The sequence below is a fragment of the Janthinobacterium sp. HH104 genome, assembly GCF_001758715.1.
Lineage (GTDB): Bacteria > Pseudomonadota > Gammaproteobacteria > Burkholderiales > Burkholderiaceae_D > Janthinobacterium > Janthinobacterium aestuarii.
Map to the genome: position 1 here is coordinate 1 of NZ_LRIB01000028.1, position 57671 is coordinate 57671.

Here is a 57671-nt window from a genome sequence, read left to right on the forward strand (position 1 = left end):
CTCCATGGCGAGCATTCTCGCCTAAATCAGTGTCCGGGTACATTAAACCACTACATTTATCACCTTCATTAAAAGTGATAAGCGACTTTGACGTTCATGTAATTGACGCCGCTATTTGGTTTCTTGTAGCCGCCATTCGAGAAATGCTGGATCTTCGCAGCGACTTCCCATTTGTTATTGAAGACATAGCCGACGCCGATATGGTCGCCGAACTGGAAGTGGGTCGACAGGCGGTCATCGTCGTTGTTGTACAGTTTCGACAGCATGTGCACGCCGATGCCGGCTTCCGCATAAAAACCCAGCTTGTTCGTGTTTTCAAAACGGAACACGGGGGTAAAGCCCAGGTCCCACAGTTTTTGATGCTGGCCAGAGACATTCTGATAGCTCTTGGCATCCCAGCCGCCGATGCTGGCATCCCAGTAACCGCTCAGCTGCGTGCCATTCGATACAAACCAGGCTTTATCCCAGTTCGAGGTCACGCCGGCGCGTACCATTTGTACCTTCACGCCCTTGGCATATTCGCCGTAGACGGAGTCGATCAGTTTGTCGTCGGCGGCAAAGCCGGCGTTAGCCGCCATCAGCGCGGCAACGGCGGCGATGGATTTGAGGAGATTCTTCTTGAAGGACATAGAGGCTTTCATCGTAAAATTGGCCGTCAGGCTTGTCTTGTTTGCGCAGGCACCTAAAGTAACCCCCAATAAATTATTGTGATTTCTGACTTTCATAACCGGCGCTCTGCGGCGTTGCTCACTGCTCGCAGTGCTCGCACTGCGTCGCAGCGAGCGCCTTGCATAGCATCCGGTTCTGTTCGTCATAAATTCACACTCATTTCCCGAGGATTACTTAGTTTTGCACACTACTCCCGCCACCTGTTTGATCTCAGAGGTTGAATTGACATTGTCTACAAAAATCGCATTTCTCGGTATTGGCCTAATGGGAGGGCCGATGGTTCGGTGCCTGCTGCGCGCTGGATATTCTGTCACAATTTGGAATCGCACGCACAGCAAGGCCCAAGTCCTGCGTGCGGCCGGGGCGCAGCCCGCGGTTTCCGTGGCTGAGGCGGTCAGCGGCGCGGACGTGGTCATCTCGATGCTGGAAGCCGGCCCCATCGTGGCAACGGTGCTGCAAGAGGCCCTGCCGGCCTTGTCAACTGACGCGATTTGGGTCGACATGAGTTCCACCAAGCAATCGGAAGCCCAGCAATTTCATGCCATTTTGCACGCTGCGGGGCATGGCTTCATCGATGCGCCCGTGTCGGGTGGCGTCGGTGGGGCGCAGGCAGGTACCCTGGCCATCATGGCCGGCGCCAGCGCCAGCGATTACATGAAGGTTGAAACGATTCTGTCGGCCATGGGTCGCCCGACCCTGGTGGGGCCGGCAGGCAGTGGCCAGGTCGCCAAGCTGTGCAATCAGCTGATCGTCGGTGCGACATTGACGATCGTGGCGGAAGCGCTGTTGCTGGCCCAGGCGGCGGGTGCCGACGCGGCTGCCGTACGGGCAGCGATTCGTGGCGGCTTTGCCGAGAGCAAGATATTGGAGGTGCATGGCCAGCGCATGTTGGAACGCAATTTTGTTGCTGGTGGCCAGGTGAAGAGCCAGATCAAGGATATGCACAACATCCTCGCGGCAGCCGAAGCAGCGCACGTGACCTTGCCGGTGACGCAACTTGTGACGCAGCGCTATGAAACCCTCGCCGGCACCCACCCGACGGCCGATCACGCGGCCGCCTTGCTGGCCCTGGAAGCGTTGAATCCGGGGCAGCGTCTGGGCGCAGGTCCGGATCAGCTGAGCTGATTCAAGCGATGGGCAGGCTCGCTTCGGCCAGCTTGACCCAGAAACTGGCGCCGATCGGCAACAGATTGTCGTTGAAGTCGTAGCTGCCATTGTGCAAGACGCACGGACCCAGGCCGTGGCCGCCATCGCGGTGCTCGCCATCACCATTGCCGATGAAGATGTAGCAGCCGGCTTTTTCTTGCAGGAAGAAAGAAAAATCTTCCGCGCCCATGGTCGGCTCGACATTTGCGTTAACCTTGTCCGCGCCCACCACGCTTTTCATGACTTCGACGGCAAACGCCGTTTCTTTCGCGTGGTTGACCAGCGGCGGATAGTTGCGCTTGAAGTGGAAATCGACTTCCGCGCCAAAGGCGGCGGCCGTGTGCACGGCGATCTCGCGCATGCGCTCTTCGATCAAGTCCAGCACGGGCTTGGTGAAAGTGCGCACGGTACCGACCAGGCTGGCGTCATCGGGAATCACATTGGTGGCGCTTCCCGCATGGATTTGCGTGATCGACAGCACGGCCGTGTCGAGCGGACTCTTGTTGCGCGTGATGACGGTTTGCCAGCTTTGCGCGATTTGCACGGCCACCATGACGGGGTCGATGCCCTTGTGGGGCTGGGCCGCATGGGCGCCCTTGCCTTTGACGGTGACGTGGAATTCATTGCTGGACGCCATCATGGGCCCTTCCACCACGCTCAGGGTGCCCGTTTCGGCGCCTGGCCAGTTGTGCATACCGTAGATGGCATCCATGGGAAAGCGGGTAAACAAGCCGTCTTCGATCATTTCGCGCGCGCCGGCGCCGCCTTCCTCGGCCGGCTGGAAAACCAGGTAGACCGTGCCATCAAAGTTTCGGTACTGCGCCAGGTAATGGGCGGCGCCCAGCAGCATCGCCGTGTGGCCGTCATGGCCGCAAGCGTGCATCTTGCCCGGGTGGCGTGAAGCATGCTCGAAGGTATTCATTTCCTGCATCGGCAAGGCATCCATGTCGGCGCGCAGGCCGATGGCGCGTGTCGACGTGCCATTTTTGATGATGCCGACCACGCCAGTGCGGCCCAGGCCGCGTACCACGGGGATGCCCCATTCCGTCAGCTTGGCGGCGACCACGTCCGAGGTGCGCTGTTCTTCGTAGCACAGCTCGGGATGCGCGTGCAGGTCGCGGCGGATACCTTGCAGCTCGGATTGAAACGCCAAGATCGGATCAACTAGTTTCATGGGACTCTCCTGTGGATGCTGGCACGCAGCAATGTATGGCGCGCCGGACCGCGTTTGTTTGATCAGAAACAGGCGCGGCTAATAGTGCATTGTAGCCCTTGTTTGCCGGGTAAATCCAGCGCACGGACGTGCTTGCCACGGCGCCAACAGCAAGCGCGCGGAATGGTTTACAGTATCGCCTTCCCCCAACGTTTTTGGATTGCCCCATGACCACCACCCAAGTGCGCGCCGCCTGCCCGCTCGATTGCCCCGATACCTGCGCCTTGCTGGTCACCGTGACCGATGGGGTAGCCACGGCCGTCAAGGGCGATCCTGACCATCCGACCACGGCTGGCGTGCTGTGCACAAAGGTGTCGCGCTTCACGGAGCGCACCTACCATGCGGACCGGTTGCTGCACCCGCTGCGCCGCGTGGGCAAAAAGGGCGAAGGCAAGTTCGAGCGCATCAGCTGGGAAGAAGCGCTGCAGACCATCGCCGCCCGCTTGAAACCGATCGCCGCGCGCGATCCGCAGGCGATCTTGCCGTACAGCTACTGCGGCACCATGGGCCTGGTGCAGGGTGAATCGATGTCGTCGCGCTTCTTCAACCAGCTCGGCGCTTCCCTGCTGGACCGCACCATCTGCGCCTCGGCCGGTGCCACGGGCTACCGCTACACGGTAGGCGCCAGCATCGGCACGGACATGGAGCAGTTCCAGAAAGCGAAATTGATCATCATCTGGGGCGGCAACCCGATCGCCTCGAACCTGCACTTCTGGATGCGCGCACAGGAGGCCAAACGCAATGGCGCCACCTTGATCGCCATCGATCCCTACCGCTCGCTGACGGCCGAAAAATGCCACCAGCATATCGCCTTGCTGCCGGGTACCGATGCGGCCCTGGCGCTGGGCTTGATGCATGTGCTGATCACGGAAGACCTGGTCGATCACGACTATATCGCGCAGTACACCATCGGCTATGCGGAACTGAAACAGCGGACCCTGGAATGGCCGCCCGAGCGCGTGGCCGAGGTGTGCGGCATCACGGCCACGGAAGTGGTGGAACTGGCGCGGCTGTACGGCCAGGCATGCCGCTCTGGCGAGGGCGCCGCCATCCGTGCCAATTACGGCGTGCAGCGCGTGCATGGCGGCGGCATGGCCGTGCGCAATATTGCCTGCCTGCCCGCGCTGACGGGCGCCTGGCGCCATCCGGCCGGCGGCATGCAGCTGTCGAGCTCGGGCTCCTTCCCCGTCAACCGCAAGGCCCTGCAGCGCCCGGACTTGCTGAAAGGGACGCCGCGCACGATCAACATGAGCACCATTGGCGACGATTTATTGAAAGAAAGTTCCGCCGAGTTCGGCCCGCAAGTCGAAGCCGTGATCGTCTATAACTCGAACCCGCTGGCCGTGGCGCCCGACTCCTCGAAAGTGGCGCAGGGTTTTGCCCGCGAGGATTTGTTTACGGTCGTGCTCGAGCACTTCCAGACCGATACAGTCGATTACGCCGACATCGTGCTGCCCGCCACCACGCAGCTGGAACACATCGATGCGCATTCCACCTACGGCCACCTGTACATGATGGCGAACAATGCGGCCGTGGTGCCGCTGGGCGAAGCGAAGGCGAATACGGAAATCTTCCGTTTGCTGGCGCAGCACATGGGCTTTGATGACCCGTGCTTCCAGGAAAGCGACGACGCGCTGGCAGCCAAGGCGTTCGATACGACGGATGCGCGCGCCGTGCATTTCGATTGGGAATCGTTGAAACGCACGGGCTGGCAAAAGCTGGCCATGGTCGAGGCGCCATTTGCCACAGGCGGTTTCCCCACGCCATCGGGCAAGTGCGAGTTGTATTCCAGCGCCATGGCGCAGGCGGGACTCGATCCCTTGCCGACGTATATCGCGCCGCACGAATCGCTGGCCAGCAATCCCTCGCTGGCGGCCCGTTATCCGCTGGCCATGATTTCCCCGCCGGCGCGCAATTTCCTCAATTCCACTTTTGTGAACGTGAAAAGCCTGCGCGCGGCCGAAGGCGAGCCGCACCTCGACATCCACCCCGATGATTGCGCCACGCGCGGCATCGCGGCTGGCGACATGGTACGCATCTTCAACGACCGCGGCAGCTTTGTGGCCAAGGCCAGGGTGACGGACAAGGCGAGACGCGGCCTGGTGGTGGGCTTGTCCGTATGGTGGAAGAAACTCGCCAGCGACGGCAAGAACGCCAATGAAGTGACGAGCCAGCGCCTGACGGACATGGGCCGTGCGCCGACCTTCTACGATACGCTGGTCGAAGTGGAAAAGGCTGGCTGACCATGGCGCGCTGGCCGGCCCGCTTGCTTGTCGGCATGCTGTGCCTGCCGCTGGGCGGCTGCACGCAGCTGCGCTACTACACGCAGGCGGCGCAGGGGCAATATGCGCTGTGGTCCGGCTCGCGCCCGATCGGTGACTGGCTCGATGACCCTGCCACCGAGCCGCGCCTGAAAGTGCGCCTGGCCAAGGCGCAGCAGATTCGCCGCTTTGCCGTCAGCGAGCTGGATTTGCCGGACAATGGCAGCTACAAGAACTACGCCTCCCTGCGGCGCCCCTTCGTGCTGTGGAACGTGGTGGCCACGCCGGAATTATCGCTGCAGCCGCTGCAATGGTGTTTTCCCATCGCCGGCTGCGTCAATTACCGCGGTTATTACAGCAAGGAAGAGGCGCTCGCGTATGCCGCCGAACTGCGGGCCCAGCATTACGACGTGCAGGTGGGCGGCGTGCCCGCGTATTCCACGCTGGGCTGGTTCGACGATCCCTTGCTGTCGACCTTTATCAATTACAACGATGCGGAACTGGCGCGCCTGATCTTCCATGAACTGGCGCACCAGGTGGTGTACGTGCCCGGCGATTCGGCCTTCAACGAGTCGTTTGCCAGTGCCGTGGAAGAGGCGGGTGTGCAGCGCTGGCTGGCGCGCGAGGGCAATGACGCGATGCGCGCTGCGTACGACCAGTATGCGGCGCGGCGCCAGGATTTTTTGGCCCTGCTGTTGACATACCGGGGCGAACTGGAAGCCGTGTATGCGAGCGGCGCCAGCGATGCGGAGAAGCGCGCGCGCAAGGCGCAGGTGTTTGCGGCATTGCAAGATGCGTATCAGGTACTCAAGCAAAACTGGGGTGGTTTTGCCGGTTACGACCGCTGGTTCGAGCAGCCATTGAGCAATGCACACCTGGCTTCCGTGTCTACCTACAATGAATTTTTGCCGGCCTTCAGAAAATTGCTGGAAGAAAAAAAGAACTTTCGTGCTTTTTATGCTGCAGTGCACACAATGGCCCAGATGAACAAGCCTGAGCGCAGGCGTGCGCTGGAACAATTGTCCAGCCCCTGACCCGTAAAGATTGTCCCGTACGCCGAGCCAGACGATCCTGCAACAGTGTATTTATCATGCTGCATTGCAGCATAAAATACCCTTAGAGTTGCCGCTCGAATACTGTTGAAAGCGCTTGCATGGAAGCGCGGCGCCCGATAGCATCGCATTAGTAGCATAGAGCAATTGCTCGTCAGAATGCTCAAACTGACTGCAGGACAATAGAATCCGCAGCAATGATCCGCGCCGGCAGGGTGCGCCGGCTCCCCCACGATTATTCGAGACAAGAGGCACAGGATGGAAAAAATTTGGCTGAAGTCGTATCCTCCCGGCGTCCCCGCCGACATCGATCCTGATCAATATCGTTCGCTGGTGCACCTGCTGGAAGAAGCGTTTCAAAAATATGCGGACCGCAATGCCTATGTCTGCATGGACAAATTTCTCACCTATGCCGAACTCGATACCTATTCGCGCCAGCTCGGTGCCTGGCTGCAAAGCCGTGGCCTGAAGAAGGGCGCCCGGGTGGCCCTGATGATGCCGAACGTGCTCCAGTATCCGGTTGCCATCGCCGCCGTCTTGCGCGCCGGCTACACGGTGGTCAACGTCAATCCTCTTTATACGCCGCGCGAACTCGAGCATCAGCTCAACGATTCGGGCAGCGAAGCGATCATCGTGCTGGAAAACTTTGCCCATACCTTGGAGCAAGTACTGGCCAAGACGGCCGTCAAGCACATCATCGTTGCCAGCATGGGCGAAATGCTGGGCGGCTTGAAGGGTGCGATCGTCAATTTTGTCGTGCGCAACGTCAAGAAGATGGTGCCCGCGTATTCCTTGCCGAACGCCATGCGTTTCAAGCAGGCGCTGGCGCTGGGCAGCCGCATGAAACTCACGCCTGTCGAGCTGAGCATCAATGACGCTGCCTTCCTGCAATACACGGGCGGCACGACGGGCGTGTCGAAAGGCGCGACCTTGAGCCACCGCAATGTGATCGCCAATGTGCTGCAGAGCGAAGCGTGGTCAGGCGCGGCGCTCGACCAGAACAGCAAGGAACAGATGATCGTCGTCTGCGCCTTGCCGTTGTACCATATCTTTGCCCTGACGGCGTGCGCGATGTGGGGCACGCGCGTGGGCGCCCTGAATATCCTGATCCCGAATCCGCGCGATATCCCGGGCCTGATCAAGGAGCTGGGCAAGTACAAATTCAATCTGCTGCCAGCGGTCAATACCCTGTATAACGCGCTGGTGAACCACCCCGATTTCGCCAAGCTCGATTTCTCGGGCTTGAAGATCGCCAATGGCGGCGGCATGGCGGTGCAGCAAGCCGTCAATGACAAGTGGCTGCAAGTGACGGGCGTGTCCATCATCGAGGGTTATGGCCTGTCGGAAACGTCGCCCGTCGCCACCTGCAATCGGGCCGATACCACGGTGTTTTCCGGCACCATCGGCTTGCCCGTGCCATCGACCGAGATCGCCATCCTCGACGATGACGGCAAGGAAGTGCCGCTGGGCCAGACGGGCGAAATCGCCATCCGTGGCCCGCAAGTGATGAGCGGCTACTGGAACCGTCCCGATGAAACGGCCAAGGTCATGACGCCTGATGGCTACTTCAAGTCGGGCGACGTGGGCATCATGGACGAGCGCGGCTATGTGAAGATCGTCGACCGCAAGAAAGACATGATCCTCGTCTCCGGCTTCAATGTGTATCCGAACGAAGTCGAGGCCGTCATCGCGGCCCATCCGGGCGTGCTCGAGTGCGCCTGCGTGGGCGTGCCGGACGAACACTCTGGCGAAGCCGTGAAAGTGTTTGTCGTGCGCAAGGATCCGAACCTGACCCAGGCAGTGCTGGCCGCGTATTGCAAGGAACAATTCACAGGCTACAAGCGGCCGAAATACATCGAGTTCCGCGATGAACTGCCGAAGACCAACGTCGGCAAGATTTTGCGTCGCGCCCTGCGTGACGAAACGAAGACAGCAGCATAAACAGTGCAGGGTGTGCGCATCAGGCTGCACACCCTTTCTACAGATAAAGATGAGGCATAGATGGACAAGATTTGGTTGAAGTCGTACCCGGACACCGTTCCCGCAGAGATTGATTGCACGCAATACCGTTCCGTCACGCATTTGCTGGAAGAGTCGTTCCAGAAATATGCGGACCGCAACGCGTTCGTGTGCATGGATAAATTCCTCACCTACCGCGAGCTCGACAAGCTGTCGCTGCAGATGGGCGCCTGGCTGCAAAGCAAGGGCCTGAAGACGGGCGCGCGCGTGGCGATCATGCTGCCGAACGTGCTCCAGTATCCGGTGGCCATGGCGGCGATTTTGCGCGCCGGCTACACGGTGGTCAACGTCAACCCGCTGTACACGCCCCGAGAATTGCAGCATCAGCTGATCGATTCGGGCAGCGAAGCGATCATCGTGCTGGAAAACTTCGCCACCACGGTCGAGCAAGTGCTGCCGCACACGCAGGTCAAGCACGTGATCGTGGCCACCATGGGCGACATGCTGGGCGGACTGAAAGGCACCATCGTCAACTTCGTCGTGCGCAAGATCAAGAAAATGGTGCCCGCGTTTTCCTTGCCGGGCGCCATCAGTTTCAACAAGATGCTGGCCGAAGGCGCACGCTTGAGCCTGACGCCGGTGCAGCAGGGGCATGACGATATCGTCTTCCTGCAATACACGGGCGGCACGACGGGCGTGTCGAAAGGGGCGATGTTGTTGCACCGTAACGTGATCGCCAACGTGCTGCAAAACGAGGCGTGGATTTCGCCCGTGATGACCAAGGAAATGCGCGCCACCTCGATGGGATTCATGTGCGCCTTGCCCCTGTATCACATCTATTCGCTGACGGTCAGCGCCCTGATGGGTATGCGCGTGGGCGGCTTGAACGTGCTGATCCCGAACCCGCGCGACATCCCCGGTTTCGTCAAGGAATTGTCCAAGCACAAGATCGTTGTTTTCCCGGCCGTCAACACCCTGTACAACGCGCTGCTGAACAATGCGGACTTCGCCAAGCTCGATTTCTCCAGCTACAAAGTGTGCAATGGCGGCGGCATGGCCTTGCAGCGCAACGTGGCCGAACGCTGGCTGAAACTGACGGGCTGCCCGCTGATCGAAGGCTATGGCATGTCGGAAACGTCGCCCGTGGTGACGGGCAACCGCGTCGATATCACGGAATTTACGGGCACCATCGGCTTGCCTTTCCCGTCGACGGAAGTGGCAATCTTGAACGACGATGGCGTGGAAGTGCCGCTGGGCGAGCCGGGCGAGATCGCCGTGCGCGGCCCCCAAGTGATGGCGGGATATTGGCAGCGCCCGGATGAGACAGCCAAGTCGATGACGGCAGACGGCTTTTTCAAGACGGGCGACGTGGGTGTCATGGATGAACGCGGCTACGTGAAGATCGTGGATCGCAAGAAAGACATGATCATCGTGTCCGGCTTCAATGTGTATCCGAACGAAGTGGAAGACGTGGTCGCTTCCTGCCCTGGCGTGCTCGAATGCGCCTGCATCGGGGTGCCGGACGCCAACGCGGGTGAAGCCGTGAAAGTGTTTGTCGTGCGCAAGGATCCGAACCTGACGGTGGAACAGATCCGCGAGCATTGCAAGCATGAATTGACGGCCTACAAGAAACCGAAATACATCGAGTTCCGCGATGAATTGCCGAAGACCAATGTCGGCAAGATCTTGCGCCGTCAATTGCGCGACGAAAAGAAGGTTGCCTAGTTTGCCGCCAGGCTTGTGTCCGCCGCCAGCTTCCGTGCTGGCCGGGCGGGCAAGCCGAAGCAGAGGCGCAGCCAGTTCACCTTGCTGATCAGGAGCGACGTCCCCAGCCAGCAGGTCGCCACCGTGCCGGCCAGTACCAGCAGCGGTTCCACCACGGGGCCCAGCTTCAGGGGCACGAGCCAGTAGGCCAGCACGATGATCGCGCTCTGGTGCAATATGTACCAGGGAAAGACAGCCTGGCGCGCCCATGGCAGCCAGGCAAAAGGGCGGTTCAATAGCGTATGCGACCAGCCCAGAATGGCGCAGATGGCCAGCCACATATACAGCTTGCGCATGGGCCAGGAGCCGAACGAGGCCCAGGTCAGCAGGTTTTCCGAATAAATCTGGTCGAACACCATGTACACGGCAAACGCGCCCAGGCCCAGCCACAGCGTATGCCAGCGCAGGCGCGCCAGTTCCGCCCACAATCCCTTGTCATTGCCCAGCCACCAGCCATACACGAACAGCGTGAAATACATGGCGTGCGCATACCAGTCGTGCACCACCGCATGGGTTTCCGGATAGCGCATTTTGAGGAAGACTGTCGCGGCCAGTGCGGGCAGGGCCGGCAGGACGAGCAAACGCCAGCCGCGCAGATGCTGGAAGTACGGTTTCATCCGCTCCAGCAGCGGCTGCAGCGCCACCAGCACGACGATGTACAGCAGCAAATACACGAGATACCACAGATGGTTCCAGGTAAAACCATATTGCCAGCCATCGAAGGCGCCTGCCGGCCAGGCGTAGCCGCCAAAATAATGGAGCAGGAATTGTCCATAACCAGGCTCGACCAGGCCCTTGCTGACGCCTTCGCAATATGGCTGGACGGGAATGATCACGGCCATGCCGAACAGCAGCGGCAGCAGCAGGCGCTTGGTCCTGCGCCACAGGAAGGCGCCGCGCGAGGCCTGCGTCATCATCGCGCACGAGACGCCCGAGATGAGGAAGACGATTTCCATGCGCCAGCGGTTGAGGAAGACCAGCGGCATGTTCAAGGCATCGGTGGCGTAGCTGCTGTGCATGTGAAAATTCCATCCATCCATGTACAGCAGGGCGGTGTGATAGACAATCAGCAGGCTGAAGACGAGAAAGCGCAAGGCGTCGATATCGTGGCGGCGGGAGTCCATGGTCATGATCGTGGGCGAGTGATGAAGGAGGCCCCAGCATAGGCAGCGGCGGGGCTGCGAGCCAGTGAAATGGGACCAGTGGACGGCTGGCTGGGACGAATGGGTCGCTTGGGACGGGTGTAGGACCTTACAATCATGTAACCAATTTATCGTCCGAGCCCATGCACATCGCGTCCACTGATCTGTTGCAACGTTATCAACGCTGGCGCCGCGTTGCCGAGCCGGGATTCTGGATCGTGCTGACCGTGTTGCAGGCCAGCGTCAACAGCTGGCTCGTGTGGCTGGACCTGCGGCGCACCGGGGTCAATACACCGTTCTGGGAAGTGGCTGTGTGGGAATGGAGCAGCAATCTCGTGCTGCTGGCGCTGGTGCCCGTGGTCGTGCTGGCGGGACAGTACCGGCCTCTGCACCTGGTGTTCCAGCGCCAGAACCTGCGCTGGCACTTGGCGGCGTCGGTCGTCTACAGCCTCGTGCATGTGGCGGCCATGGTGGCCTTGCGCAAGCTGGCTTACTGGAGCGCCGGCAGTCACTATGATTTTGGCGCCTGGTGGCGCGAGTTGCCGTATGAATACCTGAAAGATGTGCGTGCTTACTTCCTCGTCTTGCTGGCCGTGGGCTTTTACCAGTTGCTGTTGATGCGCTGGCAAGGCGAGGCGACCCTGCTCGGCGAACCCGATGAAGGGCCGGCCGTGGAACCGGTAGAGCAGCCGGAACGCTTCCTCGTACGCAAGCTGGGCAAGGATTTTTTGCTGCCCGCCGGCGACATTGAATGGATACAGGCCTGGGGCAATTATGTGAATTTGCACGTGCGTGGCCACGATTACCCGCTGCGCTCGACCATGGCCGCCATCGAGCGCCGCCTGGACGGCAAGCGGTTCGTGCGCGTGCACCGCAGCTATATCGTCAACCTCGATTTCGTGCAGGCAATCACACCAATGGAATCGGGCGATGCGCGCGCCATGCTGTCCACGGGCGGCGAAGTGCCCGTCAGCCGGCGCTACCGCGATGGCTTGAAAAGTAGTTGCTAGCTGCGTTGCACGCCCGCCTTGCCGTCCTGGACGGTAAAGCGCGCCAGTGTCGCGATGCTTGACGCGCTGTCGCGCACGTTCTCCAGGCCCTGGAACAAGGTCGTGGTTTTCTCCGGCGTGATGTGCATCAACATATAGCCGCGCTTGTCGCTGCGCCCGTAGCGGATGTGCGGGTTCATCGCCACGTACTGTTCCGTGCGCGCCTGCGGGCGGGAACTCGAGGTGATGGAGGTACCGCAAAACTCGGTGGCCAGCACGGGATTGTTCTTGCCGGTGGGCCGCATGGCGTTGCGGCTCAGTTCGATGGCATAAAAGGTGTGCACGTCGCCAGACAGCACGAGCGGGTTGCTGGCCTTGCTGCTTTGCAAGGCGTCGAGCAGGTGCTGGCGCGCCATCGGATAGCCATCCCAGCCATCGGTCCAGATGCGTTCGTCGCCGGGCCGCAAAATCGGCACCTGGCTCGATTGCGCCACCAGGGTTTGCTGGGCCAGAATATTCCAGCGCGCCGGGGAATTATCGAGGCCCGCTTGCAGCCAGCGCTGCTGCTCCTCGCCCAGCATCGTGCGCTGCGGTTTGCGCAGGTCAGGGCAGTTGCGCGTGGTGACGGAATTGGAGCCGCCGCGGCCCGGCCTGGCGCACGCGTGATAGGCGCGGTATTGCCGGTCGTCCAGCACGTGGAAGCGTGCCAGGCGGCCCCAGTCGTAGCGCTGGTAGATGCGCATGTCGACAAAGCCCCGCCGGCCCAGCGGCAGCAAACGCAGCGGCATGTGTTCATAAAACGCCTGGTAGGCGGCCGCGCGGCGCTGCAAAAAGGTGGGCGTGAGCAACTCGTCGCGGTCATTGCCGTAATCGTTGGCCACTTCATGGTCGTCCCAGGTGACGATCCACGGCGCGGCCAGGTGCGCGCCCTGCAAGTCGCGGTCGCTCTTGTATTGCGCGTAGCGGGCGCGGTAGTCGTCCAGCGTAAAGCTTTCATGCGTGCGCACGGCCCGGCCCGGATGCTGCAGCTGGTACGGTCCCCATTCATAAATGTAGTCGCCGAGAAAGGCCACCAGGTCGGGCGCGGCTGCCGCGATGTGCCGGTGCGCCGCATAGGCGCCGAATTCCCAGTGCTGGCACGAGGCAACGGCCAGTTTCAGCGAGGAAGGCATGACGCCGGACTCGGGCGCCGTGCGCGTGCGGCCCACGGGACTGACGGCGTCGCCAAAGATAAACCGGTACCAGTACCAGCGCCCGGGAGCGAGACCGCCGGCGTCGACGTGCACGCTGTGCGCGAGGGCGGGCATGGCCGTGGCCTGGCCCTTGGCGGCGATGCGGCGAAACGCCTCGTCTTCGGCCACTTCCCAGCGCACGTTCAGGGCGATGGCGGGCGTGGCGGCTGCGTGCAGCGGGTCGTGGCAGATGCGCGTCCACAGTACGACGGCGTCCGGCAAGGGTGAGCCGGAAGCGACACCGAGCGCAAACGGATAGCCGGCGCCATTCATGCGCGTGGCGGCACTCGCGCTGGAACCGGACAGCACGCTGCCGGCCGCGGCCAGTGCCGTGATGCGCGCAGCGCTTTGCAGGAAAATGCGGCGCTGGCTATCCATGCTGTGGAATGATTGCAACAATCAAGACGACAGCAAGGTCTCGATCGGCGGCACCTTGCGCGGCTTGCGGTCGGAGTCCGTCGCCACGTAGATCAGGGTTGCTTCCGTGACTTTCACGATGCACGCCTGCAGGCGGTTGCGCTCGGCATACACCTCGACATTGACGGTGATCGAGGTGTTGCCGACCTTGACGATGTCCGCGTAGAAGGACAGCAGATCGCCGACGAAGACGGGGTTTTTGAAGACGAAGGAGTTGACGGCGATGGTGGCGACGCGGCCGTTGGCGCGCCGCGTGGCCGGCAGGGAACCGGCGATATCGACCTGCGCCATGATCCAGCCGCCGAACACGTCGCCGTACACATTGGCGTCGGACGGCGCGGGCATCATGCGCAATTCCGGCATTTTTCCGGCGGGCAGGCCGGAGGCGAGGCAGTTGTCGGGACGGTCTGGGGAGGTGCTCATCTTTTATTCTCATGAAAGGCTACAATTGCCCCGATTGAACCATAAAAAGCCGACCTTCGCCATGCGCCGTTCCCAGACTTCCCCTCCGCCCCGCTCGCCCGCTTCCGCCAGCCACAGCGATTTCGCCACCATCAAGACCTTGCTGCCATATCTCTGGGTCTACAAATGGCGGGTGCTGCTGGCGCTGCTATGCCTGGTGGGCGCCAAGCTGGCCAATGTGGGCGTGCCCCTGATCCTGAAAAAACTCGTCGATGCCATGACGATCACGGCGGCCCATCCGCAAGCGCTGCTGGTGCTGCCCGTCGGCTTGCTGGTGGCCTACGGCTTGCTGCGCCTGTCGACCACCTTGTTTACGGAGCTGCGCGAATTCCTGTTCGCCCGGGTCACGCAGCGGGCCGTGCGCACCATCGCGCTGCAAGTGTTCCGCCACCTGCATGCGCTGTCCCTGCGCTTTCACCTGAACCGCCAGACGGGCGGCATGACGCGCGACATCGAACGGGGCACGCGCAGCGTCGGCTCGCTCATTTCCTACACCCTGTTCAACATCTTGCCGACCCTGGTGGAAATCACCCTCGTGCTCGGCTACCTGGTCTTGCATTACGATATCTGGTTCACCGTGATCACGGCGGTGGCGCTCGTGTCGTATATCGCGTTTACCGTGCTGGTGACGAACTGGCGCACGCATTTCCGCCGCACCATGAACGACCTCGATTCCAAAGCCAATACCAAGGCCATCGATTCGCTGATCAACTATGAAACCGTCAAATATTTCGGCAACGAGGATTACGAAGCGAAGCGCTACGACGAAGGCTTGCAGCGCTATGAATCGGCGGCCGTGAAATCGCAAACTTCCCTGTCCCTGCTCAACACGGGCCAGTCCCTGATCATCGCCACGGCCGTCACCCTGATCCTGTGGCGCGCGACGGTGGGCGTGATCGCCGGCACGATGACCCTGGGCGACCTGGTGCTGGTGAACGCCTTCATGATCCAGCTGTATATCCCCCTCAATTTCCTGGGCGTCATTTACCGCGAAATCAAGCAAAGCCTGGCCGACATGGAACGCTTGTTTTCCTTGCTGAACGAGAACCGCGAAATCGCCGACACGCCGGAAGCGCAGCCGCTCGTCACACGGGGCGCGGCCGTGCGTTTTGAACATGTGAATTTCAGCTACGAAGCCAAGCGGCAAATCCTGTTCGACGTGGATTTCCAGATTCCCGCCGGCACGACGACGGCCGTGGTGGGCCACAGCGGCTCGGGCAAGTCGACCCTGTCGCGCTTGCTGTTCCGCTTCTATGAAGTCGATGGCGGCGGCATCACCATCGATGGCCAGGATTTGCGCCACATCACGCAGGATTCCCTGCGCGCGGCCATCGGCATCGTGCCGCAGGATACGGTGCTGTTCAACGACACCATCGAATACAACATCGCCTACGGCAAGCCGGGCGCCAGCAAGGACGCGATCGTGGCGGCGGCGAAAGCGGCATCGATCCATGATTTTATTGAAAGCTTGCCAGATGGCTACAACTCCATGGTGGGCGAGCGGGGTTTGAAGCTGTCGGGTGGCGAAAAGCAGCGCGTGGCGATTGCCCGCACCTTGCTGAAAGACCCGGCGATATTGATCTTCGACGAAGCCACTTCGGCGCTCGACTCCAAGGCCGAACAGGCGATCCAGTCGCAGCTGAAGGACATCGCCAAGAACCGCACCACCCTGGTCATTGCGCACCGTTTGTCGACGGTGGCCGACGCCCAGCAAATCCTCGTACTCGACCACGGCCGCATCGTCGAGCGGGGCACGCATCCGCAATTGCTGGCGCTCGACGGCCTGTACGCGCAGATGTGGCAACGCCAGCAGGCGAACATGGACGATGAGGCGCAAGAGGATGAGTTGGCGGGTCTGGCGCCGGCAAAATAAATCGGGAATGTGAAATCAGTAGGAAAAATGCTACAGCCGCGCTGATTCCAGCGCGCGTATAGCGCCTATTTGCGGGCAATCGCAGAAAATGGCTGGTCGGGTGCTGAAAATGAAATAAAATTAATTCCAATGGTGGCGTCTGCACCACAGTTGTTTCGTTCGGAGTCCATCCGGTTTGTCCGCCCAGGAGAATTTATGAAATTGACCAAAATCATCGCCACGCTGCTCAGCGTCGGTGTCATCAGCAGCATGTCGCCAGTCCAGGCTCAGGAATTGACCGGCACCTTGGCCAAGATCAAGAAAGCCGGCTCCGTCACCCTCGGTGTGCGCGACGGCTCCGTGCCCTTCTCCTATCTCGACGACAAGCAGCAATATCAGGGTTATTCGATCGACCTGTGCATGAAAGTCGTCACGGCCCTGCAAAAGCACCTGGGCCTGAGCGAACTGAAAGTGGTGATGAGCCCCGTCACGTCGGCCAACCGCATCCCGCTGATGGCCAACGGCACCATCGACCTCGAATGCGGCTCGACGACGAACAACCTGGAGCGCCAGCAGCAAGTGGCATTCGCCCCGACCATGTTCGTCATCGGCAACCGCGTGCTGGCGAAAAAATCCTCGAACATCAAGACCCTGGAAGACTTGCGCGGCAAGACCCTGGTCGCCACGGCCGGCACGTCGACCATCAAGCAGATGACCATCCTGAACAAGGAAAAGAACCTGGGCATGAATATCGCCGTCGGCAAAGATCATCCCGAATCGTTCCTGATGCTGGAAACGGGCCGCGCGGTGGCCGAAGCCAACGACGACATTTTGCTGGCGTCGCAAGTGGCCAACTCGAAAAACCCGAACGACTACGAAATCACCAAGGAAGCGCTGTCGGTCGAGCCGTACGGCATCATGCTGCGCAAGGGCGATCCGGCCTTCAAGAAAGTGGTCGACGATGCGCTGATCCGCCTGTACAAGAGCGACGACATCAACCGCATTTACGCGAAATGGTTTACCTCGCCGATCCCGCCGAAAAACATCAATCTGAAATTCCCCATGCCGCCGCAATTGAAGGCCGTGTTTGCCAATCCGACCGACTCCGGCGACCCTGCCGCGTATGCGGCCGTACCGGAAGCGCAGAAGACGTCGGACAAGCGGAAAAAGTAAAGATTGCGTAACAAACCGGGGGGCGCAAGCCTCCCGATTTATTTGCGGGACGGGTGGCCGGCTGGCCGCTGTCCTCGGGCTGCATGCGAAGGATGATCATGAATTACAACTGGAATTGGCGCATTTTCTGGGAGATTTCTCCCGATGGCGTGGGCACGTATATGGACACCCTGTGGTCCGGCCTGACCTGGACCCTGGCCACGGCCGGTGCGGCGTGGATCATGGCGCTGATCTTGGGCCTGGTGATCGGCACCATCCGCACCTTGCCGAACAAATGGCTGGTGGGCGTGGCCAATGCCTACGTCGAACTGTTCCGCAACGTGCCGCTGCTGGTGCAGATGTTCCTCTGGTATTTCGTCATGCCGGAACTGCTGCCGCCGGACCTCGGCGCCTGGGTCAAATCGCTGCCGAATGCGCCGTTCGTCACGGCCGTGCTGTGCCTGGGGTTCTTTACTTCCTCGCGCGTGGCCGTGCAGGTGACGACGGGCATCGAGGCGCTGCCGCGCGGGCAGAAACTGGCCGGCACGGCGCTGGGCCTGACCCTGCCGCAAACCTACCGCTTCATTTTGCTGCCGATGGCCGCGCGCGTCATCATGCCGCCGCTGACCAGCGAATTTTTGAACATCATCAAGAACAGTTCCGTGGCTCTGACCATCGGCCTGATCGAGCTGACAGCCAGCGCGCGCGCCATCCAGGAGTTTTCCTTCCAGGTGTTCGAAGCGTTTTCGGCCGCCACCATCATCTACGTCGTCGTCAACCTGCTGGTGGTGGTGCTGATGCACCTGATCGAGAAAAAGGTCGCCATCCCGGGCTTCATCGTCGCTGGCGCCAAGACGGGAGGACATTGATATGTTAGGCAATTTCGACTTCGATGTCATCTCCCGCTCGTGGGTCTACCTGTTCCAGACCGGCATGGTCTTCACCCTGAAACTGACGGCGCTGTCCATGGTCGGCGGCATTGTGCTCGGTACCCTGCTGGCGCTGATGCGTTTGTCCGGCAGCCGTCTCATCTCGGGCGTGGCATCGAGCTACGTCAATCTGATACGCTCGATTCCGCTGGTGCTGGTGATCTTCTGGTTCTACTTCCTGGTGCCGTATATCGCCGCCTGGATCATCGGCGCCAACGAGCCGGTGAAAGTGGGCGCGTTTTCTTCCGCGCTGATCACCTTCATCATGTTCGAGGCGGCCTACTATTGCGAGATCATGCGCAGCGGCATACAGTCGATTCCGCGCGGCCAGGTATGGGCCGGCCAGGCACTGGGCATGAACTACTCGCAGACCATGGCCTTCATCGTGCTGCCGCAAGCGTTCCGCAACATGATTCCCGTGCTGCTGACGCAAACCATCGTGCTGTTCCAGGACGTGTCGCTCGTGTACGTGCTGTCGATCCCCGATTTCGTCGGCGCCGCATCAAAAATCGCCCAGCGCGACGGCCGCCTGGTGGAGATGTACGTGTTTGTCGCCGTCGTGTATTTCGTGCTGTGCTATGCCTTGTCGTTCCTGGTAAAACGCCTGCAGAAACGCGTCGCCATCATTCGCTAACCGTAAAAGAAAGAACAAGATGATTGAACTCAATAACGTCAGCAAATGGTATGGCCAGTTCCAGGTACTGACCGATTGCACCACCAACGTCGCCAAGGGTGACGTGATGGTCATTTGCGGCCCGTCGGGCTCCGGCAAGTCGACCCTGATCAAGACCGTCAACGGCCTCGAACCGATCCAGCAGGGGCAGATCATCGTCGACGGCATCAGCGTCAACCACCCGAAGACGAATCTGTCGAAACTGCGCGCGCGCATCGGCATGGTGTTCCAGAATTTCGAGCTGTTCCCGCATCTGTCGATCCGCGAAAACCTCACCATCGGCCAGATCAAGGTGCTGGGTCGCAGCGCCGACGAAGCCAATGCCAAGGGCTTGAAATACCTGGACCGCGTGGGCCTGCTGTCGCAGCAGGACAAATTCCCCGGCCAGCTGTCGGGCGGCCAGCAGCAGCGCGTGGCGATCGCCCGCGCGCTGTCGATGGACCCGATCGCCATGCTGTTCGACGAACCGACATCGGCGCTCGATCCGGAGATGATCAACGAGGTGCTTGACGTGATGGTTGGCCTGGCGCAGGAAGGCATGACGATGATGGTCGTCACGCACGAAATGGGCTTTGCCAAGCGCGTGGCCAACCGCATCGTCTTCATGGACCAGGGAAAAATCATCGAAGATTGCAGCAAGGATGACTTCTTCAATACGACGCGCTCGGACCGCGCACGCGATTTCCTCGCCAAGATCATCCATTAATTTTTCATCACGTTGAAGTAGAGTACGAATGCCTGACATGAAACAACTAGCCGGCGCCATGCTGGCGCTGGGCTTACTCGCCCATGCCCACGCGGCCGACAAGATCGCCGTCGACATCGCCCTGCGCGGCGCCACCGTGATCGACGTGGCCGCAGGCAAGGCGGTCAAGGGCAAGACCGTGCTGCTCCAGGGCGACAGCATCGTCGCCGTCGTCGATGACGCGCAGCTGCGCAGCTACGCGCCGAAGCGGACGATTCGCCTGCCCGGCAAATATCTGATGCCGGGCCTGTGGGATACGCACGTGCATTTCGGCGGCGGCCCGGAGCTGATCGACGAGAACAAGCAGCTGCTGCCTTTGTACCTGGCGCACGGCATCACCACGGTACGCGACTGCTCGGGCGACTTGCCCGACACGGTGCTGGCATGGCGCCAGCAGATCAACGCGGGCCAGCTGGAAGGCCCGACGATTTTTACGTCCGGCGCCAAACTCGAAGGCATCAAGCCGCTGTGGAAGGGCACCATCGAAGTGGGAACGCCGCAGGAAGTCACGCGCGCGTTGGACGGCCTGCAGGCGCAGCAAGTCGACTTCGTGAAGATCACGGAAAACACCCTGAAGCCGGAGCTGTACCTGGAAGCGCTGCGCCAGGCGCGCGAACGGGGCATGCGCACGTCGGGCCATATCCCCGTGCAGCTCACATTGGAGCAGATGGCCGATGCGGGCCTGGGCACGATCGAGCATCAATCGTATTTGCTGCGCGCCACCACGCCGCGCGAGCAGGAGCTGACGGCCAAGGTGGCGGCCGGCGCGATGACGGGCAAGGAAGCCATGCAGGCCAGCGTGCAAAGCTACGACGAGCCGACGGCGCGCAAGGCTTTCAGCTATCTGGCCGCGCGCGGCACGGCCATCGTGCCGACCCTGTGGGGTTCGCGCGTGACGGCGTACCTGGACCGCGAAGACCACACGCACGACACGGCCCTGCAATACATCGGCAAGGGCTTGCGCGCCACCTACGACTGGCGCGTGCAGCGCGCCGCCAAGGATGGCCCGGAAGCGATCGTCCAGCGCCACGCGCAGTTCGAGCAATCGGCCAAGCTGCTGCCCCTTTTGCAGCAGCAGGGCGTGAGCATCATCGCCGGCACCGATGCGGGCTTCTTGAATTCCTTCGACTATCCGGGCCAGGCCCTGCACGATGAAATCGGCCTGTACGTGCAGTACGGCCTGACGCCGCAGCAAGCCTTGCAGTCGGCCGTCATTAACGGTCCCCGCTTCCTGGGCAAGCTGGACCGCTACGGCAGCGTGGCGGCCGGCAAGGCGGCCGACCTGCTGGTGCTCGACGCGAACCCGCTGCAGGATATCGGCGCCACGCGCCAGATCCGCCTGGTGGTCAGCCGTGGCCACGTCTACGACCGCGCCGCGCTGGACCGGATGCTGGCGGAACTGCGCGCCTGGGTGGCGAAGCAGGAGACGGCACCGGGCAAGTCCTGATGCTTGTGCGCTCCCGAGATTGAAAACGGCCGGTGCGAACCGGCCGTTTGATCGTCCGGCAAGCATCGGGCAGTAGCCGCCGCAGCCTGCGAGGCCGCCCCGCGACTGGTAAAATGGCGCTATTCGCAATGACCGCCTGAGAGCAGCCGCCATGTCCACACTCGATCACACCCCAGCCTCCATCACCATCACCCGTCCGGATGACTGGCATTTGCACCTGCGCGACGGCGCCGTCATGGCCAGCGTGCTGCCGCACAGCGCGCGCCAGTTCGGTCGCGCCATCGTCATGCCGAACCTGAAACCGCCCGTCACGACCACTGCCGATGCCAGCGCCTACCGCGAGCGCATCCTGGCCGCCGTGCCGCAAGGCGTGAACTTCGATCCGCTGATGGTGCTGTACCTGACGAACAACACCTCGCCCGACGAAATCCGCCGCGCGCAGGACAGCGGCATCGTGCAGGCCGTGAAACTGTATCCGGCCGGCGCCACGACGAATTCCGACCTGGGCGTGACGGATTTGAAGAATTGCTACAGGGTGCTCGAAGTGATGCAGGAAGTGGGCATGCCCTTCCTCGTGCATGGCGAAGTGACGGACCCGGAAATCGATATTTTCGACCGCGAAGCCGTCTTCATCGAGCGCGTGATGCGCCCGCTGCGCAGCGCCTTCCCGGCCCTGTCCGTCGTGTTCGAGCACATCACCACCAAGGATGCGGCGCAGTACGTGGCCGAAGCGGAAGGCCCGATCGCCGCCACCATCACGGCGCATCACCTGCTGTACAACCGCAACGAGATTTTCAAGGGCGGCATCCGTCCCCATTACTACTGCCTGCCTATCTTGAAGCGCGAAGAGCACCGCCTGGCACTGATGACGGCGGCCGCCAGCGGCGACGAGCGTTTCTTCCTCGGCACGGACTCGGCGCCGCATGCGCAAGGCGCCAAGGAAATGGCTTGCGGCTGCGCCGGTTGCTACACGGCCCTGCATGCGATGGAAATGTATGCGGAAGCATTCGAACGGGCCGGCGCGCTCGATAAACTGGAAGCGTTCGCCAGCTTCCACGGCCCGGCTTTCTACGGCATGCCGCGCAACACGGACACCATCACTCTGAAACGCGAAAGCTGGACCTTGCCGGCCTCGCTGCCGCTGGGCGACAGCCACGTGATTCCGCTCAACGCGGGCGAGCAGATCAACTGGAAAATGGTCTAAGCGTTCATGCTGCCATCGATAGACTGGACCCGCCCCTGGTTTGCCACGGTGCTGCCGGCGCGACGGCAGCTGGACCTGCAGCGCGACACGGTGATTGCCGCGCTCAATGGACGGGCGCGGGCGCTGGATTTGCGCAATCCATCGGGCCTGCCGCTGGCCTTCGTGCCGCAAGCGGACCTGCCCGAAGGCGTGGCCTACGAGGAGTTCATCGGCGCGACGGGCGGCGTGCCCACGCGCGACAATCTGCACGATTTTTTCAACGCGCTCGTGTGGCTGACCTTCCCCCGCATCAAGCGCCAATTGAATGCGCTGCAGGCCGCGCAGATCGCCCTGTCCGGCGTGGGCAAATCGCGCGGTCCCGCGCGCGATGGCGCGACGATTTTTGACGAGAATTCCGCCTTGCTGGTGCTGCGCGACAGCGACGCGGGGCGCGCGCTGGACGCGGCCTTGCGCGGGCACGACTGGTGCAGCGCGTTCATTGCGCAGCGCGAGAAATTTGGCGCGGGCGGCGACGCCGATGTCTGGCTGTTCGGCCACGCGCTGATGGAAAAACTGGTGGCGCCGCGCAAGGCCATCACGGCGCATACGCGCGTGATCTTTGCCGGCGACGCCTACTTTGCGCTCGACGATGCGGCACGCCGCGCCTGGCTCGACGAGCGGGTGGCGCAAGACCTGGCGCAGCAAGGCCTGACCACGGCGGACTTCACGCCGCTGCCCGTGCTTGGCTTGCCCGGCTGGTGTGAAGACCAGGACGACGATTTTTACAATGACGCGGCGGTGTTCCGCCCGAAGCGCAAGGTGGCTGGCGCAGAAAGAGATCAATAGCATGGAAAACACCGTCCGCTGGGGCATCCTCGGCACCGGCAAGATCGCCCGCGCGATGGCCAATGGCTTGCGCGATGCGCCCGGTGCGCAACTGGTGGCGGTCGCCTCGCGCAGCAGCGCCGGTGCGCAGGCCTTCGGCGCCGAATTCGGCATCGAACGTTGCCATGGCTCCTACCAGGCGTTGGCTGACGATTCTGGCGTGGACGTGATCTACATCGCCACGCCGCACACCCTGCATGCGGAAAATGCCTTGCTGTGCCTGGCCGCCGGCAAGCACGTCGTCTGCGAAAAACCGTTCACCATGAATGCGCGCGAAGCGCAGGCCGTGGTCGATATGGCGCGCGAGAAAAAACTGTTTTTGATGGAAGCCATGTGGAGCCGTTTCCTGCCCGCCGTGCAGGAAGCGCAACGCATCATCGCCAGCGGCGAAATCGGCGTGCTGCGGCAGGTGCAGGCCGATATCGGCTTTGTCGCCAATTTCCCGCCCGAGCACCGCATGTTCAATCCGCAGCTCGGTGGCGGCGCGCTGCTCGACGTGGGCATCTATCCGCTGTCGATGGCGGCCTTCTTCCTCGGCCCCGTATCGCAGGTGCAGGCGCTGGCCGAGATGGGCGCCACCGGCGTCGACGAGCAGGTCGTGTTCTCGCTGCTGCATGCGGGCGGCGGCACCTCGTCCTGCGCCTGCAGCCTGCGCGCGCAGACGCCGACGGAAATGACCATTTCCGGCAGCCTGGGACGCATCCGGCTGCCCAACCGTTTTTACAAGCCCGATCACCTGATTGTCGAAATGATGGACGGCGAACGCCGCGTCGTCGCTGCCCCCCACCTGGGCAATGGCTATGCGCACGAGGCCATCGAGGCGATGCGCTGCATCCGCGCCGGCCTGCTGGAAAGCCCCCTCATGCCGCACGCCGACAGCGTGGCGCTGATGCGCAATCTCGACACCATGCGCGGCCAGATCGGCCTCGTCTACCAAGCCGACCAGGCGTGAACAGGAATCCCATGACATTGCACTCATCCCGTCCCAGCCTGAAAACTGTCCTCATCGCCAGCGGCGTCGTCCTGACCCTGGCGATGGGCGTGCGCCACGGCCTGGGCTTCTGGATGCAGCCGATCTCGCAAGCCAATGGCTGGACGCGCGAAACGTATTCGCTGGCGCTGGCCATGCAAAACCTGATGTGGGGCGTCTTCGGCCCGTTCGCCGGCATGGCGGCCGACCGCTTCGGCACCATGCGCGTCGTCATCGTCGGTGCCATCAGCTACATGGCGGGCCTCGTGTGGATGGCGCTCGTGACGCAGCCCACCCTGTTCATCGTCGGCTCCGGCATCTTCATCGGCCTGGCGCTGGCCTGTACGGCTTTTGGCGCCATCAGCGGCATCATCGGGCGCAGCGCGCCGCCCGAGCAGCGCTCGTGGGCCTTCGGCATTTCGTCGGCGGCCGGCTCGTTCGGCCAGTTCCTGATGATGCCCGTCGAGCAGCAGCTGATCTCCGCCGTGGGCTGGCAAAACGCCTTTTATGTGCTGGCCGCGCTGGTGCTGCTGGCGATGATCCCGATGGCCTTCTACCTGCGCGAGCCGCCCGTCTCGCACGCCAGCGGCCCGCAGCAAAGCGTGGGCGCCGCCTTCAGCGAAGCGATCGCCAGCCGCTCGTTCTGGCTGCTGTTGGCCGGTTATTTTGTCTGCGGTTTCCAGCTGGTCTTCATCGGCGTACACTTGCCGGCCTACCTGAAGGACCAGGGCCTGATGAACCCGAACGTCGCCGTCACGGCGCTGGCCCTGATCGGCCTGTTCAACATCGTCGGCTCCTACTATGCGGGCAAACTCGGCGGCAAGATCGCCAAGCGCTACCTGCTGTCGGCCATCTACGTGACGCGTGCCGTGGTCATCACCGCGTTCCTGCTGGCGCCATTGTCGGCGTGGTCCGTGTATCTGTTCGCCGCCGGCATGGGCGTGTTGTGGCTGTCGACCGTGCCGCTGACGAACGGCATCATCGCCGGCATCTTCGGCGTGAAGCATCTGTCGATGCTGGCCGGGATGGTGTTCTTCTCGCACCAGGTGGGCAGTTTCCTCGGCGCCTGGCTGGGCGGCTATCTGTACGAGCACCAGGGCAGTTACCACATCGTGTGGATGATCACCATCGGCCTGGGCTTGCTGGCCGCGCTGATCAACCTGCCCATCGACGAGCGCGCCGTCAAGCGCGTGGCGGTGGCCGCGTAATGGCCAGCTGGCGCACATGGCTGTGGCGCCTGGCTGGCGCCGCGCTGCTGGCCATTGTCTTCCTTGCCTATCTGCGGCCCGACTTCATGCTCGACCTGGCGAACCGCTTCTGGATGTGCATGTAGGCTGCGTGGGCGCAATGTGGTTTGCGTGAAGTCGGATTACGCTACGCTAATCCGACCTACCCGACCTGCCGCCGCGTATATCGCGTAGGTCGGATTAGGCCGAAGGCCGTAATCCGACAATCCTCGGAAACTATGCAAAATCATGCGATACCGACGCGCATTCCAGCCAGGTGGCAGCTTTTTCTTCACGGTGGTGACTGCCCATCGCCGGCCCGTTTTTTCTGCTGCCAATGCCGTGGATTTGCTGCGTGATTCTTTCCGCGCCGTGCGGCATCAACGGCCATTCGCTATCGACGCTATCGTCATCCTGCCCGATCACCTGCACTGCATCTGGACCCTGCCTGAAGACGATACCGATTTCATGACGCGCTGGCGCTTGATCAAGACGTGGTTCAGCAAACATGCAGGAATTAAGGATATTTGGCAGCACCGCTTCTGGGAGCATGTACTACGCGACGAACGCGACCTCGCCAATCATATCGATTACATCCATTACAACCCCGTCAAGCACGGCCTTGTGAGTAAAGTCATCGATTGGCCGTATTCCAGTTTTCACCGGTATGTAAAGCAGGGATGGTGTGCTGCGGATTGGGGCGGGGATGTTGTCGATATGAAGGGTGTTGGGCGGGAGTGAGCAGCGCTAACAATGTTGTCGGATTACGCTACGCTAATCCGACCTACCGTTTGCGTCGTGAGTAGGTCGGATTAGCGCAAAGCGCGTAATCCGAAAACGGCCCAAAGCATGCAATGTAAGACCTATACTTTTAAAAATTCCTCTTTCCCACCCAGCCAGCGCGCCAGGTGCGCTTCCACGGTGGCTGCAGCGGCGGCCGTGGTGGCGTGCAGCAAATCGTGCGCCACGTCGCGGGCTTGATCTACCAGCCACTGATCCGTTTCCAGGTCGGCGAAGCGCAGCATGGCCTGGCCGGACTGGCGCGCGCCAAGAAACTCCCCGGGGCCACGGATTTCCAGGTCGCGGCGGGCGATTTCAAAGCCGTCCGTCGTCTCGCGCATGGTCATCAAGCGCTGGCGCGCCACGCCGCCCAGGGGGCCCTGGTACAGTAGCAGGCAGACGCTGGCTGCCGAACCGCGGCCCACGCGCCCGCGCAGCTGGTGCAGCTGCGACAAGCCGAAGCGCTCGGCGTGCTCGATCACCATCAGCGAGGCGTTCGGCACGTCGACGCCCACCTCGATGACGGTGGTGGCTACCAGCACATGGATATGCCCGGCGATGAAGGCGTCCATCACTTCCTGCTTTTCCGCCGGTTTCAAACGGCCGTGCACGAGGCCCACCTGCAGCGCGGGCAGGGCTTCGGCCAGCATCATATAGGTGTCGGTGGCCGTCTGCAGCTGCAGCGCTTCCGATTCCTCGATCAGCGGGCAGACCCAGTACACCTGCCGGCCTTCCAGCGCGGCCGCATATACGCGGGCGATGACTTCGTCGCGCCGGTTCTGGTCGATGGCGCGCGTGACGATGGGGCTGCGTCCGGGCGGCAGCTCGTCGATCACCGACACTTCCAAGTCGGCGTAATACGTCATGGCCAGGGTGCGCGGGATGGGCGTGGCCGACATCATCAGCTGGTGCGGAACGGCCGCGCTGTCGCCCTTGTTGCGCAGGGTCAGGCGCTGGCCCACGCCGAAGCGGTGCTGCTCGTCGACAATCACCAGACCCAGTTTGGCAAACAGCACGTTATCCTGGATCAGCGCGTGCGTGCCGATCACCAGCTGCGCTTCGCCCGATTCGATCAGGGCCAGCGCGGCCGTCTTTTCCTTTTTCTTCAGGCTGCCCGTCAGCCACGCCACCTTCACGCCCAGCGGCTCCATCCAGGCGGCGATCTTGCGGAAGTGCTGCTCGGCCAGGATCTCCGTGGGCGCCATCAGCGCGGCCTGGTAGCCGCTGTCGATCGCTTGCGTGGCGGACAATGCCGCCACCACCGTCTTGCCGCTGCCGACGTCGCCCTGCAACAGGCGCTGCATCGGATACGGCAGGCGCAGGTCGGCGCGGATTTCCTCGAGCACGCGCGCCTGCGCGCCCGTCAGCTTGAAGGGCAGGGCGGCGCCGAATGCATTCGACAGGGTGCCGACGATGGGTAGCGATGCGGCGCCCTTCGAGCGGCGCGCGCGCTGGGCGCGTTTCAGCGACAGCTGCTGCGCCAGCAGTTCATCGAACTTCATGCGCACCCAGGCCGGGTGCGAGCGGTCCATCAGCGCGCTTTCATCGATGTCCTGCGGCGGATAGTGCAGCAGGTGCACGGCGGCGCGGAACGGCGACAGCTGCATTTCACGCAGCAGCTGGTCGGGCAAGGTGTCCTGCCAGTCGATGCGGCGCATGGCGTCGGCGATCTCGCGCCGCAGCACGTGCTGCGACAGGCCTTCGCCGGACGGATACACGGGCGTCAGCGCCGTGGGCAGGGGCGCTCCCTCGTTGACCACTTTATATGTCGGGTGCACCATCTCGGCGCCGAAAAAGCCGTGTTTGAGCTCGGCGCGCGCGCGTACCCGCGTGCCTTCGGCCAGCTGCTTGACCTGGCTGCCGTAGAAATTCATGAAGCGCAGCAGCAAATTGCCCGTTTCGTCGGCGATCGTCACCAGCAGCTGCTTGCGCGGCTTGAAATTGACTTCGCATTTGGTGACGATGCCCTCGACCTGCCACGACTCGCCGCCGCGCAGGCAGGCGTCGCGTATCGTGTAGACCTTGGTTTCGTCCTCGTAGCGCATCGGCAGGTGCAGCACCAGGTCCATGTCCGTGCGCAAGCCCAGTTTGGCCAGCCGGCTTTCCGTGCTGACCACTTTTTTGACGGCTTTCGGCTTGGTGGCCGGCTTGGCCGTGGGAGGAAGATCGGGCTTTGGATCGGACATATGCAAGGTTTTGGTGCCGCTAGCGTAAAATAGAGGGTTGTCCGGCACACCCTGTGCGTACCGCAGTCGTAAATTGTTGCGGCGGATTATTGTAATGCCTGTATAGGCGCACAGTATAGTGCCAGATGTTCCATTGCGCACTCCTAATCATTTTTGACGTACTTTTGAAGCAAAACGCATGTATTCGCTTTCCGATTTCGATTTTAATTTGCCGCAAGAAAACATTGCGCAAACTCCGTTGGCCGAGCGCAGCGCCTCGCGCCTGTTGCATCTGGACGGCGACGCTCTGGTCGACCGCCAGTTCGCCGACATCGTCGGGCTGTTGCAGGCGGGCGACCTGCTGGTGATGAACGATACGCGCGTACTCAAGGCGCGCTTCTTTGGCGTGAAGGAAAGCGGCGGCAAGATCGAGGCGCTGGTCGAGCGCGTGCTCGATGACCGCACCGTGCTGGCCCAGGTGCGCGCGTCGAAGTCGCCGCCGCCCGGTTGCCGCATCCGCCTGGCCGACGCCTTTGATGTGACGGTCGGCCAGCGCGCCGGCGAGTTCTTTACCCTGCACTTCGAGGCCGACGTGTTCGAGCTGATCGAGGCGCATGGCCGGCTGCCGCTGCCGCCGTACATCGAGCACGATGCGGATGCATTCGACGAGACGCGCTACCAGACCGTGTTCAACAAGGTGCCCGGCGCTGTCGCCGCACCGACGGCCGGCCTGCATTTCGACCAGGCCCTGCTCGATCAATTGAAGGCCAAGGGCGTCAACTTCGCCTATGTGACCCTGCACGTGGGCGCTGGCACCTTCCAGCCCGTGCGCACGGAGGTGCTGGCCGAACACAAGATGCATACCGAGTGGTACACCATGCCGCAGGAAACCGTCGACGCCGTGCGCGCCGCGCAGCTGGCCGGGCGCGACGTGGTGGCCGTCGGTACGACCAGCCTGCGCGCGCTGGAATCGGCCTCGCAAAGCGGCCAGCTGGTGGCGGGCAGCGCCGATACGGCCCTGTTCATCACGCCCGGCTATGCGTTTAAAACGGTGACGCGCTTGATCACCAACTTCCATTTGCCGAAGTCGACCCTGCTGATGCTGGTGTCGGCCTTTGCCGGCTATGCGCCGATCCGCAGCGCCTACGCGCATGCGATTGCGCAGAATTACCGTTTCTTCAGCTATGGCGATGCGATGCTGCTCACCACGCAATCGCGCGCTGCGCTGAACCTTGATACTCCCGTGAAAGACTGACATGCTGGAATTTACATTACTCAAGACCGACACGAGCGGCCTGACCAAGGCACGCCGCGGTACCTTGAAACTCAACCATGGCGTCGTGCAGACGCCGATCTTCATGCCAGTGGGCACTTACGGCTCCGTGAAAGCCATGTCGCCGCTGGAACTCAACGAGATCGACGCGCAGATCATTCTGGGCAACACGTTTCACCTGTGGCTGCGTCCTGGCAACACCGTCATGGAAAAATTCGGCGGCTTGCATGGTTTCATGGGCTGGAACAAGCCGATCTTGACGGACTCGGGCGGTTTCCAGGTGTTTTCGCTGGGCGCCATGCGCAAGATCACGGAAGAGGGCGTGCATTTCAATTCGCCGATCAACGGCGATAAATTGTTCCTGTCGCCGGAAGTGTCGATGCAGGTACAGCGCGTCCTGAATTCCGACATCGTCATGCAGTTCGACGAATGTACGCCGTACGAAATCCAGGGCCGTCCGGCCACCATCGAGGAAGCGGCCAAGTCCATGCGCATGTCCTTGCGCTGGGCGCAGCGCTCGAAGGACGAGTTCCACCGCGGTGAAAACCCGAATGCGCTGTTCGGCATCGTGCAGGGCGGCATGTTCGAAATGCTGCGCGACGAGTCGCTGGCCAAGCTGGAAGAAATCGATTTCCCCGGCATCGCCATCGGCGGCCTGTCCGTCGGCGAGCCGAAGGAAGACATGATGCGCATGCTGGCCCACGTGGGCCCGCGCCTGCCGGCCAACAAGCCCCATTACCTGATGGGCGTGGGCACGCCGGAAGACCTGGTGGCGGGTGTGTCGAACGGTATCGACATGTTCGACTGCGTCATGCCGACACGTAACGCCCGCAATGGCTGGCTGTTCACCCGTTTTGGCGACATCAAGATCAAGAACGCCAAGTACAAGGAAGACCAGGCGCCGCTGGACGAGACCTGCAGCTGCTACGCCTGCCGCAATTTCTCGCGCGCCTACCTGCACCATTTGCACCGCTCCAAGGAAATCCTCGGTGCGCGTTTGAATACCATCCACAACCTGCATTACTACCTGGACCTGATGCGCCAGATGCGCGAAGCGCTCGATGAAGACCGTTTCCACGCGTTTACCCTGCAATTCCACGCGGAACGCGCACGCGGAACTTAAGAAAACCTTATCTGGCGCCCTGGCCGCAGCATGGCCGGAAGTTTTGTGTATTGGTGCTTGGACTGGGGCGATAAAGCATTGCATAATGCCTTTTTAGCCCCATTTGAAGCTGCCATGCCTGCAATTGGAGGCTTGGCGGATTGCCAATGCTAGAATACAGCGCTATTTTTTCAAACTGATTAGAACTGGAGTCACCGTGTTTTTCATTTCCAACGCTTATGCGCAAGCCCCAACCGACGCCCTGGGCCTCGGCGGCAACCTGACCAGCTTCCTGCCGCTGGTATTGATGTTCGTGGTCATGTATTTCCTGATGATCCGCCCACAGCAAAAACGCGCCAAAGAACAACGGGCGATGATGGACGCGCTGGCCAAGGGTGACGAAGTCGTTACCGCCGGCGGCATGCTGGGCCGTGTTGTCAAGGTAGTGGACGCTTACGTCACCATCGAAGTGGCGACCGGCACCGAAATCACGGTGCAAAAGAGCTCCATCACCACCTTGCTGCCTAAAGGCACCCTGAAGGCGCTGTAATTCATCGCTGTCATTGCCAAAGCAATGATTGAATGGGGCGGCTACCCGCCGCCCCTCGCGACGCCTCCGACGCTCAACACTGAACGCTGAATCAATATGAATCGCTATCCTGCCTGGAAATACATCATCATCGTCGTCGCCTTATTGCTGGGCGCACTCTATACGGCGCCCAACTATTTCGGTGAGTCACCGGCGCTGCAAGTAACCAGCGGCAAGTCGACCGTCAAAGTGACGGGCGAGCTGATGACGCAAGTCGAGCAAATATTGACGAAAGAGAACGTCAAGTCGGAAGGTGTCACCATGGATGGCGCCGGCAACCTCGCCTCCGTGCGCGTACGTTTCGCCGATCCCGATACCCAGTTCAAGGCGAAACTGGTGCTGGAAAAAGACCTGAACACCGATGCCAGCGATCCCGCCTACATCGTGACGGTCAATCTGCAAGCCAATACCCCATTGTGGATGCAAAAATTGCATGCCTTGCCCATGTTCCTGGGCCTGGACTTGCGCGGTGGCGTGCACTTCCTGATGCAGGTCGATGCGAAAGCCGTACTGAACAAGAAAGTGCAGGGCGTCCAGTCCGCCGCGCGTAGCGTGTTGCGCGACAAGAATATCCGCCACGCCGGCATCGAACGCGTGGGCGACAGCGTGCAAATCAACTTCCGCGACGCGGAAACGCGCGTGAAGGCAAAAAATGTCCTGTCCGACCAGATGACGGAACTGGCGTTCGCCGATGCGGGCGAAGGCAGCGATTTGAAACTGAACATCACCCTGAAGCCGGCTGCCCTGAAAGCCACCATCGATGAAGGCGTGAAACAGAATATCTCCACCTTGTCCAAGCGCGTCAACGAGCTGGGCGTGGCCGAGCCGCTGATCCAGCAGCAAGGCCCTGACCGCATCGTGGTGCAATTGCCTGGCGTGCAGGACGTGGCCCGCGCGAAAGCCATCATCGGCCGCACGGCTACCCTGGAAGTGCGCCTGGTCGATGAGTCCATCGTCCCCGGCACCGAACTGTCGAGCGCCATTCCGTTCAACTCGGAACTGTTCACCGTCGGCAAGGGCGTCCCTGTCGTGCTGGCGAAAGACGTAATCCTGACGGGCGACTATATCTCCAGCGCCACGGCCAGCTTCGACCAGAACCAGCAGGCGGCCGTATCGATCGACCTGAACGGCGACGGCGGCCGCAAGATGCGCGAAGCGACGCGCGAACGCGTGGGCAAGCGCATGGCCATCGTGCTGTTTGAAAAGGGCAAGCCGGAAGTGCTGTCGGTTGCCACCATCCAGCAGGAACTCGGTTCGCGCTTCCAGATCACCGGCATGGGCGGCGCGGAAAACGCGAATGAACTGGCGCTGCTGCTGCGCTCGGGCGCCCTGTCCGCACCGATGACCGTCATCGAAGAACGCACGATCGGACCGCAACTGGGCGCGGAAAACATCGCCAAGGGCTTCCACTCGACCCTGTACGGCTTCATCGCCATCGCCGTCTTCATGATCGCCTACTACATGCTGTTCGGTGCCTTCAGCGTGCTGGCCCTGGCCACCAACCTGCTGTTGCTGGTCGGCTTGCTGTCGATGATCCAGGTGACGTTGACCTTGCCAGGTATCGCCGCTATCGCGCTGGCCCTGGGTATGGCGATTGACGCCAACGTGCTGATCAATGAACGTATCCGTGAAGAGCTGCGCGCCGGCAATACGCCGCAAGCGGCGATCGCCGCCGGCTTCGACCGCGCCTGGGCCACGATTCTCGACTCGAACGTGACCACCCTGATCGTCGGCCTGGCGCTGCTGGCCTTCGGTAGCGGTCCTGTGCGCGGCTTCGCTGTTGTGCATTGCCTGGGTATTCTGACCTCGATGTTCTCCTCCGTGTTCGTCTCGCGCGGCGTGGTCAACCTCTGGTATGGCCGCAAGAAAAAGCTGACGACCTTGTCGATCGGCACGGTGTGGGTGCCGGGCACCAGCAAATAAGCGACGGCCCCGACTCACCCAATAGCGTCAACAGCGATCGCGTCCGGTGGCACAGCCGCCGGACGCACAGAATAGAACTCAGAGGATTTCATGGAATTTTTCCGGATCAAAAAAGATATTCCCTTCATGCGCCATGCGTTGATTTTCAACGTGATTTCGGCCGTGACCTTCCTTGCCGCCGTCTTCTTCCTGGTGCACAAGGGCTTGCACTTGTCCGTCGAATTCAAGGGCGGCACCCTGATGGAGGTGAAATACCCGAAGGCGGCCAATCTGGAAGGCATACGCGGCACCCTGATCGCCATGGGCTATGAAGAGCCGGGCGTGACCAGCTTCGATACGGCGCGCGACGTGATGATACGCCTGCCGGTGGAAAATGGCGTCAGCGCCGCGAACACCTCGCAGCGCGTGTTTGAAGCCTTGTGCAAGGCCGAGCAAGGCTCGACCAAGGCCATCGACACCGTCACCGACAAGGGCGAGCATGTGCTCAAGAGCGCGTGTATGGATGCTGCCGGCAGCGAAGCGGTCGTCCTGCAGAAAGTTGAATTCGTCGGCCCGCAAGTGGGCGAGGAACTGGCGCAGAATGGCTTGAACGCGCTGGTGGTGGTGATTATCGGCGTGATGATCTACCTGGCCATCCGCTTCGAATGGAAATACGCTGTCTCGGCCATTATCGCCAACTTGCATGACGTGGTGATCATCCTGGGCTTCTTCGCTTTCTTCGAATGGGAATTCTCGCTGACGGTGCTGGCGGCCATCCTGGCGGTGCTCGGTTATTCCGTCAACGAATCGGTGGTGATTTTTGACCGTATCCGCGAAAACTTCCGCAAGCAGCGCAAGGCGACCGTGCATGAAGTGATCGACAGCGCGATCACCAGCACCATTTCGCGTACCATCATCACCCACGGCTCTACCCAGATGATGGTGCTGTCGATGCTGATCTTCGGCGGCCAGACCCTGCACCACTTCGCACTGGCGCTGACCATCGGTATCTGCTTCGGTATCTACTCGTCCGTGTTCGTCGCGGCCTCGATCGCCATGTGGCTGGGCGTCAAGCGCGAAGACTTGATCAAGCCGGTCAAGGAAAAAGACGAAACCGACGGCGCCGTGGTGTAAGCGCAGGTTTTTTGCAGCTTGAATGAAAGAACGATCACCGTTTGCGGTGGTCGTTTTTTTTTGTAACGGATGACGATGAAGCGTTTTTTATGGGTAGGCCTGATGGCGGGCATGACGGCATGCGCGGGCGCCGCCGATTTCAGTCGTGCCGATGCCGGCAGCATCGCCATGCGCGGCCCGATTGCCGAGGGCGACGTGGACAAGCTGCGGCTGCTGGCTACGCCGGGCACCGCGCTGTTGCGCGTCAATAGCGATGCAGGCGATCCGCAGGCGGCGATGCAGCTGGGCCGCTATCTGCGCCAGCGGCAATGGCGTCTCGCCATCGACACGCTGTGCGCCGGCAGCTGCGCCCTGTATGTGTTCCCGGCCGCGCGGCACAAAAGCATACCCGACGGCGCCGTGCTGGCACTGCAGGAGTCGGCGTTCCTGCGCGCGCAGGTCGACAGGGCGCAGATGCGGCGCATCCTGGTTGAAGCGGGTGTGGCGGCCGAGGATCTGAACGATGAAACGGTGGCGCTGGCGGCCCGGTTGGCAGAGACGGCGGCGCAGGAAGCGGCGTTTGCCGCGGAGCTGGGTATCGCCCCCGCCTTTTACCGCGACTTCCGGCAAGTGGCGGCGCAGGCCGATAGCGTGCGCCAGCGCTTTCCCGACCAGGAGGCGGCCGTCTACTGGTGGCCAACCGCCGCCCGGCTGCGGCACTGCTACGGCATCGCTGGCGTGGAGGAGGGGACGCGTGCGGCGCGCATGCTGCCCGACGGCTATCTGTATGTGCCGGCCCTGTCGGCCCTCGTCATGGGCGACCAGGCTTTGCAGGCTTGTCCATGAGCCGCAGCGGCCGTTTGTTCCTGCTGATGGACGCCATGCGCGCCAAGCGCGTGCCCGTCACGGCGGCCCAGCTGGCGCAGCAGCTCGGCGTTTCCGAGCGCACGATTTACCGCGATATCCAGACCCTGGCCGAATTGGGCGCGCCCCTGCAGGGCGAGGCCGGTATCGGCTATGTGCTGCGCCGCGGCGCCTTCTTGCCGCCGCTGATGTTTGGCGCCGACGAGCTGGAGGCGCTGGTGCTGGGCGCGCGCTGGGTGCGCCGGCAGGGCGATGCGGGCCTGGCGCAGGCGGCCAGCAATGCCCTGGCCAAGATCGCGGCCGCTTCGCCGCGCGACCTGCGCGACAGCATGGCCGAGACCAGCCTGTGGGTGCCGCTGGGGCGTCCCGCCGATGGCACGCAGCCGGCCGACCGTTACGTGCAGCCCGTGCGCGAGGCGATCCGCTACGAACAGAAGCTCACGCTCGCCTATCAGGATGAGCATGGCAGAGCGACCTCGCGCACGGTGTGGCCGTTCGCCCTGGCTTTTTTCGAAGGCAAGCGACTGCTGGCCGCCTGGTGCGAACTACGCGGCGATTACCGGCATTTCCGCATCGACCGCATCGCCGACGTGCGGCAGCATGCGGAGCGCTATCCCACGCGGCGCCATGTGCTGCTCGATGCCTGGCGCAAGGCGCACGAGATTGACCCGGAATCCTGATATTCGCTCCTGACAAAAACTGTCAGTGACGGCGACTACGATGGTGGCTTCCTCACTCACCGGAGCTATCCATCATGCGCCTGTACCACCACCCCATGTCTTCGAATGCCCGCCGTGCCCTGATGACGGCGATCCACCTCGGCCTGCCTCTGGAGCTGGCCGAAGTCGACCTGATGAATGCGGACGACCGCCGCCGCCTGGCCGAACTGAACCCGAACGGCAAAGTGCCCGTGCTGGCCGATGGCGATTTCCTGCTGTGGGAATCGTGCGCCATCATGCAATACCTGGCCGAGCAGATGCCGGGCCAGACGATTTATCCGCAGGCGCCGCAAGCGCGCGCCGACGTCAACCGCTGGCTGTTCTGGGCCGCGCAGCACTTTGCGCCCGCCATCAGCGTGCTGGCCTGGGAACGCGCCTGGAAAGGCATGATGGGCAATGGTCCGGCGGACCCGCAGGAAGAGGCGCGCGGCGAGCACGAACTGCATGCCTGCGCCGTGGTGCTGGATGCGCATCTGGCGCAGCGTGAGTGGCTCTGCGGCGATGCCTTGACCCTGGCCGAGTTCGCCGTCGCCGCGCCGCTGATGTACAGCGAGGCCGTGCGCTTGCCGCTGGCGCAGTACCAGCACATCCAGGCGTGGTTTGCCCGCGTGCGCCAGCTGCGCGCCTGGCAGGAAACGGACGTGGAACTGTTGCGGGATAATGTGTGCGCTAAGTGAGCCAGCGCACGGAGCTGGCGCGGCACAGCGCATAAGATAGGGCTGTCTCTTTCAGGACATCCCTAGCTTTGGACTTTACCCGCTTTCGAGCGGGTTTTTTTTGAATAGCAGCTTGATAAATTGATAATCGCTGCACAGATGGGGCACATCCCACTTTCAGCAGGTACGCCATGTTCATGCCACGCCATCCGAAACCCCTGTTGAGTACCAAGGCGGTCGCCATGCAAGTTGTCGAGCAAAAGCAGGGAACGCAGGCCATGGACAAGCATGTGCTGATCGTCGACGTGCCGAAGCCGGCGCCAGGCGTGTCGATCATGCCGCCGGTGCCGGTAAAACAGGATTAATGCACGAGCACCTTCAGCAGCGACTGCACTTCATCATCCGATTCTTCCATGATGCTCGACAAGGTTGCATCGTCGCCGATCAGGCAATCGATGCTGCGCGCGGCGCGGGCGGCCCGCACGGCGATGGCGGCCGGGCTTTCGTTGAGCGGTGACGAGACGGGCGCCAGGTCATTTGCCAGCAACAGGGTGTCGCCCAGCGATTCGGGCGGGATGGCGCGCAAGCCTTCCCACAGCGCATCGATGGCGCCCCTGACCGCTTCCGGCACCTTCAGTTTGGCCAGGACACCGTGGCCGATGGCCTGTTCGCCATGTTCGACCCAGTCTTCCGGTTCGCCGTCGAGGATGCCGGGGAATTCGGCCGCGCGCGACAGCAGATAAAACCCGCCCACTTCATGCATGATGCCGGCAAACAGGGCCGTATCGGGGTCCACCTTGGTGACGCGGCGGGCCAGTACCTGCGACAGGGCCGCCACGTGGGCCGTATGCTCCCACAGCTGGTTGGCCTTCGCTTGCAGCACGGGATCGGTGATGGTGCTGCCCAGCTGGCGCACGATCAGCGATGCCACCACCGACTGCAGGGTACGCACGCCTAGCCGCTGCACGGCATTGCGCACGCTGGTGATTTCATTGCCGGAACGGTTGAACGCCACGGAATTGGCGATGGCCACCGTGCGTGCCGCCAGCAGCGGGTCAGCCTGCACCAGCTTGGCGGCGGCCTCGATATGGCAGTCGGGATCGGCCAGCGCCTCTTGCAGCTTGAGCGAAGCGTCCACATTGGCAGGAAAGGTCAGCTCGCCACGAGCGGCTTGTGCGGCGATGCTTTTAAAGGCGTCGAGTCTGTTCATTGAAAAAATTATACTCGCAATATTTCCGTGCGGAACTTTTTAACCATGATCTTTTCACAAACAGCTTAGCAAAAGGCAAGCAAAGCCCTGTAAACGGAAAGAGGCATGCCCCGGTATCGGCGGCATGCCTCTTTTGATAAAGTGAGCGTTATCAGTCTGCTTCGCTAAATATCGCGTCGCAGCCTTCAACGAGTTCATCGCTGTCTTCCAGCTCATCGGTCAAGCCCAGGTCGAACAGTTCCTCGACGGCGTTCATGAAGCTGTTGTGCTTGGTGGCGCCGATCAGGCGGTAGATTTCGCCGTCTTCGTTGCGCACGCCAATGATCAGTTTTTCCTGGCGTACCAGTTCCGGCGTGCTGGCGTTGAGCAGCAGATTGCCGATGATGTGTTTATCGAAATGAGCAGGCTTTTTGCCTTCGAGCAGTGAGGTTTTCAACTTGGTTTCCTTTGTCTTGTTTGAATGTCGGTGCCTGGTGTATGGTCAGCCGTTGGCGATGGCCTGTTTCAGTCCCGCCAGGGTGCTTTCCAGACGTATGAAATCGTCTTCGGTATAGCCGTCGAACAGGCGCTGGCCCTGCGTTGTCAGCTTGGGGAACACGTCATGGAACACCTGTTCGCCCTCGCAGCTCAGGCGCACGTAATAGGAACGCTTGTCGCGTGGACAACGTTCGCGTATCACCAGCCCCTTCTGTTCCAGCCGGTCCACCACGCCCGTCAAAGTACCCTTGGTAATCAGGGTTTTCTGGCCCAGTTCCTTGTAGGACATGCCGCAGGTGTTGCCGAGCGTGGCAATGATGTCGAATTGCGCATGCGTCAAGCCGTACTGGCGCACGAAGTCGCCAGAAAACCGCTCGAAGCCTTGCATGCATTCGGCCAGCAGCCGGATACTTTTTAAATATCGTTCACCCATGGGGGTGATTATATCCTTCCGCTCCGCTTTTTTCCGCCGCGCCGGGATGCGCCCTTGCATGAGGGGCGCGACGGGGCGGAAGTCCGGTATCATGTGGGCAACTCAGCCCTTGCCCTTGGTCCGCCTCGCCGATGTCCTTCGCTAATCTTTCCCGTATCGGCCTCGACAAACCGCTGCGTTTGCTGCTGGTCCATGCCGGCGATGCCGAGTCGATCACCTGGGCCGGCCTGGTGCAGCCGCTGCGCCTGTGCGCGCGGGCGCTGGGGCCGGACGCCCTGCAACTGGACGTGCGCACGCCGGAACAGGTGGCCGCGCAGGGCGGTAACTGGCATATCGCGCTGCTGGTGGCCGACGAGACGGAGGCGCCGCTGCGCGCCGAGCTGTGCCGGGCCGTGATCGAACGTTGCCGTTCGGCGCCGTTCTGGGGCGGCGTGGGCGCGGCCGTGCTGTGGCTGGCCGGCGCGGGCGTCATGGATGGCGTGCGCATCGCCTTGCCGTGGGCCCTGTATGCCGATGCGGAAGCGAAGGCGGAACGGGCCATCCTGACGCCGCACCTGTTCGACATCGACGGCCCGCACATCACCTGCTGCGGCGGCGCGGCCAGCATCGATTTTTCGCTGACCCTGATCGAGACCATCTTTGGCGCCGACGTGCAGGCGCTCGTCAAGGAAGCGCTGTGCGTGGACAAGGTGCGCGGCAAGGAAGAGCGCCAGAGGGTGGCCCTGCAGGCGCGTTTCGGCGTGCTGCAGCCCAAGTTGTCCGAGGCGGTAACCTTGATGGAAGCCAATATCGAAGAACCGCTGTCGACCGACGATATCGCCAGCCTGGTGGGCCTGTCGCGGCGCCAGCTCGAGCGGCTGTTCAAGCAATACCTGGGCAGTCTGCCATCGCGCTACTACCTGGAGCTGCGCCTGCGGCGTTCACGGCAACTATTGCTTGATACGCATTATTCTATTGTGCAAGTTGGCCTGATGTGCGGCTTTTCCTCGGGCTCGCACTTTTCCACGGCCTTTGGCACCCTGTTTGGCAATACGCCCCGGGAAGAGCGGCAAAGAAAGCTGATGCCGCCTGCGTGATTAAAGCAAGCCCGGCTGTGATGAATTGTGAAAATCCTTGTCGCAGATTCAAAAGAGTTTTAGCATCCCGCTTTTTATAATGCAGTACACACGTAGCTGTCGTAGCTGCGGAGTACCTAACATATTGATGGGGAAATGCTATGAATGCCAAGCTTGATTCGACCGTAACGGCTCGTCCAGTCACCCGGGAAACCTTTGACCAGGTCCTCGTTCCTACCTACGCCCCTGCAGCCATGGTGCCCGTGCGCGGTTCCGGACTGGACCTGTGGGACCAGTCAGGCAAGCATTACCTCGATTTCACCTCCGGCATCGCCGTCAACAGCCTGGGCCACTGCCATCCGGCCCTGGTCGACGTGCTGACCAAGCAAATCAATAATCTGTGGCATTTGGGCAACGGCTACACCAATGAGCCCGTGCTGCGCCTGGCGCTGGCCCTGACGGAAGCGACCTTCGCCGACCGCGCCTTCTTCTGCAACTCGGGCGCGGAAGCCAACGAAGCGGCCCTGAAGCTGGCGCGCAAGTACGCGCATACCAAGTTCGGCGCGCACAAGTCGCGCATCATCTCGTGCTTCAGCTCCTTCCACGGCCGCACCCTGTTTACCGTCTCCGTCGGCGGCCAGGCCAAGTACACGGAAGGCTTCGAGCCGCTGCCGCCATCGATCGACCACATCGCCTACAACGATATCGAAGCGGCGCGCGCCGCCATCGGCGATGACGTGTGCGCAGTGATCGTCGAGCCGGTACAAGGCGAAGGCGGCGTGGTGCCGGGCAATCCGGAATTCCTCAAGGAGTTGCGCGCCCTGTGCGACAAGACGGGCGCCCTGCTGATTTTCGACGAAGTCCAGAGCGGCATGGGCCGCACTGGCGCCTTGTTCGCCTACATGGGCTACGGCGTCACGCCGGACATCCTGACGGCCGCCAAGGCCCTGGGCAACGGCTACCCGATCGGCGCCATGCTGACCACGAATGAACTGGCGCAGACCCTGGCCGTCGGCACCCACGGCACCACCTACGGCGGCAACCCGCTGGCCGCCACCGTGGCCCTGACCGTGCTGGACACGATCAACACGCCGGCATTCCTGGCGCGCGTGAAAGAAGCGAGCGTCAACACCATCGCCATGCTGCAAGGCTTGATCACGGATTACCCGCAAGTGTTCTCCATCGTGCGCGGCAGCGGTTTGCTGCTGGGCCTGGTCGTCACCGATGCCTACAAAGGCCGCGCGAAAGACATCCAGAAAGCGGCCGAAGCGCAAGGCTTGATGGTGCTGATCGCCGGCATGGACGTGGTGCGCCTGGCGCCGGCCCTGATCGTCTCGGACGAGCAGATCGCCGAAGCGGGCCGTCTGCTGCGCGCCGCCATCGACGGCATGCTGAAAGCCTGAAGCTAGCCCCGCTCCCTGTTTGATCACCGGCCCGCCGCTTTGCTGCGGGCCGGCTTGGTTCTACCCCAGCATTGTCAGCATTGAAGGAGTACCCATGTATGTTGTCCGTCCGGTAGAAATTGCGGATATTGCAGCCCTCGAAGCGCTGGCCGCAGTCACCATGCCGGGTGTCCATACCCTGCCGAAGACGCGCGAAAAAATCGCCGCCTCCGTCGAGCGCTCCATCGCCTCGTTTGCCGCCCATGTCGACATCCCCAGCGAAGAGTCGTATCTCTTCGTGCTTGAATCCCTGCTCGACAAGAGCATCTTTGGTACGGCCGCCATCTTCGCCTCGGCCGGCTCGAACGGCACCTATTTTTCCTTCCGCAACGACGTCATCCAGCAAGTCTCGCGCGACCTGAACATCAGCCACAGCGTGCATGCGCTGACCCTGTGTTCCGAGTTGACGGCGTACTCGCAGCTGTCCGGCTTCTATGTGCGCAACATGGAACAGGCGGGCCTGGAAGCGGCCCTGCTGTCGCGCGCGCGGCTGCTGTTCGCCGTGCTGGCGCCGCACCGTTTCGGCGACCGTTTCTTCGTGCCGCTGGCCGGCATCACGGACGCCAACGGCCAGTCGCCGTTCTGGGATGCGCTGGGCCGCAAGTTCTTCCAGATGGATTTCCTCGATGCCGAAAAAGTCATCGGCGGGGCGCGCAACCGCACCCTGATCGTCGAACTGATGCCGCACTACCCCGTGTACGTGCCGCTGCTGCCCGGCGACGCGCAGGCGGCCATGGGCCAGATCCACCCGAGCGGCGAACTGGCGTTCAATCTGCTGACGGAAGAAGGCTTCGAAGCCGACGATTACATCGACATCTTCGATGGCGGCCCGATCCTGCAGGCGCACAAGCATGCGCTGCGCTCGTTTACGGGCTCGCTCACGCGCCGCGTCGTCGCAGGCGTCACGCCCAGCCGCACGGGCATGAAAGTCAATTATGCGGTCGCTTCCGGCGCCGAGCGCAATTTCCGCGCCGTGACCTTTGCCTGCGATGCGCTCGAAGCGCAGGACACCATCGGTTTGCCGGCAGACCTGCTCGAGGCGCTGGCCGTGGCCGAAGGCGACAGCGTCATTTGCGTGCGTATCTAAGGGAGTCAATTTTATGCTAGTAGTACGCGCCATCAACGCCAATGACCTCGATGCCCTGTATGGGCTGGCCAGCCAGGTCGGCACCGGCATGACCACGCTCAAGCCGGACATGAAAATGCTGGGCGACCGCCTGGCCATCGCCTGCGCTTCGTTCGCCGAAACCATTCCGCCAGAAAAGCGCGATTACATGTTCGTCATGGAGGATACCGATACGGGCCGCCTGGCTGGCGTGTGCGCCATCAAGGGCGCCGTGGGCCTGGATGAACCGTTCTATAACTACCGCATCGGCACCCTGGTCCATTCCAGCCGCGAGCTCGATGTGTTTACGCGCATGGAAACCCTGTACCTGTCGAACGACCTGACGGGCAGCACGGAACTGTGCTCGCTGTTTCTGCACCCCGATTACCGCAGCGGCAACAACGGCAAGCTGCTGTCGAAAAGCCGTTTCCTGTTCATCGCCCAGTTCCCGCAGCTGTTCACGGAAAAGCTGATCGCGGAAATGCGCGGCTACCAGGCGCCGGACGGCAGCTCGCCGTTTTATGAAGGCCTGGGCCGCCACTTCTTCAAGATGGATTTCCACCACGTCGACGACTTGACGAGCCTCGGTAAAAAATCGTTCATCGCCGAGCTGATGCCACGCCAGCCCATGTACGTGGCCTACCTGCCCGACGAAGCGCAGGAAGTCATCGGCAAGGTGCATCTGAGCACTGCGCCCGCGCGCCGCCTGCTGGAACAGGAAGGCTTGCACTTCGAAGGCTATGTCGATATTTTCGACGCCGGTCCCGTGCTGCAGGCGCGCGTCTCCGAACTGCGCGCCATGCGCGACAGCATGCCGGCCGTGCTCGACGCCGCGACTGTGCCAGTGCCTGCACCGGAAGTGTGCGGCGATGCCGCCCAGGCCGAGCCTTACCTGGTGTCGAACACCGACCTGAAAGATTTCCGCATGATCGTCACCTGCGCCAATCCGCACAGCGGCAAGATCGCGCTGGACGACGATGAACTGCATCTGCTGCGCTGCCATCACGGCGATACCGTGCGCACCTTGTCACTCAACCCGAGGAAGCATCCCCATGTCTAACGTATTGAATCCATCTACCGCAGCATCGAACTTCATCAACGCCGCCTGGCTGCCAGGCACGGGCCGTGAACTGGCCACCATCGATCCGTCGAACGGCAAGCAGACCTGGGCCAGCCTGGAAGCGACAGAACACGAAGTCGAACAGGCGTGCCAGGCCGCCCGCGCCGCTTTTGAAGCGTGGGCCGATACGCCCGTCGACGAGCGCATCGCCATCTGCGTGCGCTTTCGCGAACTGCTGAAGGAGCATGCGGAAGCGCTGGCGCTGTTGATCTCGGAAGAAGTGGGAAAACCGCTGTGGGAGTCGCGCACGGAAGTGGCCACCATGGCCAACAAGATCGATATCTCGGTGCAGTCGTACAACGCGCGCACGGGTATCACGCAAAGCAAGATCGCCGATGGCGACGCCGTGCTGCGTCACCGTCCGCATGGCGTGTTCGGCGTCTTCGGTCCGTACAATTTCCCCGGCCACCTGCCGAACGGCCACATCGTGCCGGCCCTGATCGCCGGTAACACCATCGTCTTCAAACCGAGCGAATATGCGCCGCGCACGGCCATCAAAACCGTGCAGCTGTGGCAGCAGGCCGGCTTGCCGAATGGCGTCGTCAACCTCGTCAACGGCGGGCGCGACACGGGCGTGGCGCTTGGCGCCAATCCGCATCTCGACGGCGTATTGTTTACGGGGTCGTGCCAGACGGGCATCAGCCTGCATCGCCAGTTCGGCGGCCAGCCGGGCAAGATGCTGGCGCTGGAAATGGGCGGCAACAACGCCCTCGTCGTGTGGGACGTCAAGGATGTCGACGCGGCCGTGCACCACGCGATCTTCTCCGCCTTTGTCTCGGCCGGCCAGCGCTGCACCTGCGCACGCCGCCTGGTGGTGCAGGATAACGCCGCCGGTGCTGCCTTCGTTGCGCGCTTGGTGGAAGTGGCCGCAAAACTGGGTATCGGCGCGTCCGACGCCCAGCCGCAGCCGTTCATGGGCCCAGTGGTATCGAGCGCCGTGGCAAAACGCCTGGTGCAGGCGCAGGCGGACATGGTCGCCAAGGGCGGCACCACCTTGCTGCAGATGCGCCAGTTGAATCCCGAGGCGGGCTTTGTCACGGCCGGCATCGTCGACGTGACTAGTGCTGCCGGCATTCCCGACGAAGAGTGGTTTGGCCCACTGCTGCAAGTGGTCCGCGTGGCCGATTTCAATGCGGCCCTGAAGGTGGCCAATGCCACGGAATTCGGCCTGGCTGCGGCGCTGTTGTCCGACGATCCGGCCCTGTGGCAAACGTTCCAGACGCGCGCGCGCGCCGGCATCGTCAACTGGAACCGTCCGACCACGGGCGCGGCCAGCACGGCGCCGTTCGGCGGCATCGGCAAGTCGGGCAACCACCGTCCGAGCGCCTATTACGCGGCCGATTACTGCGCCTACCCGGTCGCCTCGATCGAGAACGGCGTATTGGAAATGCCGGCCAAGCTGTCGCCTGGCCTGAATTTTTAAATTTTAAGGACATGCCTCCCATGCACAGCACGCGCGAATACAATTTTGACGGCCTGGTCGGGCCATCGCATAACTATGCGGGACTCTCGTTTGGCAACGTGGCCTCGTTCAGCAATGTGAAAAGCGCTTCGAATCCGAAGCAGGCCGCCTTGCAGGGCCTGGCGAAGATGCGCGCGCTGGCCGCGCGCGGCTTTGCGCAAGCCTTGCTGCCGCCGCAGGACCGGCCGAATTTCCGCCTGCTGCGCTCCATCGGTTTCACGGGCACGGACGCCGAGGTGCTGGCGCGCGCCTACAAGGAATCCCCGGTGATCCTGGCCTGCGCGTATTCCGCCTCGCCCATGTGGACGGCGAACGCCGCCACGGTCAGCCCGTCGGCGGACACGCAAGATGGCCGCGTGCATTTCACGGCCGCCAACCTGAATAACAAGCTGCACCGCGCCTTCGAGCACGCACAGTCGGCGCGCAGCCTGCGCGCCATTTTCAGCGACGACAAGCACTTCGCCGTGCACGATGCGCTGCCGTCGACACCGGCCTTCGGCGACGAGGGCGCGGCCAACCACACGCGCTTGGGCGCCGGCCACGGTGCGCCATCGGTGGAGTTGTTCGTGTATGGTCGCGTGGAGTTCGACCCGTCCGCGCCATTGCCGAAGCGCTACCCGGCGCGCCAGACCCTGGAAGCGTCGCAAGCCGTGGCGCGATTGCATGGCCTGGACGCGAAGCGCACCGTGTACGTGCAGCAGAACCCGGACGTGATCGACCAGGGCGTGTTCCATAACGACGTCATCGCCGTCGGCAATGGCAATGTGCTGTTCTATCACGAGCAGGCGTTTGCCGATGAAGAAGCAAGCTTGTCGCAGTTGCGCCGCGCCGTCGCCGCCACGGGTGTGCAACTGGACGCGCTGCGCGTGGACACGGGCCAGGTGCCGATCCAGGATGCGGTGACCAGCTATCTGTTCAACAGCCAGTTGCTGACGAAAGAGGGCGGCAAGATGGCGCTGGTGATACCGCAGGAATGCCAGGAAAACCGCGCCGTGTCGCGCTACCTGGAAGGCCTGGTGGCCAGCGGTGGACCGATCGATGAACTGATACATTTCGACCTGCGCCAGAGCATGCGCAACGGCGGCGGGCCCGCCTGCCTGCGTTTGCGCGTGGCGCTGACGGAAACCGAGGCGCGCGCCATGCACCAGGGCGTGATCATGACGGAAACGCTGTACCATCGGCTGGTGCCGTGGGTGGAAAAACACTACCGCGACCATCTGGAGCCGGGCGACCTGGCCGATCCGCAGCTGGCGCTGGAAGTGCATGCGGCGCTTGAAGAATTGACGATCATCCTCAACTTACCTGGATTGTACGACTTGTAGGCGATAGAAAAACACACAGAACATCCGAGACAACTATCCGTAGCACAGACAGAATTGGACGGGCGACCCCCGTCTCTTGACACCGCTGCCGCCCAGCCACAAGCCCGAACGACAGCGTTGGACATTCACATTACCGTAATGGAGATGCAAGATGAATCACACGCCACAAGATTTGCGTACACAAACGCTGGAGTTGATTAACGCGGCTGGCAATGCAGGCAAGGCGGCAGCGCCTGTCGTGCAGCTGGTGCAGGCCTGGCTCGACTCGCTCGACGCCGAAGACCTGGCCGATATCGCGCCCGACAGCCTGGCGCCCGTGCTGGTCGACGGCTTCACGCAAGCGGCCAAGCGCACCGGCAACGGCTGCCAGATCGCCCCCCTGCGTTATGCGGATGGCCGTGGCGGCATGGCGAGCGCCTTGCTGATCCTGAACGAAGACATGCCTTACCTGGTCGACTCCATCGTCATGGCCATGCGCCGCCAGCACCTGGCCGTGCGCGGTGTGATGAACACTGTGCTGCCCGTGCGCCGCGCCGCTGACGGCAGCGTCGAAGCGGTGCGCCAGCCGGGCGACCCGCTCGAATCGTATGTGCTGGTGCTGCTCGACGAAGAGCTGGCGCCGCAAGCCCAGGCCGCGCTGGTCGCCGCCCTGGAGACGGTCGCGCGTGACGCGGCCGTCGTGCGCCGCGATAGCGCCGCCATGAGCGAGCGCCTGGCCGCCGTCGCCACGGCTGCATCGCAGCATGGCGAAGAAGGCGCGGAAGTGGCGGCCTTCCTGGAGTGGGCCCGCAGCGGCGGCTTTGAAGTATTTGGTTACGCCTACTACCGCGTCAAGCCGGGCGTGCGCGAACTCGAACGCGACATTCCGAGCCGCGTCGGCGTGCTGCAGGATACGGCGCACTCCGTCTACGGCACCTGCCTGGCGAACATCCCGGGCGACTTCGACACCCTGGCCAAGCGCGATTCGGCGCTGTCCATCGTCAAGGCCGACGTGGCGGGCACTTTGCACCGCGACCAGCAGCTGGACTTCATCGGCGTGCGCGACATGGATGCGCAAGGCGCGATCCTGGGCGAGCATTGCTTCGTCGGCCTGTTCACCCGTGCAGGCAATTCCACCCCGCTGGCGGCGCTGCCGTTTGCGCGCGGCCGCGTAGCCAAGGTTTTGAGCCTGGCCGGCGTGCGCCAGCAAGGCTTCCGCGCCGAGAAATTCCGCGAAATCCTTGAGTCCTTGCCGCGCACGGAAGCGCTGGAAGCGGATCTCGACTGGCTGGCGCAAGTGTGCGGTTCCGTCGTTTCGCTGTACAAGCAGCCGCGCACCAAGGTCTTCGCGCGCCGCGACGTGTATGCGCGCCACCTGAACGTGCTGGTCTACCTGCCGCGCGAGCGCTACAGCGCCAGCGTCGCATCGAGCCTGGCGAAAGCCCTGCAAGCCAGTTCCGGCGCCACGCATGTGAGCATGCAAACCCTGGTGGCCGACGGTCCTCTGGCGCGCGTCTACCTGATCGCCCACGCCGCGCGCTATCCGCTGGACCTGGAAACGGATATCGAACAGCCGCTGCTGAGCGTGCTCGACGGCTGGCATAACGGTTTTGCCGCCGTGGCCGACGCCGTGCCTGACGTGGCCCTGCGCACCAGCCTGCGCAAACTGTGCGCCACGTTACCGCTCGATTACGTGGCCGCCACCGCGCCGGCCGTCGCCTTCCGCGACCTCGACACCATCCTGCGTAACACGGATCCATCGCACGTGGCCGTGCGCATCGAGACGGGCGCCGTCACCACCATCCGTTTGTACTCGGCCAACAAGGTGCCGCCGCTGTCGACCATCCTGCCGGCACTGCACAACGCGGGCGTGGCCATCGACCGCGAACAGGCGTATTCCGTTTCGCTGGCCGACGGCACGCGCTATTTCGTCACCAGCCTGACGGTCGATGCCGCCAGCGCGGCGAAACTGGCGCAGCCATCCGTCGTCGCCGTGGCGCAGGAATTGTTTGCCGCCCTGTTCAACGACACGGCCGAAGATGGCCGTTTGAATGGCCTCGTCATCGAAGGCGGCTTGTCGACGCGCGAAGTGCAACTGGTGCGCGCCTATACCAGCTACTGGCGCCAGACGGGCAGCCGCTTCTCGGTGCGCTACATCGCCGAAAGCCTGCGCAAGCAGCCGGCCCAGGTCAAAGCCCTGGTGGAAGCGTTCCTGCAGCGCTTCGATCCTTCGCTGTCCGACGCGCAGCATGCGCAAGCCCTGGAAAGCATCGCCGCCATCAAGGCCGGCCTGCCCTCCGTGAACCATGCCGATACCGAGGAAATCCTCGGCGCGCTGGCCGACCTGATGGCCGCCACCCTGCGCACCAGCTACTTCCAGAACAATCAACAAGGCGACAAGATCATCTTCAAGTTCGACACCAGCAGCCTGGCGCTGGTGCCGGAACCGCGTCCTTACCGCGAGATTTTCGTCTTCTCGCGCCGCTTCGAAGGCGTGCACCTGCGCGGCGGCCCTGTCGCCCGCGGCGGCTTGCGCTGGTCCGACCGCATGGAAGACTACCGCACGGAAGTCCTGGGCCTGGTGAAAGCGCAGATGGTCAAGAACGCCGTCATCGTGCCGGCCGGCGCGAAGGGCGGTTTTGTCTGCAAGATGATGCCGAAGGACGCCGTGCGTGAAACCATCGCGGCCGAAGGCGAAGCCGTCTACCGCCTGTTCATTTCCAGCCTGCTGGAAGTAACGGACAACCGTTCGCTGGGCAATATCGTCCCGCCAGTCGATACCGTGTGCTTCGATGAAGCCGATCCGTATCTGGTGGTCGCTGCCGACAAGGGCACGGCCACGTTCTCGGACATCGCCAACGGCATCGCCGTGCAGCGCGGTTTCTGGCTCGGCGACGCGTTCGCCTCGGGCGGCTCGAACGGCTACGACCACAAGAAACTGGGCATCACCGCCAAGGGCGCGTTCGAAGCCGTGAAGCGCCACTTCTATGAAATGGATCACGACCTGAACACCACCCCGATCACTATGGTCGGCGTGGGCGACATGTCGGGCGACGTGTTCGGCAACGGCGTATTGCTGTCGCGCCAGCTGAAACTGGTGGCCGCGTTCGACCACCGCCACATCTTCCTCGACCCGACACCGGACGTCGCCGTCTCGTTCGAGGAACGTGCGCGCCTGTTCGCCTTGCCGCGCTCCTCGTGGGACGACTACAACAAGGAGCTGATCTCGGCAGGCGGCGGCGTGTATCCGCGCACCGCCCGCACGATCGAACTGTCGCCGCAGATCCGCGCCGCGCTCGATATCGCCGAGACCTCGCTGCCGCCGGAAGAACTGATGCACCGCATCCTGAAGTCGCCCGTGGACCTGTTCTACAACGGCGGCATCGGCACCTACATCAAGGCGTCGACGGAGAGCCACGCGCAAGTGAAAGACCGCGCGAATGACCACATCCGCGTCAGCGGCAATGAGCTGCGCGTGAAAGTCGTGGCCGAAGGCGGCAATCTCGGTGCGACGCAGGCGGGCCGTATCGAGTTCGCGCTGGCCGGTGGCCGCATCTTCACCGATGCGATCGACAATTCGGCCGGCGTGGATTGCTCGGACCATGAAGTGAACGTGAAAATCTGGCTGGACGTGGAAGTGAACGCGGGCAAGCTGACGGAAGAAGAACGCAACCGCGAGCTGTATGCGATGACGGACGACGTCGAGCGCCTGGTCTTGCGCGACAACACGCAGCAGACGCATTTGCTGGTGCGCGAGTTGCAGGCGCAAAGCGAAAGCGCCGTGCAGGATGGCTACGCCGCCCTGATCGCCAGCTTGGAAGAAGAGGGAGCGCTGTCGCGCGAACTCGAGCAGCTGCCATCGGTGGCCGAACTGGCGCGCCGCAAGCTGGACAACCGTGGCCTGACGACGCCGGAACTGGCGGTGGTGATCGCCAACGTGAAGAACCGCTTCAAGCGCATCCTGTCCGCCTTGCCGCTGACCGGCGAAACGTGGGCCGAGCCGGTACTGAAACCCTACTTCCCGTCTCTGCTGGTGGAAACCCGTTCGGCGCTCGACCACCCGCTGGCCAACGCCATCCTGGCGACCGTGCTGGCCAATGAAGTGATCAACCGCTGCGGCCCGCTGATGATCCGCAACCTGGCGGCTGAGCACGGCGTGGACGAGTCGGCCGTGATCCTGGCCTGGGGCCAGGCATGGGTGGCCTTGAACCTGGCGCCCGTGTTCGACGCGCTCGATGCGGACGCCTTGACGATTCCACGCGACGTGTCGATCAAGGTCGATGCGCAAACGCGCGTGCTGCAGCAAACGATGATCGCCGGCGTGCTGTCCGTGCCGGCCGAGCAATTGCGCGGCGCCGGCCTGGCCGAACTGACCGGTTTGTTCGGTGCGGAATCGAAGCGCGAGCTGCTCAAAGCCGTCGGCATCAAGTCGGAAGCGGCGCTGGTGCCGGGCTTGACGCCGGCCTTCGTGCAAGCGTGGGATGCGGTCGACGCGCTGGAAGTCGTCGCCGGCTTCCTGTTCCCGGCCCTGTCCGTACCGCGTCCTGCTTCGATGGACCTGGCTTCCTTCCTGCAAGTGGGCCTGGCCCTGCGCAGCCAGGCAGGCATCGACACCCTGGAGCGTGGCCTGAAGCTGGCCGCGCAAGGCAAGTCGCAGGAACAGTTGCGCAACTACGCGCAGCAAGCGCTGCGCCGCACGCAGCAGCGTCTGCTGACGCAGGTGCTGGCCCGTGCCGAGCAAGGTAATGCCGGCCAGGCCGTCGATGCCGTGACGGGTGCGCTGGGCTTGTCGGCCTATGTGGCGGCGACGGAACTGGAGCAAGCCATGCTGGACGTGTGGACCTTGTCGGAAGCCGTGAATAAAATCACGGCGAAAACCCCAGCGGAAGCGGCGGTGTAATGACGCAAAAAGTAACACAGGTAGTGCAGGATGCTGGCGGCTTGCCGCCAGCCGTGCAGGCGCTGGCGCAGGCCGATTTCAGCGGCGTGGCCCGGTTGTTTTCGGACGCCGGTTTCACGGTGGCCTTGCCGGCGCCCGGCATGCTGCAGGTCGTCAAGCCGGGAGCTGGCCGCGCCAGCGTGGCCGTCTCGGTGGGCGTGCATGGCGACGAGACGGGACCGATCGAAGTGCTGGCGCATCTGCTCGACGCCTTGTCGCGCGATGCATCGAAGCTGGCCGTCGATTTGCTCGTTTGCGTGGGCAATGTCGATGCGATCCGGGCCGGCAAGCGTTTCATCGACGCCGACCTCAATCGCATGTTCCGCCCCGTGCGGGGCAGCCTGGCGCAAGCGGCGGAAAGCGCGCGCGCCGATGAAATGATCGCCGCGACAACAGCGTTCTTTGCAGCGGCCGGTCCCGTGCGCTGGCATCTGGATTTACACACGGCCATCCGGCCGTCCGTGTACCCCACGTTTGCCATCGTGCCGGACCTGGTGGCCGACGACGCCAAGGCGCAGCTGATCGATTGGCTGGGCCAGGCGGCCATCGGCGCCATCATCATGAACCCGCAGTCGGCCGGCACGTATAGCTATTATTCGGCCGAGCATTTCGGCGCGGCCGCCAGCACGGTGGAACTGGGCCGCGTGGGCACCCTGGGGCAGAACGATTTGTCCCTGTTCGACGACGTGTCGCGGGCGCTCGACGGCCTGCTGCGCGGCTTGCCTGCGCAGCCCGTCAAGGCAGTGCCGCACGTGTTCAAGGTGGCACAGGAAATCATCAAGCACAGCGATGAATTCCGCATGGCTTTTGACCGCAGCACGCAGAATTTCACGTCCTTGCCGCAGCACGCCGTGATCGCCAGCGATGGCGACCATGTGTACACGGTGCGGCACGCGGAAGAGCTGGTGGTGTTTCCCAACCCGGACGTGCGCGTGGGCTTGCGCGCCGGTCTGATGGTGGTGCGCGTGTCCTGATCTTCAAGCCATGTACAGAGCAGCAGGCGCCAGCCGGGGAAACCCGTCTGGCGCTTTTTTCATGGAAAAATGCCGCACAGAAATAATTATCCATTAAGCAACCAGTTGATTTAAAATATTTACCGTTTGCAATTTTTTGGACCGATCATGTTGAAACGCCTGCTGACAGCCCTGCTGTGCCTGACCCTCACCGGCCTGACGGCTGCCGCCCCTGCCGAAGAGAAGGCTGCCGCAACGGAAATGACGGCCGAGCAATTCCTTGCCCAGTTGCACCTGCAGCGCGGCAAGATCACATTGCCAGGCGGTATCGCCACCCTGGATTTGCCCGCCAGCTTCCGTTATTTGTCGCCGGCGGACGCCGAGCGCGTGCTGGTCGAGGCCTGGGGCAATCCACCGGGCATGGAATCGCTGGGCATGATCGTGCCCGCCAAGACCAGCGTGCTCGAGCGCGACAGCTGGGGCGTGGTGGTGACGTATGAAAAGGAAGGGCATATCAAGGATGACGATGCGGACAGCATCAAATACGATGAATTGCTCAAGGATATGCAGGCATCCGTGCTGGAAAATAATGCGGAGCGCAAGAAGCAGGGTTACCCAGGCATCCATCTGATGGGCTGGGCGGAAAAACCCAGCTATGCCAAGGATACGCACAAGCTGTACTGGGCCAAGGACCTGATGGTCGATGGCGGCGAGCACTCGCTGAACTACAATGTGCGCGTGCTGGGCCGTGAAGGCGTGCTGAACCTGAACGCGATCGCCAGCATGCAGCAGATCGCGACGATCAAGCAGGAAATGCAGCAAGTGACGGCGTTCACGGAATTTACCGACGGTAACCGCTACACGGATTTCGACAGCAAGACGGACAAGGTGGCCGAGTATGGCCTGGCGGCGCTGGTGGCCGGTGGCGTAGCCAGCAAGCTGGGCCTGTTTGGCAAATTGCTGGCGCTGCTGCTGGCTTTCAAGAAAGTGCTGCTCCTGGCCGTCGTGGGCGGCGGTGCGGCCATCGTCAAGTTTTTCACTGGCAAGCGCAAGGAGAAGCCGGCGCCGATACAGCAGCAGGAGTCCGTTGAACAGCCAGCGCATTTACCGGACGGCAAGGTCAACCTCGACAAGTAAAAGCAACTGGGCTGCTAGGTGCGCTGACGCACACGGGCGCGGTACCCGAAAACAGCGCCTCGGGTACACTGGCTCATCGTCCACTATCAGGAGTCAGCCATGTCCGTGTCCATGTATCAGGCAACCATTCCCGTCTTCATCCGCGGCTTGCGGGTCGTCTCGTCCCTGCTGGAAAAAGCGCAAGCCCACGTGGAGGAAGATGGCATCGTGCCCGAGATTTTGCTGGGCGCGCAGCTGGCGCCCGACATGCTGGATTTGACGGCGCAGGTGCAGCGCGCCAGCGATACGTCGAAGATGTCGGTCGAGCGCCTGAGCGGCGTGCCGGCGCCGAAATTTGAAGATAACGAAGCGTCCTTCGAGCAGCTACAGGAACGTATCGCCAGCACCATCGCCTACATCGACAGCGTGAATGTGGGCCAGATGGCGGGCAGTGCGCAGAAGGAAGTCGTGCTGAACTGGACCGACGAGGGGACGAAATTCTCGGGCGATGATTACCTGCTCAGCTTTGCCTTGCCGAACTTCTATTTCCACGTTTCCATGGTCCACGCCATCCTGAGAAACAATGGCGTGGCCGTGGGCAAGCTCGATTATCTGGGCCCGTACGATTAACGTTGCGGTTGCTGCTCGACTTGATTTTGCACCGCATTACCCAGCATGCCGCCGCCGATCACGCCGGCCACCGTCGCCAGCGCCTTGCCGCGGCCGCCGCCGACCTGATTGCCGATCAAGCCGCCGATGACGGCGCCCGTGCCGATGCCCACGTAGTTCGGTTGTGCTGGTGCAGGTGCCGGCGCAGGCACTGGCTGCTGGCGCACAGGTTCGCGGTAGGCCGTGTCGCGGTAGCCATCGTTGTTGTCATTGTAGGCAGGGCGCGCTTGTGCCACTTGCGTGTGGTGCACGACGCGCTTGTGCACGACAGGCGCCGGGGCTGGTGCCGGGGCGGCTTGCGCGACGACAGGCGCGGCCACCGGTGCAGCTGCGGGCGCAGCCAGGGCGGCGGCGCTGGCTGGCGTCATGGCGGCCACGTCGGCCGGCACGGCAGGCACATTCGCCCGCGAATTGGGCAGGATGCCGGCGATGGACGCCGCGCCGACCAGGCACAGGACCGTCACGGAAATGGCGGCGCCGGCCATCAAAGGGTGGATGCGGCTGGCGGTAGTCGTCGTGTTCATGTGTTCTCCTGGGGTGGTACTGCGGGTGTTATTGATGTGTCCAGATTAGCGGCCGCGCCTGTCCAAGGCTAGCCCTTGCGCTGTATCAAACGTAAGCAGGTGTAAGCCGCGCTTTTCAAAGCACAGTAGAATCGGTGCTTCCCCTTTTCCGGAGTCCGCCATGAGCCAGCTATTCACGCCGTATGCCCTGGGGCCGCTGCAGGTGGCCAACCGCATCGCCATCGCGCCCATGTGCCAGTACTCGGCTGACAACGGCAACGCCACCGACTGGCACATGATCCACCTGGGCCACCTTGCCCTGTCCGGCGCGGGCTTGCTGATGACGGAAGCGACGGCCGTCTCGCCCGAGGGACGCATCTCGGCCGAAGACCTGGGCCTGTGGTCGGATGCGAACCAGACTGCGCTGTCCAACGTGGTGCAGGCGATCCGCCGCCACGCACCGATTCCCCTGGTGGTGCAGCTGGGCCATGCGGGACGCAAGGCGTCGAGCCGCGCGCCCTGGCAGGGCGGTTCCTGCGTGCACCTGGCCGAGGGCGGCTGGCAAACGGTGGCGCCGTCCGCCATCGCCCATGCACCAGGCGAAACCGTGCCGATCGCCCTGGACGAGATGGGCTTGCTGCAAGTGAAGGGCGCCTTTGTCGCGGCCGCTCAGCGCGTGCATGCGCTCGGCATCGAAGGCATCGAACTGCACGCGGCGCACGGTTATCTGCTGCACCAGTTTTTGTCTCCCCTGTCCAACCAGCGTACGGATGCGTATGGCGGCAGCCTGGAAAACCGCATGCGTTTTCCGCTGGAAGTTGTTGAAGCCGTGCGCGCCGCCGTGCCGGCCACCGTGGCCGTGGGCGTGCGCATTTCCGCCACGGACTGGGTCGAGGGCGGCTGGGAAATCGAGCAAAGCGTGCGTTTCGCGCAAGAAATCAAGCAACTGGGCGCCGACTTCATCCACGTCTCCAGCGGGGGCATTTCGCCGCAGCAGCAAATTCCCGTGGGACCCGGCTATCAGGTGGCGTTTGCCGAACGCATCAAGCGCGACAGCGGTTTGCCCACCATCAGCGTGGGCCTGATCACGGAAGCGCAGCAGGCGGAGGACATCATCGTCAACGGCCAGTCCGACATGGTGGCGCTGGCGCGCGCCATCCTGTTCGACCCGCGCTGGCCCTGGCATGCGGCGGCCCAGCTGGGTGCGCAAGTGCAGGCGCCGCCGCAGTACTGGCGTTCGCAGCCGCGTGAATTCAAGAACCTGTTCGGCGACACGACCTTGGGGCAGCGCTAAGGGAACGGCTCTGCTACACTGACGCTTCTTTCCCATTTCTCCAGGACGCTTCGACATGCGCCATTGATACTGCCGTGCTGTGCACGGCCTCGCCCATCCCGCCACAGCGCATAGCGCCGCGCGGGTTCGCCAGCCTTGCTCAAGGAGTATCCATGCCTGCATTACTACAACTCGACCGTCTGTCCTTTGTGCTGCCCGATGGCCGCACCCTGTTTTCCGATTTGCAATTTAGCTTTGCCCCGCAACGTATCGGCCTCGTCGGCGATAACGGCGTGGGCAAGAGTGTGCTGGCGCGCCTGCTGGCGGGCCAGGCGCAGCCGTCTTCCGGCGCCGTGCGCTGCGACGGCCGCGTGCATTACGTGGCGCAGGAGCTCGATCCTGAGCGCTATCCCACCGTGGCGGCGCTCGCCGGCATGGACGACTTGCTGGCCGCGCTGGCGCGCATTGCCGAAGGCAGCGTCGATGAAGCCGACTATGCGCTCGTGGGAGAGCGCTGGGATGCCCACACCCGTTTGCGCCAGGCGCTCGATGCGCTCGATTTGCGCCATGTCGATGCCGCTACGCCAACGGCCAGCCTGAGCGGCGGCGAGCGCCAGCGCATCGCTCTGCAGGGCGCCTGGCTGTCGCAGGCGGACTGGCTGGTGCTCGATGAACCGAGCAACCATCTTGATGCGTTGCAGAGGGCCAGGCTGGTGGCTCAGATGGCGCGCTGGCCGGGCGGCTTGCTGCTGGTCAGCCATGACCGCGGCTTGCTCGGGCACGTCGATGCAATCGTCGAGCTGTCTAGCCAGGGCTTGCGCAGCTATGGCGGCAATTACGCGATGTATGCGCAGCAGCGCGCGCTGGAACAGGCCGGTTTTGCGGCCGCCCTGCAGGCGGAAAAGGCCGGTGCCAGACGCGAACAGCGCGACGCGCAGCAGCAAGCCGAACGCCAGCAGAAACGGGTGGTGCGTGGTGAGCGCGAGGGCCGCAAAGGCAACCAAAGCAAGCTGCTGCTCGATGCGCGCAAGGAGAAAAGCCAGGATAGCCAGGGCAAGTTGCGCCTGCGCGCGCAAGAGGCGCAGCAGGCGCGCCAGCAACGGGTGATGGACGCCAGCGCCCGCTGCGCGCCCGAGATGGAACGGCTGCTGCTGGCGCCCGACAGCGCCGTGCCGAACGGCAAGCTGATCCTGGAGCTGCGCGACGTGGTCTTGCCCTATGGCCAAGCGGAGCCTGTGAGCCTGGTCATCAGCGGCCCGCGCCGCCTGGCCGTGACGGGCAATAATGGCAGCGGCAAGTCGACCCTGCTGCGCGTGATCGCCGGACAGCTGGCGCCCGCCAGCGGCGAGGTGCTGTGCCATGCGCGGGTGGCGTGGCTGGACCAGCATGCCGGACTGCAAGACGGCGAATGGAGCGCCGTGCAGCGCTTGCAGGCGCGCCATAGCACGATGGCGGAAGGGGACTTGCGCACGCGGCTGGCGCTGCTGGGCATTGCCGGCGCCCGCGCCACCATGCCCAGCCGTTTGCTCAGCGGCGGCGAGCGCATGAAGGTGGCGCTGGCGGCCGAGTTGTATGCGCAGGTACCGCCGCAACTGTTGCTGTTAGACGAACCCGACAATCATCTGGACCTGGCCAGCCTGCAGGCGCTGGAGCAGATGCTGCTGCAATATCGGGGCGCGTTACTTGTGGTTTCGCACGACCAGGCATTTCTGGATGCGATAAACCTTGACCCCGAGGGCTTGACATTGCACAAGTGATAATTTAATGAAAAAAGTCACGCTCGATGCCTGTAGAGCATGCTTCATGAACTGATGCTGAATTTTGTTTGATTGTCGGTATAATCCACTGAATAACCGGGCCTATTTGTGAACTAAAACTGCTGGTTCACCAATATGATGACGTTTAATCTGGCACTGTTGTCGGTCACTACCGCGCTGCCAGGGCGTCATCCTCCGTGCCCTGCCGTGCATGAATTCTGGTTTCGCTTATATTGTTTTCTTGGAGAAATAGCATGTCGTTTTACGAAAAACTCAAGGCCCTCAACATTGAACTGCCAGTCGTTGCCGCGCCAGCTGCCGCTTA

50 protein-coding genes (1 of these 50 running past the window's edge) are annotated in these 57671 nt (G+C 62.6%); 40 read left to right on the forward strand and 10 right to left on the reverse strand.

What is annotated here, in order from left to right; translation table 11 throughout:
- Window positions 1-68: 68 nt before the first annotated feature.
- Entirely contained in the window at window positions 69-629 is a 561-nt protein-coding gene (locus JAB6_RS10845; protein ID WP_034745449.1) for an acyloxyacyl hydrolase, read from the reverse strand.
- A 280-nt stretch (window positions 630-909) separates the two neighbouring features.
- Between JAB6_RS10845 and JAB6_RS10850 the strand changes: the two genes are divergently transcribed.
- Window positions 910-1794: an NAD(P)-dependent oxidoreductase gene (locus JAB6_RS10850; protein WP_302622667.1), complete on the forward strand. Its 885-nt coding sequence runs from the start codon at window positions 910-912 to the stop codon at window positions 1792-1794.
- 1 nt (window position 1795) lies between these two features.
- Here JAB6_RS10850 and JAB6_RS10855 read toward each other — a convergent pair whose 3' ends face one another.
- On the reverse strand, window positions 1796-2989 hold the full coding sequence (locus tag JAB6_RS10855) for a M20 aminoacylase family protein (RefSeq protein ID WP_070302820.1): 1194 nt from the start codon (window positions 2987-2989) through the stop codon (window positions 1796-1798).
- Between the two features lie 206 nt (window positions 2990-3195).
- On the opposite strand from JAB6_RS10855, the gene JAB6_RS10860 reads away from it, so the two are divergent.
- From JAB6_RS10860 to JAB6_RS10875, 4 genes are all read left to right on the forward strand, one after another.
- Window positions 3196-5271: a molybdopterin-dependent oxidoreductase gene (locus JAB6_RS10860; RefSeq protein ID WP_070302821.1), complete on the forward strand. Its 2076-nt coding sequence runs from the start codon at window positions 3196-3198 to the stop codon at window positions 5269-5271.
- Between the two features lie 2 nt (window positions 5272-5273).
- On the forward strand, window positions 5274-6323 hold the full coding sequence (locus JAB6_RS10865; protein ID WP_083292666.1) for an aminopeptidase: 1050 nt from the start codon (window positions 5274-5276) through the stop codon (window positions 6321-6323).
- Window positions 6324-6599: 276 nt separating this feature from the next.
- On the forward strand, window positions 6600-8282 hold the full coding sequence (locus JAB6_RS10870) for a long-chain fatty acid--CoA ligase (protein WP_070302822.1): 1683 nt from the start codon (window positions 6600-6602) through the stop codon (window positions 8280-8282).
- 60 nt (window positions 8283-8342) lie between these two features.
- Window positions 8343-10025, forward strand: coding sequence for a long-chain-fatty-acid--CoA ligase (locus JAB6_RS10875; RefSeq protein WP_070302823.1), 1683 nt, complete (start codon window positions 8343-8345; stop codon window positions 10023-10025).
- On the opposite strand, the gene JAB6_RS10880 is transcribed toward JAB6_RS10875, so the two are convergent.
- Complete coding sequence (locus tag JAB6_RS10880; RefSeq protein WP_070302824.1) at window positions 10022-11194, reverse strand: acyltransferase family protein; 1173 nt, start codon at window positions 11192-11194, stop codon at window positions 10022-10024. The genes JAB6_RS10875 and JAB6_RS10880 overlap by 4 nt on opposite strands.
- 155 nt (window positions 11195-11349) lie before the next feature.
- Here JAB6_RS10880 and JAB6_RS10885 point away from each other — a divergent pair, with 155 nt between their 5' ends.
- The gene (locus tag JAB6_RS10885) at window positions 11350-12216 is read left to right on the forward strand and encodes a LytTR family DNA-binding domain-containing protein (RefSeq protein WP_070302825.1); all 867 of its coding nucleotides are present in this window, start codon (window positions 11350-11352) and stop codon (window positions 12214-12216) included.
- On the opposite strand, the gene JAB6_RS10890 is transcribed toward JAB6_RS10885, so the two are convergent.
- Both JAB6_RS10890 and JAB6_RS10895 read right to left on the reverse strand, forming a co-directional pair.
- Entirely contained in the window at window positions 12213-13805 is a 1593-nt protein-coding gene (locus tag JAB6_RS10890; protein WP_070302826.1) for an alkaline phosphatase, read from the reverse strand. The two genes, JAB6_RS10885 and JAB6_RS10890, sit on opposite strands and share 4 nt — an antisense overlap.
- A gap of 21 nt (window positions 13806-13826) precedes the next feature.
- Window positions 13827-14192, reverse strand: a complete 366-nt coding sequence (locus JAB6_RS10895) for an acyl-CoA thioesterase (protein ID WP_223278886.1) — start codon at window positions 14190-14192, stop codon at window positions 13827-13829.
- A 136-nt stretch (window positions 14193-14328) separates the two neighbouring features.
- On the opposite strand from JAB6_RS10895, the gene JAB6_RS10900 reads away from it, so the two are divergent.
- The 12 genes from JAB6_RS10900 (at window position 14329) to JAB6_RS10950 (ending at window position 26109) form a co-directional block, all read left to right on the forward strand.
- A complete protein-coding gene (locus JAB6_RS10900; RefSeq protein ID WP_070303007.1) occupies window positions 14329-16179 on the forward strand; it encodes an ABC transporter ATP-binding protein/permease in 1851 nt (616 codons plus the stop codon).
- Between the two features lie 195 nt (window positions 16180-16374).
- Window positions 16375-17331, forward strand: a complete 957-nt coding sequence (locus tag JAB6_RS10905) for an amino acid ABC transporter substrate-binding protein (protein WP_034745472.1) — start codon at window positions 16375-16377, stop codon at window positions 17329-17331.
- A gap of 98 nt (window positions 17332-17429) precedes the next feature.
- Window positions 17430-18179 (forward strand): amino acid ABC transporter permease, encoded by a 750-nt coding sequence (locus JAB6_RS10910; RefSeq protein WP_070303009.1) that lies wholly within the window; start codon window positions 17430-17432, stop codon window positions 18177-18179.
- 1 nt (window position 18180) lies between these two features.
- A complete protein-coding gene (locus JAB6_RS10915; RefSeq protein WP_034745474.1) occupies window positions 18181-18873 on the forward strand; it encodes an amino acid ABC transporter permease in 693 nt (230 codons plus the stop codon).
- A 19-nt stretch (window positions 18874-18892) separates the two neighbouring features.
- Window positions 18893-19618, forward strand: coding sequence for an amino acid ABC transporter ATP-binding protein (locus JAB6_RS10920; protein ID WP_034745477.1), 726 nt, complete (start codon window positions 18893-18895; stop codon window positions 19616-19618).
- 37 nt (window positions 19619-19655) lie between these two features.
- Entirely contained in the window at window positions 19656-21104 is a 1449-nt protein-coding gene (locus tag JAB6_RS10925) for an amidohydrolase family protein (RefSeq protein ID WP_254671563.1), read from the forward strand.
- Window positions 21105-21255: 151 nt separating this feature from the next.
- Window positions 21256-22308, forward strand: coding sequence for a dihydroorotase (pyrC, locus tag JAB6_RS10930; protein ID WP_070302828.1), 1053 nt, complete (start codon window positions 21256-21258; stop codon window positions 22306-22308).
- A 6-nt stretch (window positions 22309-22314) separates the two neighbouring features.
- Complete coding sequence (locus JAB6_RS10935; protein WP_070302829.1) at window positions 22315-23133, forward strand: DUF3025 domain-containing protein; 819 nt, start codon at window positions 22315-22317, stop codon at window positions 23131-23133.
- 1 nt (window position 23134) lies between these two features.
- A complete protein-coding gene (locus tag JAB6_RS10940) occupies window positions 23135-24124 on the forward strand; it encodes a Gfo/Idh/MocA family protein (RefSeq protein ID WP_070302830.1) in 990 nt (329 codons plus the stop codon).
- An 11-nt stretch (window positions 24125-24135) separates the two neighbouring features.
- On the forward strand, window positions 24136-25350 hold the full coding sequence (locus JAB6_RS10945; RefSeq protein ID WP_080698372.1) for an MFS transporter: 1215 nt from the start codon (window positions 24136-24138) through the stop codon (window positions 25348-25350).
- Window positions 25350-25475, forward strand: coding sequence for a hypothetical protein (locus tag JAB6_RS29870; RefSeq protein ID WP_257620246.1), 126 nt, complete (start codon window positions 25350-25352; stop codon window positions 25473-25475). Before JAB6_RS10945 ends, JAB6_RS29870 begins: the two co-directional genes overlap by 1 nt.
- 142 nt (window positions 25476-25617) lie before the next feature.
- Window positions 25618-26109 carry a transposase gene (locus tag JAB6_RS10950; RefSeq protein WP_070302831.1) on the forward strand — a complete coding sequence of 164 codons (492 nt, stop codon included), beginning with the start codon at window positions 25618-25620 and terminating at the stop codon, window positions 26107-26109.
- A 122-nt stretch (window positions 26110-26231) separates the two neighbouring features.
- Here JAB6_RS10950 and recG read toward each other — a convergent pair whose 3' ends face one another.
- Window positions 26232-28334 carry an ATP-dependent DNA helicase RecG gene (gene recG, locus JAB6_RS10955; RefSeq protein ID WP_083292667.1) on the reverse strand — a complete coding sequence of 701 codons (2103 nt, stop codon included), beginning with the start codon at window positions 28332-28334 and terminating at the stop codon, window positions 26232-26234.
- Window positions 28335-28512: 178 nt separating this feature from the next.
- Between recG and queA the strand changes: the two genes are divergently transcribed.
- From queA to JAB6_RS29305, 9 genes are all read left to right on the forward strand, one after another.
- Window positions 28513-29568, forward strand: a complete 1056-nt coding sequence (queA, locus tag JAB6_RS10960) for a tRNA preQ1(34) S-adenosylmethionine ribosyltransferase-isomerase QueA (RefSeq protein WP_034745496.1) — start codon at window positions 28513-28515, stop codon at window positions 29566-29568.
- Between the two features lies 1 nt (window position 29569).
- On the forward strand, window positions 29570-30709 hold the full coding sequence (tgt, locus tag JAB6_RS10965; protein ID WP_034745502.1) for a tRNA guanosine(34) transglycosylase Tgt: 1140 nt from the start codon (window positions 29570-29572) through the stop codon (window positions 30707-30709).
- 196 nt (window positions 30710-30905) lie between these two features.
- Window positions 30906-31238 carry a preprotein translocase subunit YajC gene (yajC, locus tag JAB6_RS10970; protein WP_034745505.1) on the forward strand — a complete coding sequence of 111 codons (333 nt, stop codon included), beginning with the start codon at window positions 30906-30908 and terminating at the stop codon, window positions 31236-31238.
- 96 nt (window positions 31239-31334) lie between these two features.
- Entirely contained in the window at window positions 31335-33200 is a 1866-nt protein-coding gene (gene secD, locus JAB6_RS10975; RefSeq protein WP_034745508.1) for a protein translocase subunit SecD, read from the forward strand.
- Window positions 33201-33290: 90 nt separating this feature from the next.
- Complete coding sequence (gene secF / locus JAB6_RS10980; protein ID WP_034745511.1) at window positions 33291-34313, forward strand: protein translocase subunit SecF; 1023 nt, start codon at window positions 33291-33293, stop codon at window positions 34311-34313.
- Window positions 34314-34388: 75 nt separating this feature from the next.
- Window positions 34389-35138, forward strand: coding sequence for a hypothetical protein (locus JAB6_RS10985; protein WP_139143358.1), 750 nt, complete (start codon window positions 34389-34391; stop codon window positions 35136-35138).
- On the forward strand, window positions 35135-35836 hold the full coding sequence (locus JAB6_RS10990; RefSeq protein WP_070302833.1) for a YafY family protein: 702 nt from the start codon (window positions 35135-35137) through the stop codon (window positions 35834-35836). Before JAB6_RS10985 ends, JAB6_RS10990 begins: the two co-directional genes overlap by 4 nt.
- A 74-nt stretch (window positions 35837-35910) precedes the next feature.
- On the forward strand, window positions 35911-36552 hold the full coding sequence (locus tag JAB6_RS10995; protein ID WP_070302834.1) for a glutathione S-transferase family protein: 642 nt from the start codon (window positions 35911-35913) through the stop codon (window positions 36550-36552).
- A gap of 170 nt (window positions 36553-36722) precedes the next feature.
- Complete coding sequence (locus JAB6_RS29305; protein ID WP_175444531.1) at window positions 36723-36896, forward strand: hypothetical protein; 174 nt, start codon at window positions 36723-36725, stop codon at window positions 36894-36896.
- Here the strand turns inward: JAB6_RS29305 and JAB6_RS11000 are convergent.
- The 3 genes from JAB6_RS11000 to JAB6_RS11010 form a co-directional block, all read right to left on the reverse strand.
- The gene (locus tag JAB6_RS11000) at window positions 36893-37741 is read right to left on the reverse strand and encodes an HDOD domain-containing protein (protein ID WP_034745523.1); all 849 of its coding nucleotides are present in this window, start codon (window positions 37739-37741) and stop codon (window positions 36893-36895) included. The two genes, JAB6_RS29305 and JAB6_RS11000, sit on opposite strands and share 4 nt — an antisense overlap.
- 151 nt (window positions 37742-37892) lie before the next feature.
- Window positions 37893-38177, reverse strand: a complete 285-nt coding sequence (locus tag JAB6_RS11005; protein WP_034745526.1) for a hypothetical protein — start codon at window positions 38175-38177, stop codon at window positions 37893-37895.
- Between the two features lie 45 nt (window positions 38178-38222).
- Complete coding sequence (locus JAB6_RS11010) at window positions 38223-38606, reverse strand: MarR family transcriptional regulator (RefSeq protein WP_083292683.1); 384 nt, start codon at window positions 38604-38606, stop codon at window positions 38223-38225.
- Between the two features lie 176 nt (window positions 38607-38782).
- Between JAB6_RS11010 and JAB6_RS11015 the strand changes: the two genes are divergently transcribed.
- The 10 genes from JAB6_RS11015 (at window position 38783) to JAB6_RS11060 (ending at window position 53774) form a co-directional block, all read left to right on the forward strand.
- Window positions 38783-39727, forward strand: coding sequence for a GlxA family transcriptional regulator (locus tag JAB6_RS11015; RefSeq protein ID WP_070302836.1), 945 nt, complete (start codon window positions 38783-38785; stop codon window positions 39725-39727).
- A 140-nt stretch (window positions 39728-39867) separates the two neighbouring features.
- Window positions 39868-41109: an acetylornithine/succinylornithine family transaminase gene (gene astC / locus JAB6_RS11020; protein WP_034745535.1), complete on the forward strand. Its 1242-nt coding sequence runs from the start codon at window positions 39868-39870 to the stop codon at window positions 41107-41109.
- A gap of 94 nt (window positions 41110-41203) precedes the next feature.
- On the forward strand, window positions 41204-42235 hold the full coding sequence (locus JAB6_RS11025; RefSeq protein WP_070302837.1) for an arginine N-succinyltransferase: 1032 nt from the start codon (window positions 41204-41206) through the stop codon (window positions 42233-42235).
- A gap of 13 nt (window positions 42236-42248) precedes the next feature.
- Complete coding sequence (astA, locus tag JAB6_RS11030; RefSeq protein WP_070302838.1) at window positions 42249-43313, forward strand: arginine N-succinyltransferase; 1065 nt, start codon at window positions 42249-42251, stop codon at window positions 43311-43313.
- The gene (gene astD / locus JAB6_RS11035) at window positions 43306-44796 is read left to right on the forward strand and encodes a succinylglutamate-semialdehyde dehydrogenase (RefSeq protein ID WP_083292668.1); all 1491 of its coding nucleotides are present in this window, start codon (window positions 43306-43308) and stop codon (window positions 44794-44796) included. Before astA ends, astD begins: the two co-directional genes overlap by 8 nt.
- A gap of 20 nt (window positions 44797-44816) precedes the next feature.
- Window positions 44817-46157 (forward strand): N-succinylarginine dihydrolase, encoded by a 1341-nt coding sequence (gene astB, locus JAB6_RS11040; RefSeq protein WP_070302839.1) that lies wholly within the window; start codon window positions 44817-44819, stop codon window positions 46155-46157.
- Between the two features lie 151 nt (window positions 46158-46308).
- A complete protein-coding gene (locus tag JAB6_RS11045) occupies window positions 46309-51036 on the forward strand; it encodes an NAD-glutamate dehydrogenase domain-containing protein (RefSeq protein ID WP_070302840.1) in 4728 nt (1575 codons plus the stop codon).
- Window positions 51036-52049 carry a succinylglutamate desuccinylase gene (locus JAB6_RS11050; RefSeq protein WP_070302841.1) on the forward strand — a complete coding sequence of 338 codons (1014 nt, stop codon included), beginning with the start codon at window positions 51036-51038 and terminating at the stop codon, window positions 52047-52049. Before JAB6_RS11045 ends, JAB6_RS11050 begins: the two co-directional genes overlap by 1 nt.
- A gap of 147 nt (window positions 52050-52196) precedes the next feature.
- Window positions 52197-53165 (forward strand): DUF2167 domain-containing protein, encoded by a 969-nt coding sequence (locus tag JAB6_RS11055; RefSeq protein ID WP_083292684.1) that lies wholly within the window; start codon window positions 52197-52199, stop codon window positions 53163-53165.
- A 99-nt stretch (window positions 53166-53264) separates the two neighbouring features.
- Window positions 53265-53774 (forward strand): DUF1993 family protein, encoded by a 510-nt coding sequence (locus JAB6_RS11060; RefSeq protein WP_070302842.1) that lies wholly within the window; start codon window positions 53265-53267, stop codon window positions 53772-53774.
- On the opposite strand, the gene JAB6_RS11065 is transcribed toward JAB6_RS11060, so the two are convergent.
- Window positions 53771-54337 (reverse strand): glycine zipper 2TM domain-containing protein, encoded by a 567-nt coding sequence (locus JAB6_RS11065; RefSeq protein ID WP_070302843.1) that lies wholly within the window; start codon window positions 54335-54337, stop codon window positions 53771-53773. The genes JAB6_RS11060 and JAB6_RS11065 overlap by 4 nt on opposite strands.
- 160 nt (window positions 54338-54497) lie before the next feature.
- Between JAB6_RS11065 and JAB6_RS11070 the strand changes: the two genes are divergently transcribed.
- From JAB6_RS11070 to JAB6_RS11080, 3 genes are all read left to right on the forward strand, one after another.
- Complete coding sequence (locus JAB6_RS11070) at window positions 54498-55610, forward strand: NADH:flavin oxidoreductase/NADH oxidase (protein WP_070302844.1); 1113 nt, start codon at window positions 54498-54500, stop codon at window positions 55608-55610.
- A gap of 152 nt (window positions 55611-55762) precedes the next feature.
- Window positions 55763-57346: an ABC-F family ATP-binding cassette domain-containing protein gene (locus JAB6_RS11075; protein ID WP_070302845.1), complete on the forward strand. Its 1584-nt coding sequence runs from the start codon at window positions 55763-55765 to the stop codon at window positions 57344-57346.
- A gap of 254 nt (window positions 57347-57600) precedes the next feature.
- Window positions 57601-57671: the beginning of a RidA family protein gene (locus JAB6_RS11080; RefSeq protein WP_034745569.1), read on the forward strand. Its footprint extends 388 nt past the window's final position; 71 of the gene's 459 nt are visible here — the first part of the coding sequence; the start codon lies at window positions 57601-57603; its stop codon lies off the right edge, out of view.

Coding starts and splice junctions, on each gene's coding strand:
- JAB6_RS10880 (WP_070302824.1), bottom strand. CDS start 11,194: ATGACCATGGACTCCCGCCGCCACGATATCGACGCCTTGCGCTTTCTC.
- JAB6_RS10995 (WP_070302834.1), top strand. CDS start 35,911: ATGCGCCTGTACCACCACCCCATGTCTTCGAATGCCCGCCGTGCCCTG.
- astA (WP_070302838.1), top strand. CDS start 42,249: ATGCTAGTAGTACGCGCCATCAACGCCAATGACCTCGATGCCCTGTAT.
- tgt (WP_034745502.1), top strand. CDS start 29,570: ATGCTGGAATTTACATTACTCAAGACCGACACGAGCGGCCTGACCAAG.
- JAB6_RS29870 (WP_257620246.1), top strand. CDS start 25,350: ATGGCCAGCTGGCGCACATGGCTGTGGCGCCTGGCTGGCGCCGCGCTG.
- JAB6_RS29305 (WP_175444531.1), top strand. CDS start 36,723: ATGTTCATGCCACGCCATCCGAAACCCCTGTTGAGTACCAAGGCGGTC.
- JAB6_RS10865 (WP_083292666.1), top strand. CDS start 5,274: ATGGCGCGCTGGCCGGCCCGCTTGCTTGTCGGCATGCTGTGCCTGCCG.
- JAB6_RS11055 (WP_083292684.1), top strand. CDS start 52,197: ATGTTGAAACGCCTGCTGACAGCCCTGCTGTGCCTGACCCTCACCGGC.
- JAB6_RS10950 (WP_070302831.1), top strand. CDS start 25,618: ATGCGATACCGACGCGCATTCCAGCCAGGTGGCAGCTTTTTCTTCACG.
- JAB6_RS10845 (WP_034745449.1), bottom strand. CDS start 629: ATGTCCTTCAAGAAGAATCTCCTCAAATCCATCGCCGCCGTTGCCGCG.
- JAB6_RS11060 (WP_070302842.1), top strand. CDS start 53,265: ATGTCCGTGTCCATGTATCAGGCAACCATTCCCGTCTTCATCCGCGGC.
- JAB6_RS10905 (WP_034745472.1), top strand. CDS start 16,375: ATGAAATTGACCAAAATCATCGCCACGCTGCTCAGCGTCGGTGTCATC.
- astB (WP_070302839.1), top strand. CDS start 44,817: ATGCACAGCACGCGCGAATACAATTTTGACGGCCTGGTCGGGCCATCG.
- JAB6_RS11075 (WP_070302845.1), top strand. CDS start 55,763: ATGCCTGCATTACTACAACTCGACCGTCTGTCCTTTGTGCTGCCCGAT.
- JAB6_RS10875 (WP_070302823.1), top strand. CDS start 8,343: ATGGACAAGATTTGGTTGAAGTCGTACCCGGACACCGTTCCCGCAGAG.
- astD (WP_083292668.1), top strand. CDS start 43,306: ATGTCTAACGTATTGAATCCATCTACCGCAGCATCGAACTTCATCAAC.
- JAB6_RS10985 (WP_139143358.1), top strand. CDS start 34,389: ATGAAGCGTTTTTTATGGGTAGGCCTGATGGCGGGCATGACGGCATGC.
- JAB6_RS10945 (WP_080698372.1), top strand. CDS start 24,136: ATGACATTGCACTCATCCCGTCCCAGCCTGAAAACTGTCCTCATCGCC.
- JAB6_RS11070 (WP_070302844.1), top strand. CDS start 54,498: ATGAGCCAGCTATTCACGCCGTATGCCCTGGGGCCGCTGCAGGTGGCC.
- JAB6_RS11065 (WP_070302843.1), bottom strand. CDS start 54,337: ATGAACACGACGACTACCGCCAGCCGCATCCACCCTTTGATGGCCGGC.
- JAB6_RS11045 (WP_070302840.1), top strand. CDS start 46,309: ATGAATCACACGCCACAAGATTTGCGTACACAAACGCTGGAGTTGATT.
- JAB6_RS10860 (WP_070302821.1), top strand. CDS start 3,196: ATGACCACCACCCAAGTGCGCGCCGCCTGCCCGCTCGATTGCCCCGAT.
- JAB6_RS10920 (WP_034745477.1), top strand. CDS start 18,893: ATGATTGAACTCAATAACGTCAGCAAATGGTATGGCCAGTTCCAGGTA.
- astC (WP_034745535.1), top strand. CDS start 39,868: ATGAATGCCAAGCTTGATTCGACCGTAACGGCTCGTCCAGTCACCCGG.
- JAB6_RS11000 (WP_034745523.1), bottom strand. CDS start 37,741: ATGAACAGACTCGACGCCTTTAAAAGCATCGCCGCACAAGCCGCTCGT.
- JAB6_RS11050 (WP_070302841.1), top strand. CDS start 51,036: ATGACGCAAAAAGTAACACAGGTAGTGCAGGATGCTGGCGGCTTGCCG.
- secF (WP_034745511.1), top strand. CDS start 33,291: ATGGAATTTTTCCGGATCAAAAAAGATATTCCCTTCATGCGCCATGCG.
- JAB6_RS10940 (WP_070302830.1), top strand. CDS start 23,135: ATGGAAAACACCGTCCGCTGGGGCATCCTCGGCACCGGCAAGATCGCC.
- pyrC (WP_070302828.1), top strand. CDS start 21,256: ATGTCCACACTCGATCACACCCCAGCCTCCATCACCATCACCCGTCCG.
- JAB6_RS10900 (WP_070303007.1), top strand. CDS start 14,329: ATGCGCCGTTCCCAGACTTCCCCTCCGCCCCGCTCGCCCGCTTCCGCC.
- recG (WP_083292667.1), bottom strand. CDS start 28,334: ATGTCCGATCCAAAGCCCGATCTTCCTCCCACGGCCAAGCCGGCCACC.
- JAB6_RS10895 (WP_223278886.1), bottom strand. CDS start 14,192: ATGATGCCCGCGCCGTCCGACGCCAATGTGTACGGCGACGTGTTCGGC.
- JAB6_RS10855 (WP_070302820.1), bottom strand. CDS start 2,989: ATGAAACTAGTTGATCCGATCTTGGCGTTTCAATCCGAGCTGCAAGGT.
- JAB6_RS11015 (WP_070302836.1), top strand. CDS start 38,783: ATGTCCTTCGCTAATCTTTCCCGTATCGGCCTCGACAAACCGCTGCGT.
- queA (WP_034745496.1), top strand. CDS start 28,513: ATGTATTCGCTTTCCGATTTCGATTTTAATTTGCCGCAAGAAAACATT.
- JAB6_RS11025 (WP_070302837.1), top strand. CDS start 41,204: ATGTATGTTGTCCGTCCGGTAGAAATTGCGGATATTGCAGCCCTCGAA.
- JAB6_RS10890 (WP_070302826.1), bottom strand. CDS start 13,805: ATGGATAGCCAGCGCCGCATTTTCCTGCAAAGCGCTGCGCGCATCACG.
- JAB6_RS10910 (WP_070303009.1), top strand. CDS start 17,430: ATGAATTACAACTGGAATTGGCGCATTTTCTGGGAGATTTCTCCCGAT.
- secD (WP_034745508.1), top strand. CDS start 31,335: ATGAATCGCTATCCTGCCTGGAAATACATCATCATCGTCGTCGCCTTA.
- JAB6_RS10935 (WP_070302829.1), top strand. CDS start 22,315: ATGCTGCCATCGATAGACTGGACCCGCCCCTGGTTTGCCACGGTGCTG.
- JAB6_RS10915 (WP_034745474.1), top strand. CDS start 18,181: ATGTTAGGCAATTTCGACTTCGATGTCATCTCCCGCTCGTGGGTCTAC.
- JAB6_RS11010 (WP_083292683.1), bottom strand. CDS start 38,606: ATGCAAGGCTTCGAGCGGTTTTCTGGCGACTTCGTGCGCCAGTACGGC.
- JAB6_RS10925 (WP_254671563.1), top strand. CDS start 19,656: ATGAAACAACTAGCCGGCGCCATGCTGGCGCTGGGCTTACTCGCCCAT.
- JAB6_RS10870 (WP_070302822.1), top strand. CDS start 6,600: ATGGAAAAAATTTGGCTGAAGTCGTATCCTCCCGGCGTCCCCGCCGAC.
- JAB6_RS10990 (WP_070302833.1), top strand. CDS start 35,135: ATGAGCCGCAGCGGCCGTTTGTTCCTGCTGATGGACGCCATGCGCGCC.
- JAB6_RS10885 (WP_070302825.1), top strand. CDS start 11,350: ATGCACATCGCGTCCACTGATCTGTTGCAACGTTATCAACGCTGGCGC.